The 55,123-nt window shown below is 71.4% G+C and carries 56 protein-coding genes and 1 tRNA gene (1 of these 57 only partly in view); 29 read left to right on the top strand and 28 right to left on the bottom strand.

All coding sequences use genetic code 11. The annotated features are described in order from the left end of the window. Positions 1-183 precede the first annotated feature (183 nt). Together ACWEJ6_RS09120 and ACWEJ6_RS09115 are read left to right on the top strand one after the other, a co-directional pair. Complete coding sequence (locus tag ACWEJ6_RS09120; RefSeq protein WP_452422566.1) at positions 184-1,539, top strand: cytochrome ubiquinol oxidase subunit I; 1,356 nt, start codon at positions 184-186, stop codon at positions 1,537-1,539. A gap of 2 nt (positions 1,540-1,541) precedes the next feature. Further along, complete coding sequence (locus ACWEJ6_RS09115) at positions 1,542-2,558, top strand: cytochrome d ubiquinol oxidase subunit II (RefSeq protein WP_452422564.1); 1,017 nt, start codon at positions 1,542-1,544, stop codon at positions 2,556-2,558. Here the strand turns inward: ACWEJ6_RS09115 and ACWEJ6_RS09110 are convergent. Then, the gene (locus ACWEJ6_RS09110; protein ID WP_358284263.1) at positions 2,539-3,033 is read right to left on the bottom strand and encodes a beta-class carbonic anhydrase; all 495 of its coding nucleotides are present in this window, start codon (positions 3,031-3,033) and stop codon (positions 2,539-2,541) included. The genes ACWEJ6_RS09115 and ACWEJ6_RS09110 overlap by 20 nt on opposite strands. Positions 3,034-3,172: 139 nt before the next feature. On the opposite strand from ACWEJ6_RS09110, the gene ACWEJ6_RS09105 reads away from it, so the two are divergent. Then, positions 3,173-3,493, top strand: a complete 321-nt coding sequence (locus ACWEJ6_RS09105; RefSeq protein WP_452422562.1) for a hypothetical protein — start codon at positions 3,173-3,175, stop codon at positions 3,491-3,493. Positions 3,494-3,521: 28 nt separating this feature from the next. On the opposite strand, the gene ACWEJ6_RS09100 is transcribed toward ACWEJ6_RS09105, so the two are convergent. Then, on the bottom strand, positions 3,522-4,088 hold the full coding sequence (locus ACWEJ6_RS09100; protein WP_452422560.1) for a thioredoxin family protein: 567 nt from the start codon (positions 4,086-4,088) through the stop codon (positions 3,522-3,524). 51 nt (positions 4,089-4,139) lie between these two features. On the opposite strand from ACWEJ6_RS09100, the gene ACWEJ6_RS09095 reads away from it, so the two are divergent. Further along, positions 4,140-4,514: a VOC family protein gene (locus ACWEJ6_RS09095; RefSeq protein WP_387663634.1), complete on the top strand. Its 375-nt coding sequence runs from the start codon at positions 4,140-4,142 to the stop codon at positions 4,512-4,514. Between the two features lie 57 nt (positions 4,515-4,571). Here the strand turns inward: ACWEJ6_RS09095 and ACWEJ6_RS09090 are convergent, their stop codons facing one another. Further along, complete coding sequence (locus tag ACWEJ6_RS09090; RefSeq protein ID WP_452422558.1) at positions 4,572-7,073, bottom strand: DNA gyrase/topoisomerase IV subunit A; 2,502 nt, start codon at positions 7,071-7,073, stop codon at positions 4,572-4,574. Between the two features lie 123 nt (positions 7,074-7,196). Here ACWEJ6_RS09090 and ACWEJ6_RS09085 point away from each other — a divergent pair, with 123 nt between their 5' ends. After that, positions 7,197-8,033, top strand: coding sequence for a TauD/TfdA dioxygenase family protein (locus ACWEJ6_RS09085; RefSeq protein WP_358284271.1), 837 nt, complete (start codon positions 7,197-7,199; stop codon positions 8,031-8,033). Here the strand turns inward: ACWEJ6_RS09085 and ACWEJ6_RS09080 are convergent. Beyond that, positions 8,023-8,850, bottom strand: a complete 828-nt coding sequence (locus tag ACWEJ6_RS09080; protein WP_452422555.1) for a hypothetical protein — start codon at positions 8,848-8,850, stop codon at positions 8,023-8,025. The two genes, ACWEJ6_RS09085 and ACWEJ6_RS09080, sit on opposite strands and share 11 nt — an antisense overlap. Positions 8,851-8,996: 146 nt before the next feature. On the opposite strand from ACWEJ6_RS09080, the gene ACWEJ6_RS09075 reads away from it, so the two are divergent. Continuing rightward, complete coding sequence (locus ACWEJ6_RS09075) at positions 8,997-11,084, top strand: RecQ family ATP-dependent DNA helicase (protein WP_452422553.1); 2,088 nt, start codon at positions 8,997-8,999, stop codon at positions 11,082-11,084. A 51-nt stretch (positions 11,085-11,135) separates the two neighbouring features. On the opposite strand, the gene ACWEJ6_RS09070 is transcribed toward ACWEJ6_RS09075, so the two are convergent. Continuing rightward, the gene (locus ACWEJ6_RS09070; RefSeq protein ID WP_352323632.1) at positions 11,136-12,029 is read right to left on the bottom strand and encodes a carbohydrate kinase family protein; all 894 of its coding nucleotides are present in this window, start codon (positions 12,027-12,029) and stop codon (positions 11,136-11,138) included. A gap of 167 nt (positions 12,030-12,196) precedes the next feature. Here ACWEJ6_RS09070 and ACWEJ6_RS09065 point away from each other — a divergent pair, with 167 nt between their 5' ends. The 4 genes from ACWEJ6_RS09065 (at position 12,197) to ACWEJ6_RS09050 (ending at position 17,591) form a co-directional block, all read left to right on the top strand. Then, a complete protein-coding gene (locus ACWEJ6_RS09065; RefSeq protein WP_358284279.1) occupies positions 12,197-14,866 on the top strand; it encodes a bifunctional acetate--CoA ligase family protein/GNAT family N-acetyltransferase in 2,670 nt (889 codons plus the stop codon). A 96-nt stretch (positions 14,867-14,962) separates the two neighbouring features. After that, positions 14,963-15,553 (top strand): DUF5998 family protein, encoded by a 591-nt coding sequence (locus ACWEJ6_RS09060; protein ID WP_387663643.1) that lies wholly within the window; start codon positions 14,963-14,965, stop codon positions 15,551-15,553. A gap of 116 nt (positions 15,554-15,669) precedes the next feature. Then, a complete protein-coding gene (locus tag ACWEJ6_RS09055) occupies positions 15,670-16,782 on the top strand; it encodes an alkaline phosphatase family protein (protein ID WP_452422550.1) in 1,113 nt (370 codons plus the stop codon). Further along, positions 16,779-17,591: a sulfurtransferase gene (locus ACWEJ6_RS09050; RefSeq protein ID WP_452422548.1), complete on the top strand. Its 813-nt coding sequence runs from the start codon at positions 16,779-16,781 to the stop codon at positions 17,589-17,591. The genes ACWEJ6_RS09055 and ACWEJ6_RS09050 overlap by 4 nt, the downstream gene beginning before the upstream one ends. Positions 17,592-17,604: 13 nt before the next feature. Here the strand turns inward: ACWEJ6_RS09050 and ACWEJ6_RS09045 are convergent, their stop codons facing one another. The 4 genes from ACWEJ6_RS09045 to ACWEJ6_RS09030 all read right to left on the bottom strand — a co-directional run bounded on the left by ACWEJ6_RS09045 (position 17,605) and on the right by ACWEJ6_RS09030 (position 22,316). Then, positions 17,605-20,157: a CHAT domain-containing protein gene (locus ACWEJ6_RS09045; protein ID WP_452422546.1), complete on the bottom strand. Its 2,553-nt coding sequence runs from the start codon at positions 20,155-20,157 to the stop codon at positions 17,605-17,607. A gap of 54 nt (positions 20,158-20,211) precedes the next feature. Then, complete coding sequence (locus tag ACWEJ6_RS09040) at positions 20,212-20,673, bottom strand: hypothetical protein (protein ID WP_352323638.1); 462 nt, start codon at positions 20,671-20,673, stop codon at positions 20,212-20,214. Further along, entirely contained in the window at positions 20,670-21,230 is a 561-nt protein-coding gene (locus tag ACWEJ6_RS09035; protein WP_452422544.1) for an RNA polymerase sigma factor, read from the bottom strand. Before ACWEJ6_RS09035 ends, ACWEJ6_RS09040 begins: the two co-directional genes overlap by 4 nt. Positions 21,231-21,302: 72 nt before the next feature. Then, complete coding sequence (locus tag ACWEJ6_RS09030) at positions 21,303-22,316, bottom strand: S8 family peptidase (RefSeq protein ID WP_452422542.1); 1,014 nt, start codon at positions 22,314-22,316, stop codon at positions 21,303-21,305. 175 nt (positions 22,317-22,491) lie between these two features. Here ACWEJ6_RS09030 and ACWEJ6_RS09025 point away from each other — a divergent pair, with 175 nt between their 5' ends. After that, positions 22,492-22,986 carry a DUF3145 domain-containing protein gene (locus tag ACWEJ6_RS09025; RefSeq protein ID WP_352323642.1) on the top strand — a complete coding sequence of 165 codons (495 nt, stop codon included), beginning with the start codon at positions 22,492-22,494 and terminating at the stop codon, positions 22,984-22,986. 139 nt (positions 22,987-23,125) lie between these two features. Here ACWEJ6_RS09025 and ACWEJ6_RS09020 read toward each other — a convergent pair whose 3' ends face one another. The 9 genes from ACWEJ6_RS09020 to ACWEJ6_RS08980 form a co-directional block, all read right to left on the bottom strand. After that, the gene (locus ACWEJ6_RS09020) at positions 23,126-24,550 is read right to left on the bottom strand and encodes an acyl-CoA carboxylase subunit beta (protein WP_452422540.1); all 1,425 of its coding nucleotides are present in this window, start codon (positions 24,548-24,550) and stop codon (positions 23,126-23,128) included. Next, positions 24,550-25,782: a beta-ketoacyl-ACP synthase II gene (gene fabF / locus ACWEJ6_RS09015; RefSeq protein WP_358284293.1), complete on the bottom strand. Its 1,233-nt coding sequence runs from the start codon at positions 25,780-25,782 to the stop codon at positions 24,550-24,552. The genes ACWEJ6_RS09020 and fabF overlap by 1 nt, the downstream gene beginning before the upstream one ends. Before the next feature lie 36 nt (positions 25,783-25,818). Next, positions 25,819-26,058, bottom strand: coding sequence for an acyl carrier protein (locus ACWEJ6_RS09010; RefSeq protein WP_125639869.1), 240 nt, complete (start codon positions 26,056-26,058; stop codon positions 25,819-25,821). Between the two features lie 81 nt (positions 26,059-26,139). Continuing rightward, on the bottom strand, positions 26,140-27,093 hold the full coding sequence (locus ACWEJ6_RS09005) for a beta-ketoacyl-ACP synthase III (protein ID WP_452422537.1): 954 nt from the start codon (positions 27,091-27,093) through the stop codon (positions 26,140-26,142). Next, positions 27,090-27,986, bottom strand: coding sequence for an ACP S-malonyltransferase (locus ACWEJ6_RS09000; RefSeq protein ID WP_387663656.1), 897 nt, complete (start codon positions 27,984-27,986; stop codon positions 27,090-27,092). The genes ACWEJ6_RS09005 and ACWEJ6_RS09000 overlap by 4 nt, the downstream gene beginning before the upstream one ends. Positions 27,987-28,089: 103 nt before the next feature. Next, positions 28,090-29,214, bottom strand: a complete 1,125-nt coding sequence (locus ACWEJ6_RS08995; protein WP_352358034.1) for a PucR family transcriptional regulator — start codon at positions 29,212-29,214, stop codon at positions 28,090-28,092. A 95-nt stretch (positions 29,215-29,309) separates the two neighbouring features. Beyond that, positions 29,310-29,741 (bottom strand): DUF350 domain-containing protein, encoded by a 432-nt coding sequence (locus ACWEJ6_RS08990; RefSeq protein WP_352323647.1) that lies wholly within the window; start codon positions 29,739-29,741, stop codon positions 29,310-29,312. Between the two features lie 24 nt (positions 29,742-29,765). Continuing rightward, positions 29,766-30,911, bottom strand: a complete 1,146-nt coding sequence (locus ACWEJ6_RS08985; protein ID WP_452422535.1) for a glutathionylspermidine synthase family protein — start codon at positions 30,909-30,911, stop codon at positions 29,766-29,768. Position 30,912: 1 nt separating this feature from the next. Further along, complete coding sequence (locus tag ACWEJ6_RS08980) at positions 30,913-31,314, bottom strand: hypothetical protein (protein ID WP_397163294.1); 402 nt, start codon at positions 31,312-31,314, stop codon at positions 30,913-30,915. Between the two features lie 90 nt (positions 31,315-31,404). Between ACWEJ6_RS08980 and ACWEJ6_RS08975 the strand changes: the two genes are divergently transcribed. The 3 genes from ACWEJ6_RS08975 to ACWEJ6_RS08965 all read left to right on the top strand — a co-directional run bounded on the left by ACWEJ6_RS08975 (position 31,405) and on the right by ACWEJ6_RS08965 (position 33,678). Then, the gene (locus ACWEJ6_RS08975; protein WP_358284304.1) at positions 31,405-32,427 is read left to right on the top strand and encodes a PHP domain-containing protein; all 1,023 of its coding nucleotides are present in this window, start codon (positions 31,405-31,407) and stop codon (positions 32,425-32,427) included. A gap of 86 nt (positions 32,428-32,513) precedes the next feature. Then, positions 32,514-33,242 carry a helix-turn-helix transcriptional regulator gene (locus tag ACWEJ6_RS08970; RefSeq protein WP_387663664.1) on the top strand — a complete coding sequence of 243 codons (729 nt, stop codon included), beginning with the start codon at positions 32,514-32,516 and terminating at the stop codon, positions 33,240-33,242. A 73-nt stretch (positions 33,243-33,315) separates the two neighbouring features. Further along, positions 33,316-33,678, top strand: coding sequence for a VOC family protein (locus tag ACWEJ6_RS08965; protein WP_358284308.1), 363 nt, complete (start codon positions 33,316-33,318; stop codon positions 33,676-33,678). Positions 33,679-33,892: 214 nt separating this feature from the next. Here ACWEJ6_RS08965 and ACWEJ6_RS08960 read toward each other — a convergent pair whose 3' ends face one another. The 3 genes from ACWEJ6_RS08960 to aceE form a co-directional block, all read right to left on the bottom strand. Beyond that, entirely contained in the window at positions 33,893-34,639 is a 747-nt protein-coding gene (locus ACWEJ6_RS08960; protein ID WP_387663668.1) for a maleylpyruvate isomerase family mycothiol-dependent enzyme, read from the bottom strand. Between the two features lie 10 nt (positions 34,640-34,649). After that, a complete protein-coding gene (locus ACWEJ6_RS08955) occupies positions 34,650-36,149 on the bottom strand; it encodes an alpha/beta hydrolase (RefSeq protein WP_452422531.1) in 1,500 nt (499 codons plus the stop codon). Positions 36,150-36,334: 185 nt separating this feature from the next. Then, the gene (aceE, locus tag ACWEJ6_RS08950; protein WP_452422529.1) at positions 36,335-39,082 is read right to left on the bottom strand and encodes a pyruvate dehydrogenase (acetyl-transferring), homodimeric type; all 2,748 of its coding nucleotides are present in this window, start codon (positions 39,080-39,082) and stop codon (positions 36,335-36,337) included. A 941-nt stretch (positions 39,083-40,023) separates the two neighbouring features. On the opposite strand from aceE, the gene ACWEJ6_RS08945 reads away from it, so the two are divergent. From ACWEJ6_RS08945 to ACWEJ6_RS08915, 7 genes are all read left to right on the top strand, one after another. Further along, positions 40,024-40,320: a DUF1918 domain-containing protein gene (locus ACWEJ6_RS08945; protein ID WP_452422527.1), complete on the top strand. Its 297-nt coding sequence runs from the start codon at positions 40,024-40,026 to the stop codon at positions 40,318-40,320. A gap of 9 nt (positions 40,321-40,329) precedes the next feature. Next, positions 40,330-40,737: a secondary thiamine-phosphate synthase enzyme YjbQ gene (locus tag ACWEJ6_RS08940; protein ID WP_352321050.1), complete on the top strand. Its 408-nt coding sequence runs from the start codon at positions 40,330-40,332 to the stop codon at positions 40,735-40,737. Positions 40,738-40,855: 118 nt separating this feature from the next. Beyond that, entirely contained in the window at positions 40,856-41,284 is a 429-nt protein-coding gene (locus tag ACWEJ6_RS08935) for a DUF3052 domain-containing protein (protein WP_352321051.1), read from the top strand. A gap of 39 nt (positions 41,285-41,323) precedes the next feature. Next, positions 41,324-41,776, top strand: a complete 453-nt coding sequence (locus tag ACWEJ6_RS08930; protein ID WP_387663675.1) for a peroxiredoxin — start codon at positions 41,324-41,326, stop codon at positions 41,774-41,776. A 14-nt stretch (positions 41,777-41,790) separates the two neighbouring features. After that, a complete protein-coding gene (locus ACWEJ6_RS08925) occupies positions 41,791-42,120 on the top strand; it encodes a hypothetical protein (protein ID WP_352321053.1) in 330 nt (109 codons plus the stop codon). Between the two features lie 174 nt (positions 42,121-42,294). Continuing rightward, positions 42,295-43,236 carry an ROK family protein gene (locus ACWEJ6_RS08920; RefSeq protein WP_358284323.1) on the top strand — a complete coding sequence of 314 codons (942 nt, stop codon included), beginning with the start codon at positions 42,295-42,297 and terminating at the stop codon, positions 43,234-43,236. A 17-nt stretch (positions 43,237-43,253) separates the two neighbouring features. Then, positions 43,254-43,325: transfer RNA gene (locus tag ACWEJ6_RS08915), tRNA-Val, on the top strand. Between the two features lie 371 nt (positions 43,326-43,696). Here ACWEJ6_RS08915 and ACWEJ6_RS08910 read toward each other — a convergent pair. Beyond that, on the bottom strand, positions 43,697-44,050 hold the full coding sequence (locus tag ACWEJ6_RS08910; protein WP_452422524.1) for a hypothetical protein: 354 nt from the start codon (positions 44,048-44,050) through the stop codon (positions 43,697-43,699). 986 nt (positions 44,051-45,036) lie between these two features. Here ACWEJ6_RS08910 and ACWEJ6_RS08905 point away from each other — a divergent pair. Then, the gene (locus ACWEJ6_RS08905; protein ID WP_452422522.1) at positions 45,037-45,495 is read left to right on the top strand and encodes an N-acetyltransferase family protein; all 459 of its coding nucleotides are present in this window, start codon (positions 45,037-45,039) and stop codon (positions 45,493-45,495) included. A 22-nt stretch (positions 45,496-45,517) separates the two neighbouring features. Here ACWEJ6_RS08905 and ACWEJ6_RS08900 read toward each other — a convergent pair whose 3' ends face one another. Continuing rightward, the gene (locus ACWEJ6_RS08900) at positions 45,518-46,357 is read right to left on the bottom strand and encodes a hypothetical protein (protein ID WP_452422520.1); all 840 of its coding nucleotides are present in this window, start codon (positions 46,355-46,357) and stop codon (positions 45,518-45,520) included. Between the two features lie 237 nt (positions 46,358-46,594). Here ACWEJ6_RS08900 and ACWEJ6_RS08895 point away from each other — a divergent pair, with 237 nt between their 5' ends. From ACWEJ6_RS08895 to ACWEJ6_RS08885, 3 genes are all read left to right on the top strand, one after another. After that, positions 46,595-48,292 (top strand): hypothetical protein, encoded by a 1,698-nt coding sequence (locus ACWEJ6_RS08895; protein WP_452422518.1) that lies wholly within the window; start codon positions 46,595-46,597, stop codon positions 48,290-48,292. A gap of 203 nt (positions 48,293-48,495) precedes the next feature. Beyond that, positions 48,496-48,768 (top strand): hypothetical protein, encoded by a 273-nt coding sequence (locus ACWEJ6_RS08890; RefSeq protein ID WP_352358868.1) that lies wholly within the window; start codon positions 48,496-48,498, stop codon positions 48,766-48,768. Continuing rightward, positions 48,765-49,034 (top strand): hypothetical protein, encoded by a 270-nt coding sequence (locus tag ACWEJ6_RS08885; protein WP_452422516.1) that lies wholly within the window; start codon positions 48,765-48,767, stop codon positions 49,032-49,034. Before ACWEJ6_RS08890 ends, ACWEJ6_RS08885 begins: the two co-directional genes overlap by 4 nt. On the opposite strand, the gene ACWEJ6_RS08880 is transcribed toward ACWEJ6_RS08885, so the two are convergent. Continuing rightward, positions 49,011-49,856, bottom strand: a complete 846-nt coding sequence (locus ACWEJ6_RS08880) for an FkbM family methyltransferase (RefSeq protein ID WP_452422514.1) — start codon at positions 49,854-49,856, stop codon at positions 49,011-49,013. The genes ACWEJ6_RS08885 and ACWEJ6_RS08880 overlap by 24 nt on opposite strands. 27 nt (positions 49,857-49,883) lie before the next feature. Further along, entirely contained in the window at positions 49,884-51,257 is a 1,374-nt protein-coding gene (locus tag ACWEJ6_RS08875) for a hypothetical protein (RefSeq protein WP_397163319.1), read from the bottom strand. Positions 51,258-51,411: 154 nt separating this feature from the next. On the opposite strand from ACWEJ6_RS08875, the gene ACWEJ6_RS08870 reads away from it, so the two are divergent. Genes ACWEJ6_RS08870 through ACWEJ6_RS08860 form a run of 3 tightly spaced genes read left to right on the top strand, consistent with a single transcriptional unit; the run spans position 51,412 to position 52,601 of the window. Next, positions 51,412-52,218 carry a GNAT family N-acetyltransferase gene (locus ACWEJ6_RS08870; RefSeq protein WP_452422512.1) on the top strand — a complete coding sequence of 269 codons (807 nt, stop codon included), beginning with the start codon at positions 51,412-51,414 and terminating at the stop codon, positions 52,216-52,218. Positions 52,219-52,267: 49 nt separating this feature from the next. Further along, the gene (locus ACWEJ6_RS08865) at positions 52,268-52,414 is read left to right on the top strand and encodes a hypothetical protein (protein ID WP_352323191.1); all 147 of its coding nucleotides are present in this window, start codon (positions 52,268-52,270) and stop codon (positions 52,412-52,414) included. A 43-nt stretch (positions 52,415-52,457) separates the two neighbouring features. Continuing rightward, on the top strand, positions 52,458-52,601 hold the full coding sequence (locus ACWEJ6_RS08860) for a hypothetical protein (protein ID WP_357965512.1): 144 nt from the start codon (positions 52,458-52,460) through the stop codon (positions 52,599-52,601). A gap of 33 nt (positions 52,602-52,634) precedes the next feature. Here ACWEJ6_RS08860 and ACWEJ6_RS08855 read toward each other — a convergent pair whose 3' ends face one another. Together ACWEJ6_RS08855 and ACWEJ6_RS08850 are read right to left on the bottom strand one after the other, a co-directional pair. Beyond that, positions 52,635-52,940, bottom strand: a complete 306-nt coding sequence (locus ACWEJ6_RS08855; protein WP_452422510.1) for a hypothetical protein — start codon at positions 52,938-52,940, stop codon at positions 52,635-52,637. Between the two features lie 113 nt (positions 52,941-53,053). After that, entirely contained in the window at positions 53,054-53,791 is a 738-nt protein-coding gene (locus tag ACWEJ6_RS08850) for a LysR family substrate-binding domain-containing protein (protein ID WP_452422508.1), read from the bottom strand. Between the two features lie 54 nt (positions 53,792-53,845). Here ACWEJ6_RS08850 and ACWEJ6_RS08845 point away from each other — a divergent pair, with 54 nt between their 5' ends. After that, positions 53,846-54,217 carry a DUF5997 family protein gene (locus tag ACWEJ6_RS08845; protein WP_352323187.1) on the top strand — a complete coding sequence of 124 codons (372 nt, stop codon included), beginning with the start codon at positions 53,846-53,848 and terminating at the stop codon, positions 54,215-54,217. A gap of 62 nt (positions 54,218-54,279) precedes the next feature. On the opposite strand, the gene ACWEJ6_RS08840 is transcribed toward ACWEJ6_RS08845, so the two are convergent. Further along, positions 54,280-55,123, bottom strand: partial view of a TrpB-like pyridoxal phosphate-dependent enzyme gene (locus ACWEJ6_RS08840; RefSeq protein ID WP_452422506.1) — the 3' portion only. Its footprint extends 521 nt past the window's final position; the window shows 844 of its 1,365 coding nt (coding positions 522-1,365); its start codon lies beyond the right edge, outside the window; its stop codon occupies positions 54,280-54,282.

The following is a 55,123-nucleotide window of genomic DNA, read 5'->3' as shown; positions in this document are numbered from 1 at the left end:
GGTTTCCGGCCCGCTTCGCGCTTCCCTCCTTGCGGAGGGTAAGCGTCAATTACATAGTGTCATCAACGGGTCAGCGGGGTACGGGCGGGACGCAGCCGTTTCGCGGATTACCTCCTCGGACGAGCCCTGCCAGATCCCCCCACGAAGTTCACGGCCCCGATGGGCGGGGGGAGAGGAACGGCGATGGGGGTGACCGCGGGGGCGGCGGTGGACCTGGGGGCGGCGCGCATGCAGATGGCGTTGTCCCTCGGCTGGCACATCATCATCGCCTGTCTCGGCGTCGGCATGCCCGCCATCACCCTGCTGGCCGAGTGGCGCGGGCATCGCACCGGGGACAACAACTACCGGCTGCTGGCGCGACGCTGGGCCAGGGCGCTCGGGGTGCTGTTCGCGGTCGGCGCGGTCTCGGGGACGATCCTGTCGTTCGAGATGGGCCTCCTGTGGCCGGGCATGATGGGCGTGTACGGCGAGGTCATCGGCCTGCCGTTCTCGCTGGAGGGCATCGCGTTCTTCGTCGAGGCCATCTTCCTCGGCATCTACCTGTACGCCTGGGACCGCCTGCGTCCCGTCCCGCACCTGCTGACCGGGATCCCGATCGTGTTGGCGGGGGTGGCCAGCGCGTTCTTCGTGGTCGCCGCCAACGCCTGGATGCAGCAGCCCACCGGGTACGAGGTCGCGGGCGGCCGGATCGTCGCCGTCGATCCATGGGCGGCGATGTTCAACCGGGCCACGCCGCCCCAGACCGTGCACATGATCCTGGCGGCGTTCATGGTGGCCGGGTTCCTGATGGCCGGCGTGTACGCGGTCGCCATGCTGCGCGGCCGGCGCGACCGCTACCACCGGCTCGGCCTGCTGCTGCCGCTCACGGTCGCGGCGGCCGTCACGCCCGTGCAGATCGGTGTCGGCGACTGGGCAGCGCACTTCGTGGCCGAGTACCAGCCGGTCAAGCTGGCCGCCATGGAGGGCGTGTTCCGTACGGGCCGGGGCGTGCCGCTGCACCTGGGCGGGGTCGCGGTGGACGGCGAGCTGAAGTACGCCCTGGAGATCCCCTACGGCCTGTCCCTGCTGGCCCACTGGAACCCGCACGCGGAGATCACCGGCCTGGAGCAGGTGCCGCTCGCCGACCGGCCGCCGGTCAACATGGTGCACTGGGCGTTCCAGATCATGGTGCTGGTGGGCTTCGGGCTGCTGCTGCTCGGGGCCTGCCTCGCGCTGTCCTGGAAACGGCGGCGTGACCTGCCGGAGTCCCCGTGGTTCCTGCGCGCCGCCGCGCTGTCGGGCGTGGCCGCCGTGCTGGCGCTGGAGAGCGGCTGGGTGGTCACCGAGGTCGGACGCCAGCCGTGGATCGTGTTCCGGGTGATGCGCACGGCGGAGGCGGTCAACCCCGCGCCGGGCCTGGTGTACGGGTTCGCGCTGGTCACGGCCGTCTACGTGGTCCTGACCGTGGCCACCGTGTACGTGATGCGCCGTCTGTCCCGCGACGTGCCGGTGCCGCTGGCGCCGCAGGAGCCCGACGTCACCGGCTACAAGGTCGTGTGACGATGCCGCTGCCGCAGATCATGCTGGCCGTCCTGTGGATCGGGCTGACGGCGTACGTCCTGTTCGGCGGCGCCGACTTCGGCGGCGGCGTCTGGGACCTGCTGGCGGGCGGCGCCGAGCGCGGACGGCGACGGCGGGCCCTGGTGGAGCACTCCATCGGCCCGGTCTGGGAGGCCAACCACGTCTGGTTGATCTTCGTGATCGTGCTGGCCTGGACCGGCGTGCCGTCGGTGTTCGCCTCGGTCGCCTCCACCCTCTACATCCCGCTCACGCTGGTGGCGCTGGGCGTGATCGGGCGCGGCGCGGCGTTCGCGTTCCGCAAGGTCTCCTCGCGGCTCTGGCAGCGGCGGCTGTTCGGCGCCACCTTCGCCTTCTCCTCGGTGGTGACCCCGTTCTTCCTCGGCGCCGCGGCGGGCGGCATCGCCTCCGGCCGGGTGCCGCCCGGCGTCGCCAAGGGCGACCTGGTCGGGAGCTGGGTCAACCCCACGTCGATGGCGGTCGGCGCGCTGGGCGTCGGCACGGCCGCGTACCTGGCCGCCGTCTACCTGACCCGCGACGCCCAGCGCGGCGGCCAGAAGGACCTGGCCGAGGAGTTCCGGCGGCGGGCGCTGGGCTGCGGGGCGGTGGTCGGCGTGCTGGCGGCGGTGAGCCTGCTCGTGCTGCGCGCCGACGCGCCCGCCCTGTTCGCCGAGCTGACCACCGGCCGCGCCCTGCCGCTGCTGGCGCTGTCGGTGCTGGCCGGGCTGGCCTCGCTGGTGCTGCTGTGGCGGCGGGCCTATCTGGCGGTACGCCTCAGCGCCGCGCTGGCCGTGACCGGGCTGCTGTGGGGCTGGGGCGTGGGGCAGTACCCCGTGCTGCTCCCCGGCCTCACCCTCGACCAGGCCGCGGCCACCGACGCGGTGCTGGCGGCCAGCCTGGGCTCGCTGGCCGTCGGCGCGGTCCTGCTGGTCCCGTCGTTGTGGTGGTTGTACGCCACCTTCCAGCGCGAGCGCGGCGAGATCAGTCGCCGACCGGCGTGAGCAGGCCCGTGCGCACGTCGTAGATCGCGCCCGTCACCGGCATGTCGGCGGGCAGGAACGGGGTCGTGCGGATGCGGGTGAGGTCGTGGCGCAGCGCCTCGCCCTGGTCGGGGACGGTGTGGAACTCCAGGCTGCGGGTGTCCACACCGCGGGCGCTGGTCAGGTCGTGCACGTCGGCGTCCGTCACCTTGGTCATCCCGCAGTCGGTGTGCGGCATGACCAGGACGCGCTCGACGCCCAGCAGGTACACGGCGAGGACCAGCGTGCGCAGCACGTCGTCGGTAACCCGCGCGCCGGCGTTGCGCAGGATCTTGGCGTCGCCGGGCTGCAGGCCCAGCAGGCCCAGCGGGTCGATGCGGGAGTCCATGCAGGTCACCACGGCAAGCCCGCGGGCTGCCCGGCCGGTGAGCCCGGAGTCGCCGAAGTCCTTGGCGTACTTCGCGTTGGCGGCATACAGGTCGTCGAACGCAGTCATGCCTCAGATCTTCCCTTACGTCCCAAAGATGATGCTTTCCGGGGTGGCGACTGGCGCGAGTTCCCGAAGGTCCCACGAAAATCACTCACCTTGCGTGATGATGTCGTCACCATCTGTACGTCGTCGAAGAAGGTCAGTCGTGAGTAGGTCCGAATCGCTCGCCGCGTATCTCCGCGCTCAGGCCCGGCGCCGCCTCGACCGTGTGGAGTCCAACGACGACGGGCGCAACGCCAGATGCGCGCTGGCCCTGCTCGACACCGCCGCGTACGCCGCCGGCCTGCCCGAGGACGACCCGATCATCCTCATGCTCGACCAGGCGGGCTGCTACGGGCCGCTCGGCTGCGAGGAGTTCGACCCGGGGGAGGCCGGCGTCCGGCTGATCCGGTCGTGGACCGGCGGCGAGCCCCACGAACTCCTGCTCGCCCTGCCCGTCGCCATCGAGGCCGCCGCCTCCGCCTGAGCGCGTTCAGGCTGCGGTCAGGCACTGTTCAGGCCGTGGGCTCGTTCCCCGGCCGCCACTTGATGCCGCAGCCGATCGAGGCGCGCTGCTCGGCCGGGACGGGATCGCCCGCCAGCAGCGCGTCGATCGCCGCGCGCAGCGAGGAGCCCGTCACCGGGACCGAGTTGCCCGGGCGCGACCCGTCGAACTCTCCCCGGTAGACGAGTCGCAGGTCGCCGTCGTAGAGGAAGAAGTCGGGCGTGCAGGCCGCGCGGTAGGCCTTGGCGACGTCCTGGGTGTCGTCCAGCAGGTACGGGAACGGGAACCCCGCGCGCCGGGCCTGCCCGGCCAGGTGTGTGGGATCATCGTCGGGGTAGTTCACGCTGTCGTTGCTGCAGATGCCCACCACTGACAGCCTGGAGCCGTAGCCCGCGGCCAGTGTGCCGAGGCCCGTCTCGATGTGCCGTACGTAGGGGCAGTGGTTGGACAGGAAGACCACGAGCGTGGCGGGAGAGCCCTTGAGGTCCGCGAGCGAGACGCTGCCGCCGTCGATGGCGGTGAGGTCGAAGGCGGGCGCGGGAGTGCCCAGGGGAACCATGAACGAATTGGCAGCCATGACCCTCATTCTCGTCGGCCGGGACGCCGGCGAAACAAGTCCAGGAGGTGAATGATGGCCGGCATCGCGGAGTTCCGCACGACGGTCCTCGACTGCCCGGAGCCGCGGGCGCTCGCCGAGTTCTACTCGCGCCTGCTCGGCTGGCCCGTCACGTACGAGGACGACACCTGGGTGGTCGTCGAGGACGGCGGCTCGCCCAAGCGCCTGGCCTTCCAGCGCGTGCCCGGCCACCGGCCGCCGACCTGGCCGGAGGGCGATCGGCCGCAGCAGCTCCACATCGACGTCACCGTCACCGACATGGACAAGGCCGAGCGGCAGGTGCTGGAGATCGGCGCGACCAAGCACGAGCGGCAGCCGAGCGAGGACGACAGCTTCCGGGTCTTCCTCGACCCCGCCGGCCACACGTTCTGCCTCTGCCGCGACTGACCGGACACCCGCCCCGCGCAGGCGGGGCGGGCCTCCGTGACGCCGGTCAGCCGGGGATCACTCCTCGTCGGACGCCGGCGGCGCCGGCGCGTCGGCCTGCGGCCCCGCGGCCAGGGCGCCGCCGACGGCGCCGATGGTGTGGGTCAGCCGCACGCCGGAGCCGTCGCGGCGGCCGATCTCCTCCGGCAGCGGCACCGGCTTGCCCACCGCCGACACGGCCTTGGCGGGCGCGGGGCCGGCCCAGGCGAGCAGCAGCTCGTCCTCGCCCTTCAGGAACCGCTGGGCCCGCACGCCGCCGGTGGCCCGGCCCTTGGCAGGGAACTCGGCGTAGTCGGAGACCTTGCCGCCCCCGACCTGCGTGCCCGGCAGCGCCGTCGAGGACCCGGCCACGGTGACCACCTGCGCCGGACGCGAGGGGTCGACCACGCCGAACCAGATCACCCGGGCGCCGCCGTCGAGCCGGATGCCGGCCATGCCGCCGGCCGGACGCCCCTGGGGACGCACCAGCGAGGCCGGGTAACGCAGGAGCTGGGCGTCGGAGGAGATGAAGACCAGGTCGTGGTCCTCGGAGTCGAGCTCGGCGGCGCCCACCACGGTGTCGCCGTCCTTGAGGGTGATCACTTCGAAGTCGTCGCGGTTGGCCGGGTAGTCGGGCACCACCCGCTTGACCACGCCCTGGGCCGTGCCGAGCGCCAGCCCGGGGCTGTCGGGGTCGAGCGAGCCGAGGCCCACGACCTTCTCGTCGGGCTGCAGCGAGACGAACTCGGAGACCGGATGGCCGCCCGACAACGTCGGCGGGTTGGCCGAGGGCGGCAGCGTCGGCAGGTCGACGACCTGGACCCGGATCAACCGGCCCAACGACGTCACCACGCCCACCTCGCCGCGTACGGACGTGCGGGCCACCGACACCAGCACGTCGTGCGCCGAACGGTCGCCCTCACCCGCCAGCGGAGCCGCGTCGGAGGTGCGGGCCAGCAGCCCCGTGGAGGACAGCAGCGCCCAGCACGGGTCGTCGGCCACCTGGAGCGAGGCCACCGGCGTGCGGGCCACGCCCGGCGCCTCCAGCAGCACGGTACGGCGCGGCGTGGCGTACTTCTTGGCCACCTCGGCCAGCTCGCCCGAGACCACCTGCCGCAGCTTCGCCTCCGAGGACAGGATCTCGGTGAGCGCCGCGATCTCCTCGCTCAGCGTCTGCTTCTCCTGGTCGAGCTCCAGCTTGTCGAACCGGGTCAGCCGGCGCAGCGGCGTGTCGAGGATGTAGGCGGCCTGGATCTCGGTCAGGTCGAAGACCTCCATCAACCGGGCGCGGGCCTGCGCCGAGTCGTCGGAGGAACGGATGACCTGGATGACCTCGTCGATGTTGAGCAGCGCGATGATCAGGCCGTCGACCAGGTGCAGGCGCTCCTCGCGCTTGCGCCGGCGGTACTCGGACCTGCGCCGCACGACCTCCAGCCGGTGGTCGACGTAGACCTGCAGCAGCTCGCGCAGGCCGAGCGTGCGCGGCTCGCCGTCGACCAGGGCGACGTTGTTGATGCCGAAGGTCTCCTCCATCGGCGTGAGCCGGTAGAGCTCCTCCAGGACGGCCTCGGGGATGAAGCCGTTCTTGATCTCGATGACCAGGCGCAGGCCCTTGTGCCGGTCGGTGAGGTCCTTCAGGTCGGCGATGCCCTGGAGCTTCTTGCTGGTCACCAGCTCCTTGATCTTGGTGACCACGCGCTCGGGGCCGACGTTGTAGGGCAGCTCGGTGACGATGATGCCCTTGCGCCGCGGCGTGATCTGCTCGACCGCGCACCTGGCCCGCATGCGGAACGTGCCGCGCCCGGTCTCGTAGGCGTCGCGCACGCCCTGGAGCCCGATGATCGAGCCGCCGGTCGGCAGGTCGGGGCCGGGCACGAACTTCATCAGCTCGTCGAGCGTGGCGTCGGGCTTCTTGATCAGGTGGCGGGCGGCGGCCACGACCTCGGCGAGGTTGTGCGGCGCCATGTTGGTCGCCATGCCGACCGCGATGCCGGTGGTGCCGTTGACCAGCAGGTTGGGGAACGCCGACGGCATGACCGTGGGCTCGGTCTCCTGGCCGTCGTAGTTGGGCTTGAAGTTGACGGTGTCCTCGTCGAGCGACTCCACCATGAGCATCGCCGCCGGGGCCAGCCTGGCCTCGGTGTACCGCATGGCGGCCGGCAGGTCGTCGGGGGAGCCGAAGTTGCCGTGGCCGTCGACCAGCGGCAGGCGCATCGAGAACGGCTGCGCCAGGCGCACGAGGGCGTCGTAGATGGCGCTGTCGCCATGGGGGTGGAGCTTGCCCATGACGTCGCCGACGACGCGCGAGGACTTGACGTGGCCGCGCTCTGGACGCAGGCCCATCTCGCTCATGGAGTAGAGGATGCGCCGCTGCACCGGTTTGAGGCCGTCGCGAGCGTCGGGCAGAGCCCGCTGGTAGATCACCGAGTACGCGTACTCGAGATAGCTCTTGCGCATCTCGGAGGAGACGTCGATGTCGACGATCCGCTCCTCGAAGTCCTCAGGCGGGGGTGCAGTCGTACGTCGGGCCATGTCGAACATTGTGCCGAAGAGACTCGGGTGCCCGCGACTCGTCGGCGCGCCGCCCTGCTCTTGACCAAGCAATTGCTTGGGTCTTACCGTCGGAGGCGAGGACCCCGTCCACCCGCCTCCGGAGGCTTCGCCATGATCGAGTTCCATCCCGTGACCAAGCACATCGGCGCCGAGGTCACCGGGGTCGATCTGCGCAAACCCCTCTCCCCGGAAGACGTCGCGACCCTGCGCGAGGGGTGGCTGCGGCACCTGGTGCTGTTCTTCCGCGACCAGCACATCGACGACGAGCAGCACCTGCAGTTCGCCCTCAACTTCGGCACGATCAACCACCCGGCGTTCAAGAAGGACTCCGGCAGCCCGATCCACATCCTCGACCAGACCTCCCCGAAAGGCGAGGGCGGGGACGAATGGCACAGCGACAACACCTTCGAGCCCACGCCGCCGATGGGCTCGCTGCTGCGCTGCATGCAACTGCCGAGCGTGGGCGGCGACACCTGCTGGGCCAACACCTACCTGGCCTACGAGACGCTGTCGCCGTCGATCCAGCGGCTGTGCGACGAGCTGACCGCCGTGCACGACATCACGATGTCGATGAAGAAGGCGATCTCCAAGGGGCACCCGTTCGACCTGGCCGAGATCCAGGCCAAGTGGCCGCCGGTGGAGCGCCCGGTGGTCCGGGTGCACGCCGAGACCGGGCGCAAGGCCCTGTTCGTCAACCGGGCCTCCACCACCCGCCTGGTGGGGCTGAGCGACCGGGAGAACGAGGCCCTGCTGCCGCTGCTCATCGACCACATCCGCTCGCCCGAGTACCAGTGCAGGCTGAACTGGCGTCCCGGCACGCTGGCCTTCTGGGACAACCGACCCACCCAGCACTACGCGGTCGCCGACTACACCGAACGCCGCCGCATGCACCGCGTCACGATCAACGCCTTCCCCGAGCACGCGGACGAGGAGCGCCTCACAGCTTGAGCGAGGCCCAGCCCGACAGGGCGAGGAACAGGAACAGCAGCGTCTCCACGCCGTAGACGATGTTGCGTCCGGTCGGGCCGAACAGCACGTACGCCACGGCGGCGAGCGTGCACCCGACCACGAGGAGCACGTCCACCACCCCGAGCACGATCGCCAGCGCGAGGCGTACCAGGAACCACAGGAAGCCCAGGCCGAACCAGCTCGACATCGTGGAGTCGTCGTAGGCCCACCTGGACAGCGCCATGGGGGAGTAGAAGGAGGTGTCCCAGTACTCCTGCCAGCGCTCCCCGATGCCCGCCGACCGCTCCTTGACGGTGGCCTGGGCGTTCTTGAACTCGATGGTCTGCACGGCGCCGTTCGTCACGTCGATGAGCACCTGCCGGCGGACGACCTGGATCACGGCCGTGCCGTTCACCACGGCCATGAACTCGCCGGAACCGCTGTTGACCTTGTAGATGTGATCGAAGCCCGCCACGTCCGGCTTGTCCGGGCTTCTGCGGGCGTCGCGGACGACCACGTAGAAGGCGTCGTCGTCGGCCTCGGGCAGGTTGTACTCGGCGCCGATCGAGAAGATGCCGACCGGCGTGACCAGCGAGGTCTCCCCCGAGACCTGCACCTTGCCGTCGCTTCCCCACTCCAGCTTCACCGGCAGGAAGGCGGGGTGGTAGGACGCCTTCACGTCGGTCCCGGCGCAGCCCGCCGTGGTGAGGATCATGACGGCCAGCACCACCCGGGCCATCATCTCGAAGTGATCTTTCGTGTTCCTCCGGCGACGCGTCGCCGCCGGTACGACCGGGGTGTGGACAAGCCCCGTCATCAGCCCTCCTGGGGGGCGAAAGCGCTTGACGACTGCTCAACGTTCCGTCCCGCCCCCCGGTTCCGCACGGCGGACCCCGCACCTTCGTCCGGGCGGGGACGCGCGGTGGGCCTGTTCCGTCGGTGGAAGCTGGTAATAAGGGGGGCATGATTGAAGCCCCCGACGCGGCGATGCTGCGCGAAGAGGCCGAGGAGCGGCTGCGGGCCCTGGCCGGCGACCACGCCCGGCTGCGAGACGACCAGTGGTCCGCCATCGAGGCGCTCGTGCTCGACCGGCGCAGGGTGCTCGTCGTGCAGCGCACCGGCTGGGGCAAGTCCGCCGTCTACTTCGTGGCCACCGCCCTGCTGCGCGAGCTCGGCGAGGGCCCCACGGTCATCGTCTCGCCGCTGCTCGCCCTCATGCGCAACCAGATCGCCGCCGCCGAGCGCGCCGGCATCAGGGCCGTCACCATCAACTCCGCCAACCCCGAGGCGTGGGAGGAGATCTACGGCCAGGTCGCCGAGGGCATGGTCGACGTGCTGCTGGTCAGCCCCGAGCGGCTCAACAACCCCGACTTCCGCGACAACGTGCTGCCCGAGCTGGCCGAGAGCGCCGGGCTCGTGGTCGTCGACGAGGCCCACTGCATCTCCGACTGGGGCCACGACTTCCGGCCCGACTACCGCCGGCTCGCCACGCTGTTCGACGAGCTGCCGCCCGGCATCCCGGTGCTGGCCACCACCGCCACGGCCAACGCCCGCGTCACCCGCGACGTCGCCGAGCAGATGGGCGAGGGCACGTTCGTGCTGCGCGGCCCGCTGGAGCGCGAGAGCCTGCACCTGAGCGTCGTCAAGCTGCCCTCGGCCGAGCAGCGCCTGGCCTGGCTGGCCCAGACCCTGCGCGAGCTGCCGGGCTCCGGCATCGTCTACACGCTCACCGTCGCCGCCGCCCACGAGATCGCCGGCTACCTGCGCGAGCAGGGCCACGAGGTGGCCGCCTACTCCGGCCAGACCGACCCGGCCGAGCGGCTGGCCGCGGAGGAGGCGCTGCTCAACAACAAGATCAAGGCGCTGGTCGCCACGAGCGCGCTCGGCATGGGGTTCGACAAGCCCGACCTGGGCTTCGTCGTGCACGTCGGCGCGCCGCAGTCGCCCGTCGCCTACTACCAGCAGGTCGGCCGGGCCGGGCGCGGCGTCGAGCGGGCCGAGGTCATCCTGCTGCCCGGCACGGAAGACCGCGAGATCTGGGCCTACTTCACCTCCCTGGCCTTCCCGCCCGAGCCCGTCGTGCGCGCCACGCTCCAGGCGCTCGAACAGGGCGGCGTGATGTCCACCCAGGCCCTGGAGACCGCGGTCGACCTGAGCCGCAGCCGCCTGGAGATGATGCTCAAGGTCCTCGACGTCGACGGAGCCGTGCGCCGGGTCAAGGGCGGCTGGGAGTCCACCGGCGAGCCCTGGGCCTACGACACCGAGCGCTACGCCCGCATCGCCGCCGAGCGCAAGGCCGAGCAGGACGCCATGCTGCGCTACCTGACCACCGAGGAGTGCCGCGAGCAGTACCTGCGCAGGCACCTCGACGACGACACCGCCACGCCCTGCGGCCGCTGCGACAACTGCACCGGCCGCCACCGCTCGCCGGAGATCGCCGCCCAGGCCGTCGAGACCGCCCGCGAGCGTCTGAGCAGGCCCGGCGTCGAGATCGAGGCGCGCCGGCAGTGGCCCACCGGCCTGGCCGACCTGTCCGGCAGGATCAAGCCCGAGCTCGGCGCCGAGCCGGGCCGCGCGCTCGGCCGGCTGACCGACATCGGCTGGGGCAACCGGCTGCGCGAGCTGCTCGCCGGAGCCGACGGGCCGATGGCCGACGACATGTTCAAGGCCGTCGTCCAGGTGTTGTCGGCGTGGGACTGGAAGGAGCGGCCGGTGGCCGTGGTCAACGTGCCGTCGGCGACGCGCCCGCAGCTCGTGCGCGGCTTCGCCGAACGGCTGGCGCAGGTGGGCCGGCTGACCTACCTGGGCGAGCTGGGCTACCGGGCGGGGTCGCCCGGCCGGCAGTTCAACAGCGCCAAGCGCGTCCAGGCGATCAGGGGCACGCTGGCGATGCCGAAGGACCTCGGCGCCGCGATCGCGCAGTGCGGCGGCCCGGTGCTGCTGATCGACGACCGCGTGGACACGGGCTGGACGATGACCCTGGCGGCGGCCCTGATCCGGCACGCGGGCGCGCCGGCGGTGCTGCCGCTCGCGCTGGCCACCACGTCCTGACCGGCGGAAGGAAGCCCGGCCGGGGCAGGAGAAGCCCGGCCGGGGAACGGGTCAGAACGGCGGGCGCGCGCCCAGGTGCATGATGGCCTTGGCGGCGAGCCGGCACCCGGCGGCCAGCGACTCGGCCGGCGGCTTGCCGGCCAGCCACGGCGGCAGGAACCCGGCCGAGAACGCGTCACCCGCGCCCGTGCCGTCGACGATCTTGTCGACCGGCTCGGCGGCCACCCGGACCGGGTCGGGGCGGCCGTTGCTGAACCACAGCGCGCCCTCGGCGTTCATCTTGATGACGACCTGCGGGAACCACGCGGTGAGCACCTTGGCGGCGGCCTCGGCGTCGTCGCGGCCGGTCAGCACCTTGGCCTGGTCGATGTTGGCGAACAGCAGCTTCGCGCCGTTGGTCCATTCGAGGAACGGCTCGGCGCCCGTGCGCTCCAGCGGCGCCGAGGAGGCGCAGTCGACCGAGATCGACATGCCCGTGCGGCGCGCCATGTCCAGCGCCGCCAGACCGGCGTCGCGCGAGCCCTCGTTGACCAGCGTGTAGCCCGACAGGTGCAGATGGGCGCCCGAGGCGAACAGGTCGCGCGGCAGGTCTTCGGGGGACAGGGCGGCGTTGGCGCCCGGGTCGGAGAGCATCGTGCGCTCGCCCTTGTGCGTGACGAGCACCACGCAGGTGCCGGTGGGCCGCTCGGGATCCATGACGAGCCGGGCGTCGACGCCGTAGCCCATCAGCTCCATGTCGCGGTTGCGGCCGGTGATGTCGGCGCCCCGGCGGCCGATGAAGGCCACCTCCGCGCCCTCGACGGCGAGCCACGAGGCGATGTTGGCGCCGGAGCCGCCGCCGTGCATCGTCACGATCGCGGGCGTGTCACTCGCCCTGGCGAGCGCGTAACGGGCGCGCGCGACCGCGTCGGTCATGAGATCGCCCACCACGACGACCCGCGTCATGATGCCACCACCTTGCTGCCTTCAGAACGACCCTGGCCACGGCAAAACTAACAGCTTCCGGGCTGTTCGTGGGGCTGACCCCGGACACCGGGCAGCAGTCGATGCACAAGCGTTGCCCAAGAGGCCCACCGGTCTTGGCATGTGGGATGCGGGTTTACGCTCGTGGCGTGGAGGCACAGTATCCGGCTCACTGGGAGGCCGACGTCGTCCTGGCCGACGGGGGCACCGCGCACGTGCGCCCCATCAGGCCCGCCGACGCCGACCGTCTCCGTGCTTTCTACTCCCGTCTGTCGGCCGAGTCGATCTATTTCCGGTTCTTCGGCCCCCGGCCCCGGCTGTCCGACCGCGACGTCGAGCGCTTCACCAACGTCGACTACGTCAACCGCGTGGCCCTCATCGCCACCATCGGCGCCGAGATGGTCGCGGTCATCCGCTACGACCGCACCGAGCCGGGCGAGGCCGAGGTCGCCTTCCTGGTCGAGGACGCCCACCAGGGCAGAGGCGTGGCCTCCGTCCTGCTGGAGCACCTGGCGGCCACGGCCCGCGAGCGCGGCATCGAGCGGTTCGTCGCCGACGTGCTGCCCGCCAACATGAAGATGATGGGCGTCCTGCGGCAGGCCGGCTACACCGCGCAGAGCCAGTTCGCCGACGGCGTCGTCCGCATGACCCTCGACCTGACCCCGACCGAGACCTCGGCGGAGGTGACGACCTCGCGCGAGCACCGGGCCGAGTCGCGGTCGATCGCGCGCCTGCTGGCTCCCGGCTCGGTCGCGGTCATCGGCGCCTCGCGCGAGCCCGGCGGCGTCGGCCAGACCGTCCTGCGCAACCTGCTGGCGGCCGACTTCACCGGCCCGGTCTACCCCGTGCACCGGCAGGTGCGGGCCGTCGCGGGCGTGCGGGCCTACCCCAGCGTGACCGAGATCGACGGCGAGGTCGACCTGGCGGTCGTGGCCGTGCCCGCCGAGGGCGTCCTCGACGTGGTCAAGGAGTGCGCCGAGAAGGGCGTGCACGGGCTGGTCGTGGTCTCCTCCGGGTTCGGCGAGACCGGCGCGTCCGGCCGCGCCCGGCAGGACGAGCTGGCCCGCATCGCCCGCTCCTACGGCCTGCGCGTGGTCGGCCCCAACTGCCTGGGCATCGCCAACACCGACCCGGCCGTCAAGCTCAACGCCACGCTGGCCGCCACCGTGCCCGGCCGCGGCAGGGTGGGCTTCTTCAGCCAGTCGGGCGCGCTCGGCACCGCGCTGCTCCAGCGCGTGGCCCAGCGCGGCATGGGCATCTCGTCGTTCGTCTCGGCCGGCAACCGCGCCGACGTCTCGGGCAACGACCTCCTGCAGTACTGGGAGGAGGACGCCGCGACCGAGGTCATCCTGCTCTACCTGGAGTCGCTGGGAAACCCGCGCAAGTTCACCCGGCTGGCCAGGCGCATCGCGCGCAACAAGCCGATCGTGGTGGTCAAGAGCGGCGGCACCCCGGCCGGCCACTCGGCCGAGGAGCTCGGGCTGCCCGACTCCGCGATCAGCTCCCTGTTCGCCCAGGCCGGCCTGATCAGGGTCGACGACCTCATCCAGCTCTTCGACGTGGGCCAGCTCCTGGCCTACCAGCCGCTGCCCGCCGGGCCCAGGGTCGCGCTCGTGACCAACTCCGACGCCCTCGGCCTGCTGGCCGCCGACTCCTGCCTGGCGGCCGGCCTCGAACCGCGCCCGCCGGTCAACCTGGGCGCCGCGGCCGGGCCGGCCGAGTTCGGCGCGGCGCTCGCCGGCGAGCTGGCCGCCGACGAGGTCGACGCGGCCGTCGTCATCTACATGCCGCCGATCCCCGGCGAGTCGGACGAGGTGGCGGCCGAGCTGCTGCGCGTCTCGCAGGGGTCCGCCAAGCCGGTGCTGGCCACGTTCCGCGGGCATCTCGGCATGCATCCGTCGCTGCGCGTGCCCAGCGGTTCCGGCGGCACGCCCGCGCGGGGCTCCATCCCGTCGTACGCGGCTCCGGAGGAGGCGGTCAGGGCCCTGGCCCACGTGGTGCGGTACGCCACCTGGCGGGCGCATCCGGCCGTGCCGCCGCCCGAGCTCGACGGCCTCGACACCGCCCGCGCCCGCGAGCTGGTGCTGGCCGCGCTGTCCGGTGCCCCGGCCCCGGCGGGTGAGGAGCCGGGCGGGTTCGCCGAGCCAGGCCCGCCGGTCGAGATCGACGCCACCGAGCTGCTGTCGTCCTACGGGCTGACCGTCTGGCCCGCCGAGGTCGTCCGCTCGCCGGAGGAGGCCGTGGCCGCCGCCGAACGGCTCGGCTGGCCCGTGGTGCTCAAGGTGGCCGACCCGGGGGCCTCGCGGCGCGCGGGCACCGTACGCCTGGGGCTCACCGGCCCCGAGATGGTGCGTCACGCCTACGCCGAGTTCGCCGACCAGCTCGGCGAGCGGGTCGAGCTGGCCGTGCAGCGCATGGCGCCGCAGCCGGCCGTGCCCACCGTCGTGGGGGTCGTCGAGGACCGCGCGTTCGGGCCGGTGGTCTCGTTCGGGCTCGGTGAGGTGACCGCCCGGCTGCTGCTCGACCAGGGCTTCCGGCTGGCGCCGCTGACCGGCGAGGACGCCGCCGCCCTGGTGCGTTCCGTACGCGCCGCCCCGCTGCTGTTCGGCGAGTACGGCTACCCGCCCGTCGCCGTCCCCGCCCTGGAGGAGCTGCTCGTCCGCGTGGGCCGCCTGGCCAACGACCTGCCGCAGGTGGCCCGGCTCGACCTCGACCAGGTGCTGGTGGGCGAGTCGGAGGTGCTGATCCTGGGCGCCCGCGCCACCCTGCGCACCCCGGCCGGACCACGCCTGGACGGCGGCCCGAGAAGGCTCTCCTGACTGCGCGCACAATGTCGTTCATGTCTGGACAAAGACGTTCATAGAGCGTTATGTCTGGCGGGTGAGTGCACTGCGCGGCCCTGGCAGGATGGAGGCATGAGGGAAACCCGAGTCTCAGCCGCGGGCCTGCGTGAAGCGATCGAGCGCAGCGGCTACTACCCCGACCTCGTCACCGATGCGGTCGAATCCGCGCTGGGCAAGGAGGCCGTGACCGCGTTCGTGGTCCACCACGAGGCCACCTTCGATCCCGCGATGGAGGTCCGCAGGCACGTCACCGTCCTGGTGCTGTCGACGTCGAGGCTGCTGGTCTGCCACACCGACGAGCACCCGGCGGTCGAGGGCGTCTCGGCCTCCCACGCGTCCACGACCACCGAGGCGGTCCGGCTGAGCCGCGTGCAGTCGGTGGCCGTCACCCGCGTGGTGCCCGACCCGGCCTCCTACGTGCCGGGCGTCCCGCCCACGGAGGTCACCCTCACCATCGGCTGGGGCGCGATCTCCCACGTCGACCTGGAGCCGGCCACCTGCGGCGACGAGAACTGCGACGCCGACCACGGCTACACGGGCGCGATCACCGCCGACGACCTGTCGCTGCGGGTCAGCGAGGCGGCCGACGGCCCCGAGGCGGTCACCCACGTGCTGGCCTTCGCCAAGGCCCTGTCCGAGGCCACCGCCCGAGCCGCCGCCTGACCACGACGGCCCGCCGTTCGGCACATCGCCCGGCCGCCCCAGGTGACCGTCAGGGCCGCCGTCAGGGCCGCCGTCAGGGCCGCCGCCTGACCACCCCCGGCCACTAGGATGTGGGGATGCTGCCGGACTACGGCGCCGGGTCGCTGGCGGACCTCCCCGGTTCGCTGCTGGCCGCCCTCGGCCTGACCGAGCCCAACCCGCTGGCCCTCGACCCCGCGGCGCGCGTCTGCCTGCTCCTGGTCGACGGACTGGGGGCCGAGCTGCTCCGCGCCCACCCCGAGACCGCCCCCTTCCTGTCCGCCCTGCCCGCCCGCACCCTCACCGCCGGTTTCCCCGCCACCACCGTCACCAGCCTGTGCTCGCTCGGCACCGGCCTGACCCCGGGCGAGCACGGCATGGTCGGCCTGACGCTGGCCGTCCCCGGCACCGGCCACCTGTTCAACTGCCTGCGCTGGACCCTCCCCGGCGGCCGGACGATGGACCCCGAAGAGTGGCAGCCCGCCCCCACCGTCTACCAGCGAGCCGCGGCCCAGGGCGTCGACGCCGTCTACGTCGCCCCCGCCGAGTTCGAGGGCTCCGGCCTGACCAGGGCCGTCTACCGAGGCGTTCGCTATGTGCCCGCCGACGGCGTCGACGACATCGTCGCCCGCGTCGGCGAGGTGCTGCGCGCCGCGCCCCGCGCCCACGTCACCGCCTACTACGGCAAGCTCGACGCCGTCGGCCACATGTCCGGATGGGGTGGCGCGGAGTGGCTGGGCGAGCTGGCCGTCGTCGACCGCCTGGCCCGGCGGCTGGCCGAGTCGCTGCCGCCCGGTTCGGCCCTCTACGTCACCGCCGACCACGGCATGGTCAACGCCACCGAGAAGCTCGACGCCGAGCGGGTGCCCGCGCTGACCGAGGGCGTGGCGCTGCTCGGCGGCGAGGCCCGGGCCAGGCACGTCTACGCCGAGCCCGGAGCCGCAGGGCACGTCCTGGAGGCGTGGCGCGCGACGCTCGGCGACCGCGCCTGGGTAGTGTCCAGGCAGGAGGCGGTCGAGTCCGGCTGGTTCGGGCCCCGGGTGCGCGAGGCGTGGCTGGGCCGCATCGGCGACGTCGTGGCCGTGCCCCGCGCCGGTCTGGCCCTCACCGCCCCCACCCGTCATCCGATCGAGGCGCTGTTCACCGGCTACCACGGCTCGCTGACCGCCGCCGAGCTCAACGTCCCGCTGCTGGAGGTATCCACCCGATGAGTGCGCTGATCACGCCCGCCGAGCTCGCCGCGCTGCCCGACGTGTCCGTGCTCGACGTGCGCTGGCGGCTCGGCGGCCCGCCCGGCGTGCAGCTCTACCGCGAGGGGCACCTCGCGGGCGCCGTCTTCTGCGACGTCGACGCCGACCTCGCCGCGCCGCCCGGTCCCGCCGGCCGCCACCCGCTGCCCGGCGCCGACGAGTTCCAGCGGGCCATGCGCGCGCTGGGCGTGTCCGACGCGCGCCCGGTCGTGGTCTACGACGACGCCAGCTCCACGACCGCCGCCCGCGCCTGGTGGGCCCTGCGCTACTTCGGCCACCGGTCCGTACGCGTGCTCGACGGCGGCCTGGCGGCCTGGGCCGAGACCGGCCTGCCGATCACGAAGGACGAGCCCGAGGTCGCGCCGGGCGACTTCACCGCCAGGCCCGGCGGCATGCCGACGCTGACCGCCGACGAGGCCGCCGCGGTGGCCGCCGAGGGCGTGCTGCTCGACGCCCGCGCCGCCGAGCGGTACCGGGGCGAGGTCGAGCCCGTCGATCCGGTGGCCGGGCACGTGCCCGGCGCGGTGAGCGCGCCCACGACCGGCAACGTCGACCAGGGCGGCAGGTTCCTCGCCCCCGCCGTCCTGCGCGACCGCTTCGCCGGGCTGGGCGTGCGCGAGGGCGTCCCGGTGGGCGCCTACTGCGGGTCGGGGGTCACCGCCGCCCACGAGGTGCTGGCCCTGGAACTGGCCGGCGTGCCCGCGGCCCTCTACGTCGGCTCCTGGTCGAACTGGGTCGCCGACCCCGCCCGCCCGGTGGCCACCGGCTGACGCCCGAACGCGGTCAGCCGGCCGGACGGACGGGCCGGTCGCCCGCCCCGAAACAGACGAACCCCAGCAGGCCGGTCTTGGCCGACGCGCAGGCCAGAGCCGCGTCCGGCGCCTGCCCATCGGCCAGCAGCTCGTGGAAGGCGCCCATCATGGCCATCGCGGCCTCGTCCCCGATGGGCACCATCCCCGCCACCACGCACGAGCTCCCGCGCGCCAGGAACGTGCCCGGCAGCCCCAGCGGCGCCCCCTCCGCCGGGGTGCGGGCCATGCCCGAGTTGCACGCCGACAACACGACCAGCTCCGGCGCGCGGTGCAGGCCCAGCAGATCGTAGGCCATGAGCTGCCCGTCGCCGAGGGTGATGCCGGACAGCAGCGGGCTGCGGGCGTGGAAGGCGCCGTGCGCGGCCAGATGGAGGACGTCGGCCTCGCCGAGCGCCGCCAGCACGGCGTCCCGGCGGCCGGGCACCGCCCGCGCGCCCGGATGGCAGGCCAGCACGCGGGCCACCTCCTCCTCCGCGTGGGCCAGCTCGGGGCCGGCCGCCGCCAGCACCACCGGCGCTCCCGCCCGCACGCGGGCCCGCCGCCGCGCGCCCACCCACGCCGCCGCGCTCGCCGCCACGCTCACAGGACGCTCGCGCAGCCCCGGCAGCGCGCCCCAGGGCAGGGTGTGCAACGGCCCCACCGGCACCACCACCAGCGGCCGGTCACCGAGCTCGGCCGCGAGCGGCCCCAGCAGCAGCCGCTCCAGCTCCGCGCCGGCGCCGGTCAGCTCGGTGAGCGCCTGCGCGGGACCGGCCACGTCGAGCCCCGCACCCCACTGACGCAGGGCGTGGCGCAGCCGCATGATCGCCTCACGCGCCTGCCGCACGCCGCCCAGCCGCCGCAGGATCAGCCGGTCGGCGGTGATCAGCACCACCAGCAGCGTCTCCTCCTCGGCCACGAACTCCACCAGCGCCGCGCCGTCGAGCGCCGCCCGGACCCGGTCGATCTCCACCAGGCCGCAGGCGTGTTCCGGCGCCGCGACCGCGCGCCACCGCTCGGCCCACTCGAACACCTCGCCCGCGCACCCGTCGCGCACCGCCAGGCCCAGCCCGAAGGCGGCCAGCCGCTCACCGGACCGGGCCGCGTGCGCCCGCAACGCCGGATCCTCGAACGTCTCCACCTGCCCGCTCACCTCGGCCAGCCCGTCGCGGACCGCCCGCAGCGCGCCCGTGACGTCCTCCCGCAGCGCCGCCTCCAGCGCCAGGGCGTGCTGGCGGACGGTCGCCGGGATCTGCGCGAGCTGCGTGGTCTGCGGCTCGGGGGCCAGCGAGGTCAGGCGGGTGCCGGCCGGCATCCAGCGTTCGGCGCGCTCGGCGTGCCGGGTGAGCCTGCGCAGCTGTGCCGAGGCCACCGGATGGTCGTCGACGGCCAGCGCCGCCTCGGCCGCGCTCAGCCGCAGCGCCGCGGCGGCGGCCACGTGGGAGGAGACGTCCTCCAGCTCGTCGGCGCACTTGATCAGATCGGTGACCAGCTCGGACGTGACCGGCCCCATCGCCAGCCTGGCGCGCAGGACGACCTCGCCGGCCAGCGGCAGCCACGACAGCCGCTCCTGCTCGGCCAACTCGCGCGCCGCCTGCTCGGCCACCTGCCGGGCCCGGTGGGGGTCGCCGGTGAGCAGCTCGACCTGGGCCAGCTTGAGCCGCGCCTCGGCCAGCGCCACCTGCGCGCCGGAGGCCTCCAGATCGGGCACGGCCAGGCTCAGCATCGCCCTGGCCTCGCCGGGCAGGTGCGCCGCCAGCAGCGCGCCGGCGAAGTCGGCCCGCATCGTGGCCAGCCGCTCGGGGAAGCCGAACAAGGTGTCCTCGGCCTCCCGGTAGTGCTCGAACGCGCCCGCGATGTCCCCCCGCCGCACGGCCAGGAACGGCAGGTTGGCGGCCGACAGCCGGGCCAGGTGGCGCAGGCCGGCGTACTGGGCGATCTGCAGGCAGGCCGCGATGTCGCGCATGGCGGCGTCCCAGTCGCCGCGGTAGGCGTGGATCAGGCCGCGGTTGAGCAGGCCGCCGGCCAGGAAGCGCCGGTCGTCGACCGTGCCGGGCGCGGCCACCAGGGCCCGCAGCGACCGGTCGCAGGCGGCGATGGCCTCCTGGTGGCGGCCCAGGTGGGCCAGGGCTACCGCGCGCTGCGTGTCGAGCTTGGCGCGGTCGAGGGGCGACAGGTAGGCCCAGGCCAGGGCGGCCACGCGCAGGGCCTGGAGCGGGTGCCCGCGCTCGGTGCGCACGGTGACCAGCGACAGCCGCGCCTGGGCCTGGCGCTCGGCCGGGGCGCCCGGAGTGGCGATGGCCTGCCGCAGGCAGTGTTCGGCGCTGAGGAGGTCGCCCAGCTCGCGGGCGGCCAGAGCCATGGCGCGCAGCGCGATCGCCTCGGCTTCGGGCGCCTCGGCGCGGCGGGCGGCGGCCAGGACGGTGCGGCCGGCGTAAAGGGCCTGCTCGGGATCGACGTGTGCGCGCAGCACGGCGGCCTCGGCCGCCTCGACGAGCGGACCGTGGTCGGGTGCTGATCCTGGTGGGGGAGAAGTGACGCTCATGGGGGGCTGACCGGCGGGGAGGAGGGGTGGGGGCGTACTGCGTGGGCGGCGGCGTCACGGCCGGATGCGCACCCACCTGGTCTGGACGGGGGCATGACCGGGACGGTGGCACACGATGCTCAGCCATCCGGGCGGCAGCCCGGTGGCGGCGAACCGGCCGTCCTGGGCGACCTGCCGGGTGAGCGTCAGGTGGGGGGTGCGCACGTCGATGGCGGCGCCCTCCCCGGGATCGGGAAAGATCTGCCCGGCGACGTCGATCAGCCCGTCGCCCACGGTCACCTCCAGGTCGAAGGTGAGACCGTCGGTGACGAACCGCACCAGATGCGAGCCGTCGTCGCGGTCGGGCGCACCGGACCGCGCCGCCCGGCCACCGCCGTGGTCGGCGGGGTTGGCGGTCACCGCCTGGGGGACGCGCAGCCCGTAGATGTCACGCGCGGCGGCCGACACGTGCCCGGGCATCGGATCCATGCCGGCGGCCAGCCGGAGCGCTGCCAGGAAGTACTCGTCGTTGATCATTGCGCTGTCTCCTGTAGTGAGAGCAGAGTGCGCAGTTTCTCCAGGCAGCGGGCCCTGGTCGGCCCCACGCTGCCCACGGGCAACCCGAGCCGCATCGCCATCTGCTGGTTTCCCAGATCGGTCGCGACCAGCTGCAACAGAGTGCGGCAGGGTTCCTGCAGGGCGGAGACCGACTTCCACAGCAGCCGCCTGCCGTCGGCCTCCAGCACGGCGGACGCCGGATCGGGCTCCTCGACGGCCCCGAACGTGGGCCTGCCCTCCAGATCGGCGACCAGCAGGCCCGACGGCTCCTTCCGGAGCAGGAGGAGCGCCTCGCGGCGGGTGGTGGTCATCAGCCAGCCGCCCACCCGCGAGGGGTCGCGGATGTCGTGCATGTGCTGGAGCAGCCGCAGCCAGGCGCCCTGGACCGCGTCGGCGGCGTCGGCCTCGCCCAGCCCGCACGAGCGGGCCAGCGCCCACATGCGCGGGCCGAACCGGGACTCCATCTCGTCCCAGGCGGATCGGTCGCCGTCGGCCGCGTCGCGGAGCAGCTCCGCCGGATCGCGCAAGTCGCTCATGCGGCCTCCTTTCGTCCCGCACGGGGAGGTCATCCTGCCTCACCGTGATTGGCCGAGGACTGAGCGTAAACTCTACAGACTCGTGGGTACGAGAACTCCCAGATCGGGAATTTGCCGGGACTGCCGGGGGTCGAGCAGTCGTTCGACGGCTTCCTTGGCCGGTTCGCGCCGGGCGGCGTCGGCCACGGCCCCCGACACCAGCGCGGTGGCGAACGACGTGCCGCTCCAGGCCGCGTAGCCGGCGAACTCGCCGGTGTCCAGGAAACTGCTGGTCAGCCAGTCGCCGCGGGCGCAGGCGTCGACCCAGGTGCCGTACCCGGAGAAGGGCGCGCGGCGCTCCTGGGCGGCGTCGAGGGCCGCCACGCCCACCGCGCACGGCAGGGCGGCGGGCCAGAACGGCCGGTCGGAGGCGGTGTTGCCGGCGCAGGCCACCGTCACGGTGTCCTTCAGCGCGCCGATGGCGTCGGCCAGCAGGGGCGGCGGCCGGTCGTCGAAGGAGTGGCAGCCGAAGGAGAGGTTGAGCACCTGGGGCGGGTCCTCGCGCATGCGGTGGAGGGTGCGCACCACGGTCGCCTCGTCGCCCAGGCCGTCGCCGTCGAGCACCCGGCGGACCCTGAGCCTGGCACCCGGGGCCCGGCGGGCCAGCAGGCCGGCGACGAACGTGCCGTGCCCGGCCTGCGCCCCCTGGGCCGCGTCGGCGCTCTCCGGGCCGAGCCTGGAGTACCAGTCGCTGCCCGACCACCACGGGTGCTTGGCCACGCCGGTGTCGAGCAGGGCCACCACCACGTCCGAACGCGACCTGGCCGGTCTGAACGATACGGGCGGCGTGGGGAACGGCCGGGACGCCGGCCCGCCGAAGAACAACGGCTGGCCGGTGAGCACGTGGTTGGGTGAGGCCCGGAAGCCCCGGTCACGAAGCTCGGCGGTGATCTCGCACGGGTCCACCCCGGCCGACAGGTGCAGGACGGTGACCCCGTCGGCCTCGGAGACCGCCTGCGTCCAGCGGGCGGCGGCCGACACCGCGCCCCGGTCGACCAGCACCTGACCTGGCCGGATGAACGCCTCGCCGACAGATTGCATGTCCATGAGCCGGTTGTTTCCCCGCCCGCCACAACTGTCACGTGACACGCCCGCACCAACTTGGTATGGCCCCCCTCTGGTGTCCGATGGCGACCGACGGTAGTCTTCCCCTAGTCACTTGTGATCATCCCGGGGCGAGGCCGTTGGGGAAGGCGCACCTCGTACCGAAACGGGAGGTCCGGTGTCTGCTCGTGGCGTGCTTTACGTCCACTCGGCTCAGCCCGCGCTGTGCCCTCACATCGAATGGGCAGTCGCGGGTGTCCTCGGCGTGCCCGTTGATCTGACGTGGACACCGCAACCAGCCGCGCCGAACGTCGTGCGCGCGCAGGCGGAGTGGGAGGGCCGCGCCGGCATCGCGGCGGCCATCGCCTCTTCCCTCATGGGCTGGCAGCGCCTGAGATTCGAGATCACCGAGGATCCCTCGCCCGGCGTCGACGGCTCCAGGCACGCCTACACGCCGACGCTCGGCGCCTTCACGGCGGTCATCGGCGCGGCCGGGGACATCATGATCCCCGAAGACCGCCTGCGTGCCGCCATGATGATGGCCGCCCAGGGCCGGTGCGTGCTGGAGGACGAGCTCGACAAGCTGCTCGGCCGGCCGTGGGACGAAGAGCTGGAGCCGTTCAGGTACGCCGGCGACGGCGCTCCCGTCCGCTGGCTGCACGCCGCCGTCTGACCCGTCCCGCCTCCCGCCCAGCGCCTGCCGGGGGCGGCCCGCGGCAAGCACGTCATGCCCTGGAGCCGTCCGGCTTCCCGAACAACGGAAAGGCCCCGCACCGGGTCGCGGTGCGGGGCCTTTCGCGTGGATCTGACCTCTACAGCGGGATGTTGCCGTGGGCGCCCCTGGCCGGGGTGGCCTGGGCGAGCACCTTGGCGATGGCGCCGCGCGTCTCGGCGGGCTTGATCACCTCGTCGATGACGCCCAGCTCCTGGGCGCGGGCCAGGCCGCCGGCGAGCTGCTCGTGCTCCTCGGCGAGCCGCTGCTCCAGGGCCGGCCGCTCGTCCTCGGGCGCGGCGGCGAGCTCGCGCCGCTTGAGCACGCGCACCGCCGCCACCGCCCCCATGACCGCCACCTGGGTGGTCGGCCAGGCGAACACCTTGGTGGCGCCCAGCGCCCGCGAGTTCATCGCGATGTACGCCCCGCCGTACGCCTTGCGCGTGACCACGGTGACCCGGGGCACCGACGCCTCGGCGAAGGCGTGCAGCAGCTTGGCGCCGCGCCGGACGACGCCGTCGTGCTCCTGGCCGACGCCCGGCAGGTAACCCGGTACGTCCACGAGGACAACCAACGGCACTCCGAAGGCGTCACACATACGTACGAAGCGAGCGGCTTTCTCGGCGGACGTGGCGTCGAGACAGCCGCCCAGCCGCAACGGGTTGTTGGCGACGACGCCGACCGTCCGGCCGCCGAGACGGCCCAGGGACGTGACGACGTTGGGCGCCCATTTGGCGTGCAGTTCGACGCCGGCCTCGTCGAGCAGGCCGTTGACCAGCGGCTTGACGTCGTAGGCCCGGCGCGCGGACTCCGGCAGCAGCGAGGAGAAGTCGACCTCCTCGACCGCGCCGGGCCGCACCCGGCCCTGGTGGCCGAGCAGCGTGGCGAGCCGGCGCGCCTGGAGGTAGGCCTCGGCCTCGGTCTTGGTGACGACGTGCACGACGCCGCTGCGCCTGCTGTGCGGCTCGGGGCCGCCCAGCGCCTCGCTGTCGACGTTCTCGCCGGTGACGCTGCGCACGACGTCGGGGCCGGTCACGAAGATGCGGCCGGTGTCGGCCAGGATCACCAGGTCGGTGAGCGCGGGGCCGTAGGCGGCGCCGCCGGCCGCCGGGCCGACGACCACCGAGATCTGCGGCACGACGCCCGACGCCTTGGTCATGGCCGCGAACACCCGGCCGACGGCGTGCAGCGACTCGACGCCTTCGGCGAGCCGGGCGCCGCCGGAGTGCCAGATGCCGATGACCGGCACCCGCTCGCGGACGGCCACGTCGTAGGCGTGCACGATGTGCTCGCAGCCCTCGCTGCCCATCGCGCCGCCCTGGAAGCGCGCGTCGCTGCAGAAGGCGGCGACGGGCACGCCCTCGATCCTGCCCATGGCGGCCAGGACGCCGCTGTTGTCCTGCGGGGTGATGAGCCGCAGCGAGCCCTCGTCGAGCAGCGCTGCCAGGCGGACGACTGGATCGCGGGGGTCGGCGGGCTCCTGGCCGGAGCCTTCACCCACCACCCGGCTGTCCAGTACGGTCATCAAGCCCCCTTGAAGACGACGGTCACGTTGTGCCCGCCGAACCCGAAGGAGTTGTTGACCGCGGCGATGTCGCCCTGCGGCAACGAGCGGTTCGCGCCGTGCACGATGTCGACCTCGATGCCGTCGTCGAGGTTGTCGAGGTTGATGGTGGCCGGGACGATCCGCTCCTGCAGCGCCTTGATCGTGAAGACGGACTCGATGCCGCCGGCGCCGCCGAGCAGGTGACCGGTCATGGACTTGGTCGAGGTGACCAGCGGGTGGGTGCCGATGGCCTTGGCCACGGCCTGCACCTCGCCGACGTCGCCCGCCGGGGTGGAGGTGGCGTGCGCGTTGACGTGCTTGACGTCGAGGCCGGTGATCTCGGCGTCGGTCAGCGCCTGCGTCATCGCCATGATGATGCCGCGGCCCTCGGGCTCGGGCTGGGTGATGTGGTGGGCGTCGGCCGAGTAGCCGACGCCGGAGGCGTAGGCGTAGATGCGCGCGCCGCGCGCCTTGGCGTGCTCCTCGGACTCCAGCACCACGATGCCGGCGCCCTCGCCGAGCACGAACCCGTCACGGTCGCGGTCCCACGGCCGGGAGGCGCCCTGCGGGTCGTCGTTGCGGGTGGACATCGCCCGCGCGGCGGCGAAGGCGGCGATGTTGAGGCCGTGGATGGCGGCCTCGGTGCCGCCGGCGACGACCACGTCGGCGCGGCCGAGCCGGATCATGTCCATGGCGTAGCCGATCGCCTCGGCGCCGGAGGCGCAGGCGGAGACGGTGGCGTGCACGCCCGCCTGGGCGCCCAGGTCGATGCCGATCCAGGCGGCCGGGCCGTTGGGCATGAGCATCGGCACGGTGAAGGGCGACAGCCGGTTCCAGCCGCGCTCCTTCCACGTGTCGTAGGCGGTCAGGGTGGTGCTGATGCCGCCGATGCCGCTGGAGACCACGACGCCCAGGCGCTCGGGGGCCACCTCGGGGGCGCCGGCGTCCTGCCAGGCCTCCCTGGCGGCGACCAGGGCGAACTGCTCGCTGCGGTCGAGACGGCGGGACTCGGGGCGGGGCAGCACCTCGGTGGGGTCGACCGCCGCCGTCCCCGCGAACCGCACGGGGACGGAGTCGATCCACTCCGTGGTGAGGGTCTCCACACCCGACTGACCGGCGAGGAGCGCCGTCCAGGTCGAGGTGACGTCTCCACCGACGGGCGTCGTCGCGCCGAGCCCGGTGACGACGACACGTACCCGGTTCGCACTCACGTTTTCGCGCTCCTTACTGGTCAGAACTGCTGGGTGTCAGGCCTGGATGAAGTTGAGGACGTCCTTGACCGTCTTCAGGTTCTTCAGCTGGTCGTCGGGGATCTCGACGCCGAACTCGTCCTGAGCGGCCACGGCGATCTCGACCATGGACAGGGAGTCGATGTCGAGGTCGTCGACGAAGCTCTTCTCGGGGGTCACCTCGCCGGCCGGAATGCCGGTGATCTCGTTGATGATCTTGCCGAGGCCCGCGAGGATCTCCTGCTCGGTGGCAGCCATGTCGCTACTTCTCCTTCATTTTCTGGTTTCTGTACGGCTTCCGCCGTACGAGCTGAGGTACGGCGGGAGCCGTACCGGATCCTACGGAATCTCGATCACTTGGCCCGCATAGGTCAGACCGGCGCCGAAGCCGAGGATGAGCGCGAGGTCGCCTGAGCGGACCTCGCCGCGCTCCAGCATCCGCGAGAGCGCGAGCGGGATGGAGGCCGCCGACGTGTTGCCCGCGGTGACGATGTCACGGCCGATGACGGCCTTGTCGGCACCGAGCTTGCGCGCGATGGCCTCGATGATGCGCAGGTTGGCCTGGTGGGGGACGAACGCCGCCAGCTCCGAGGGGTCGACCCCGGCGCGGGCGCACGCCTCCAGGGCCACCGGGTGCAGCGCGGTGGCCCAGCGGAAGACCGTCTGGCCCTCCTGGGCGAGGAACTTCGTCCGGTCGGCGATGGCGATGGCCTCGGACTTGTCGCCGGCGCTGCCCCAGACGACCGGGCCGATGCCGGGCGTGTCGGTCGGGCCGACCACCGCGGCGCCGGCGCCGTCGGCGAAGATCACGGCCGTGGACCGGTCGGTCCAGTCGACCCACTGCGACAGCTTCTCCGAGCCGACGACCAGCACGTTCCTGGCCGCGCCGCCGCGGACGGCGGCGCTGGCGGTGGCCAGCGCATAGCAGAAGCCGGCGCAGGCGGCGTTGACGTCGAAGGCGCCCGGGGACTTGATGCCCAGCCGGTGGGCCACGACCGCCGCGGCGTTGGGGATCTGGGTCTCCAGCGTGCAGGTGGCCACGATCACCAGGTCGACCTCGTCGGGGGTCAGGCCGCTGGCCGCCAGCGCCTTGCCGCCGGCCTGGACCGCCATGTCCTCGACGGACTCGGTGGCCGAGGCGACCCGGCGCTCCTTGATCCCGACGCGGGACTGGATCCACTCGTCGTTGGTGTCCATGGTCTTGGCCAGGTCGTCGTTGGTGACGACGTTGTCCGGCTGGTAATGGCCGAGGGCCAGAATCCGGGCGCCGGGGGCGATGTCGGGGATCCTCACTTGATCAGCTCCCTGGCCGCGTCGAGGTCGTCGGGTGTCTTCAGCGCCACGGTCTCGACGCCGCGCAGGCCGCGCTTGGCGAGCCCCGTCAGCGTGCCGCCGGGCAGCAGCTCGATCATCTTGGTCACGCCCAGCTCGGCCATCGTCGCCATGCACAGGTCCCAGCGGACGGGGCTGCTGATCTGCGAGATGAGCCGCTGGACGAACTCGGCGCCGCCGGCGGCCGGCCGGCCGTCGGCGTTGGACAGCAGCGTGACCTGCGGGTCGCCGGGCACGACGTTCCAGGCCGCCTCGCGCAGGGCGTCGACGGCGGGGGCCATGTGCTCGGTGTGGAACGCGCCGGCCACCTTGAGCGGGATGAGCCTGGCACGGGCGGGCGCGTCGTCCTTGAAGGCGGCGAGCTGCTCCAGCGTGCCGCCCGCCACGATCTGCCCCGCGCCGTTGATGTTGGCCGGGGTCAGCCCGTGACGCTCGATCGCGGCCAGCACGTCGGCCTCCACGCCGCCGAGCACGGCGGTCATGCCGGTCTCGGTGACGGCGGCGGCCTTGGCCATGGCCTGGGCGCGCTCGCGGACCAGGCCCAGGGCCTGCTCGGAGGTGAGCACCCCGGCCAGCGCGGCCGCGGCGAACTCGCCCACGCTGTGGCCGGCCAGCACGTCGGGGGAGGCCCCCAGCGCCTCGGCGGCGGCCAGCGCGGCGGCCACCAGCAGCGGCTGGGCCACGGCGGTGTCGCGGATCTCGTCGGCGTCGGCGGTGGTGCCGTAGGCCACCAGGTCGATCCCGGCGACCTCCGACCAGGCGCCGAGTCTGTCGGCCAGACCGGGCAACTCAAGCCAGGGGGTCAGGAAGCCTGGGGTTTGGGCGCCTTGGCCCGGAGCGACGAGTACAAGCACAAAAACCACCATGCCCTGTAGAACTTCGACACGCGGATGGAGATCCGTACGAACTTTGTCCCGGGTGCTTTGTAGGAACCCTACAGTGAAGATTTCGGGAATGTTACGTTAGGGCCCGCCATGCCGCAGCGCCTTCGGAAAGCCGGCCCAGGATGAGACCGACCTGCAGCGTGAAGGCCGACCTGCCCTCGGTGGGCTGGTAGCCCGTGAGCTCGGTGATCTTCTTCAGACGGTAGCGGACCGTGTTCGGGTGCACGAACAGCAGCCGCGCCGTCGCCTCCAGGGAGGTGCCCTGTTCGAGGTAGGTGGCCAGCGTATCGAGCAGGGGTGTGCCGGCCAACGGCAGGTAGACGTTCTCGATGAGCTGCTCCCTGGCGTCGGCGTCGCCGTCGAGGGCGCGTTCGGCCAGCAGGTCCTCGGCGTGCACCGGCCTGGGGGCGTCCGGCCAGCCCGCGGACGCCTTCAGCCCGGCCAGCGCGGCCCGCGCCGACCGCGCGGCGGCGTGCAGGTCGGGCACCTCGGGACCGATGACGATCGGGCCCACGCCGAAGCGCGCCACGACCTGCCGGGCCGCGTCGTGGACGCTGTCGGCGCCGCCCACGATCACGATCAGCCGGTCGGCCTGCACGCCGGCCAGCAGGTCCATGCCGATGCGGCGGCCCTTGTCACGCAGGCCGTCGATGACCGCGCGCGGGTCGTCGTCGGGGGCGTGCCCGGCGATCACGACGACGGGGGAGGAGGTCCAGCCGAGGGCGGCGGCCCAGGAGTGGAGGCCGTCGTCGACCTCGCCGCGCACCAGCGCGTCGACGATCAGCGCCTCCAGCCTGGCGTCCCAGGAGCCGCGGGCCTCGGCCTCGCGGGCGTAGACGTGCGCGGCGGCGAAGGCCACGTCGCGGGTGTAGCGCAGCATGGCCTGCTGGAGCTGGTCCTCGCCGCCCGGCGCGGCCAGCTCGTCGGTCTGGGCCTCGACCACCTCGACCACGATCCGGACGATGTCGACCGTCTGCTGGAGCGAGATCGAGCGCTTGAGCTCGCGCGGGGCCGTGCCGAAGAACTCGATGCTGGGCGTCGGCCGGTTCTCGCCGGCGTGCTGGAACCACTCCACGAACGCGGCGATGCCGGCCTGGGCCACCAGGCCCACCCACGAGCGGTCCTCGGCGCTGAGCGCCCGGAACCAGGGGAGCTGGTCGTCCATGCGGGCCATCGCCGCCGTGCCGAGCGCGCCCATGGCGCGCTCGAGCCTTCGCGTGGTGTCCTCCCGGGTCCGGTCTGTCACGCCTCCTAGAGTGCCAGGTCGCTTCCGATGACCGGAACGGTGGTGTTTCAGATGACCGCAACCGCCGTGATCAGGCCGATCGCCACGTGGGTGACCGCCAGCAGGCGCGCGCCGGGCTGCAGCTCCGGCTCCTTCACCAGCTCGCGTACGGAGATCCCGACGACCTTGTCGAACACCAGCATCGCCACCGTCTGCACCACGATGCCGACCAGCCCGAACACGGCCGTGCCCGCGAGCCCCTCGGCCAGCCGGCCGCCGGAGGACCAGATGGACGCGGCCACGATGAGCCCGATCGCCGCCAGCGCGGACGTCGTGAGCAGCGTCGCGTTCGCGTTGCGCTGGGTGCGGATGATCTCGCTCAGCTTGCCGGGCGTGGCCCAGTCGATCACGTAGAAGCCGACGATCAGCAGGATCACGCCGACGGCCGCGTACGCGGCGATCGCGCCGGCGCCGCGGGCCAGGACTTCGAGAAGGGTCACGTCATTTCCAATCACGGGGGTGCGTCAGTTCGCGATGCGATGAGGGACGAAGGAGGAGGTGTCGTCGGTGATCAGGCCGGTGGTCTCCCTGATGCCGAGCCCGGCGGCCTCGTCGGCGACCACCCAGGCGCCGAGCACCGGCCGCTGGCCCTCGAACGCGGGCAGGGCCTCGAACCCCTGGAAGACGTAGCCTTCCCGGCCGTAACGGCCCGGGGTCTCCTGGGTGCCCTCGGGGGTGACGATGCGCATCGAGGCGCCCTCCCTGCCCAGCAGCGGCTTGGCGATGTAGGAGGTCAGCTCGCGCGGCCCGTCGAGGTAGGCGGGCAGCAGGTTGGGATGGCCGGGGTAGAGCTCCCACAACACGGCGAGCAGCGCCTTGTTCGACAGCAGCGACTTCCACAGCGGCTCGATCCAGGTGGAGTGGCGCACCGCGTGCCGGCCGAAGTCGTCGGCGAGCATCCACTCCCAGGGGTAGAGCTTGAACGCCGAGCGGATCATCTCCTCCCCGGCGTCGACGAAACGGCGGTTGAGCTCGTCCCAGCCGATGTCCTCCATGGCGACGGCGACCGTCCGCCGGCCCGCCTGCTCGGCGGTCTCCTGCAGGTAGGCGACCGTCATGGCCTCCTCGCCCGTCTCGTCGGCGTTGGTGAAGGCGAAGTGCGTGGGGCCGGGCGGCAGCGGCAGCTCGCGCCAGCGCTCGATGAGCCGCTCGTGCAGGGAGTTCCACTGGTCGTCGCCGGGGTGGACGTCCTGCAACCAGAACCACTGGATCACCGACGACTCCACCAGCGACGTCGGCGTGTCGGCGTTGTACTCCAGCAGCCGGGCCGGGCCGGTGCCGTCGTAGCGCAGGTCGAAGCGGCCGTACAGGTGGGGGTCGCGGCGCTCCCAGGAGCGGGCCACGGCGTCCCTGGCCCACTCGGGGACGGCGAAGTCGGCGTAGCGGCCGGTGGAGACGACGTGCTCGACGGCCCGCAGGCACATGCCGTGCAGCTCCTCGACCTGCTCCTCCAGCGACTCCACCTCCTCCAGGGACAGGACGTAGTGGACCGACTCGTCCCAGTAGGGCCTGCTCAGGCCCTCGGGGTGGGCTATCCGGTGGTAGGCCAGGCCCTGGCTCTCGATCGTCTTCTCCCAGCCGGGACGGGCGATGCCATGCTCGCGGCGCACGTCAGCTCCCGCCGCCCCAGCTGTTGCCGAAGCCGCCGCGCTGGATCGACTTGCCGCTGCGGCTGGAGATGTTCACGTCGGAGGGCCGGTACGTGGTGCCGCCCTGCATGCGGTTGCCGACCCGGCGGCCGCCGTAATACCACATGTACGCGCCGCGCGAACCGGCGTAGTAGTGGGACCCGCCGCCGCTGCCGCCGTCGTCGTCGCAGTAGTCGTCGTCGACGACCTCGTACGTGCCGTCCTCCAGCTGCACCACGCAGTCGGCGGTGACGTCGTCGTCGTCCTGGGTCGCCGCGCAGTAGCCCACCAGCATCACCGACAGGACCCCGAGAATGGTCAGTGGGACGGCCTTGGACGACTTGCGTGGGGGTGGGGGAGCCGGCATGCGCGGCGGTTGTGCCATGTGGTTCCTGCTTTCCTGGGCGAATCAGCCTATCGGTGCGCTTCGCCCCTGTTCAATGCCGGTCGTCGTCCGCTCGGGTATGAATGACTCATGGAACCGGTCCAGGCCCTGCGCGAGATCGCCTTCCTGCTCGAACGCGCAGGTGAGCCCACCTATCGGGTCCGCGCGTTCCGTCGCGCGGCCGCGGTCGTGGACGACCTGCCGGAAGGGGAGCTCGCGCGGCTGGCCGGAGCCGGCGGGCTGGGCGACCTCCCCGGCATCGGCAAGGTCACCGCCCTCGTGATCAACGAAGCGCTCGACGGTCAGGTTCCGACGTATTTGCGTAGGTTGCGGGCCACCGAGGGCGTCGAGCTGGACGCCGAGACCGCGGCCCTGCGCGAGGCGCTGAAGGGCGACCTGCACAGCCACTCCGACTGGTCCGACGGCGGCTCGCCGATCGAGGAGATGGCCGAGGCCGCCAGGGGGCTCGGGCACGAGTACTGGGCGCTGACCGACCACTCGCCACGCCTGACCGTGGCCAAGGGACTGTCGGCCGAGCGGCTGGAGCGGCAGCTCGACGTGGTGGCCGGGCTCAACGAGCGGCTGGCGCCCTTCCGGATCCTGACCGGCATCGAGGTCGACGTCCACCTCGACGGCTCGCTCGACCAGGACCCGGCGCTGCTCGGACGGCTCGACGTGGTCGTGGCCAGCGTCCACTCCAAGCTGCGCATGGACCGCGAGGAGATGACCCGCCGCATGGTCACCGCCGTCGCGAACCCCCTGGTCGACGTCCTCGGCCACTGCACGGGGCGGGTCGTGCGGGCGGGCGGTGAGCGCGGGGTCAAGAGGCCGGAGTCGGAGTTCGACGCCGAGCTGGTCTTCGAGGCGTGCCGGCGGTTCGGGGTCGCCGTGGAGATCAACTCCAGGCCCGACCGGCTCGACCCGCCCAAGCGGCTCATGCGGCTGGCGTACGAGACGGGGTGCGTGTTCTCGATCGACTCCGACGCGCACGCTCCCGGGCAGCTCGACTGGCAGCGCTTCGGCTGCGAGCGGGCCGCCCGGTGCGGGATCGAGGCCGCGCGGATCGTCAACACCTGGCCCCTGGACCGGCTGCTGGAGTGGACGGCGGGGTGAGCCCTGGGTGGCGGCCGAGCCAGGTCGTTGTCGCGGAGGCCGCGCGGAGCCGGTGATTGTCGGTGGCGGCGCGTAGCGTTCCGGCTGTGAACCGTACCGACCGGCTCTATGCGCTCGTCGAGGACCTGCGCGCCATCGCGCCACGCTGCCGCTCCGCCCGCGAGCTCGCCGAGCGGTTCGAGGTCAGCGTGCGCACCATCGAGCGCGACATCACCGCGTTGCAGGGGTCCGGGGTGCCGATCTACGCCGAGCCCGGTCGCAGGGGCGGCTACGCCCTCGACAAGAAGATGTCGCTGCCCCCGCTCAACTTCACCCCGGCCGAGGCGGTGGCCATCGCGGTGGCCCTCAGCCAGGCCGGCGACCAGCCGTTCGGCCGCCAGGCCCGCAGCGCGTTACGCAAGGTGGTCTCGGCCATGCCGGGGCCCGAGGGCGATCTGGCCAGGGAGCTGGCGCGGCGGGTGCAGCTCGTCAGCGAGCCGCCCGAGCCCGGCTCCCCGACCCGGCCGCTCGGCGCCGAGGGCATCTCCAGGGCCATCGAGGAGGCGCTGCTGCGGCGGCGCGTGCTCAGGCTCGACTACGCCGACGCCAAGGGCGCGCTCACCTCGCGCGACGTCGAGCCGGGGGTGTTCCTGGGCGGGCGCGGCGGTTTCTGGTACCTCGTGGCGTGGTGCCGGTTGCGGGAGGACGTCCGCGTCTTCCGGCTCGACCGCATCGCCGCGGCCGTCGTCACCGTCGAGCGCTGCCCCGAGCGGCCGCTCGAAGGGTTCGCCCCCGACGTCCCGGAGATGGTGGTCCGCGGAACCATGCTCGATTAATCATGCGAAAACACCGACATAGGGTTGTCGCCATAGCGATACATCGTTGTCTTGTTCGAAAGACGAGGAGACGATGATGGACAACACGGTGACCTGGTTCGAGATCGCGACCGACGACCCCGAAGGCGCCGAACGTTTCTACGGCGAGCTGTTCGGCTGGTCGTTCAGCCGCGACGACGACGGCCCGCTCGACTACCGCATGATCGGCTACCCGGGCGGCGAGCGGCCCGGCGGCGGGCTGTTCAACAACAAGGGCGACTTCCCCGCCCACGCGGTGTTCCACGTGCAGGTCGCCGACGTCGAGGCCGCGTGCGCCAAGAGCGAGGCGCTCGGCGGCAAGGTCGAGATGAAGGTGATCGACGACGGCGCCGGCACCGACTTCGCCTATCTGCGTGACGTGTCGGGGAGCCTGTTCGGAGTCTTCCACCGCAGGTGAGCCCTTCGGCGGCGGACGCCGCCGGAGCTCGCGGGACCTCGCCGCGATCGCGCCCCCGGGGAAGCACCTTCCCCGCCGAACCGGGGCCGCGCGACGCGGGCCGTCCCGCCTGGAAGCGGTTCACCCGCCCTGGACACGCCGCCGATCGCCGAGCGGCGGCGCGTCCAGGGCCCCTTCCCCCGGCAGGGGGTTCGCGTCAGAAGCGTCAGAAGCGTCAGAAGGCGGCGGCCGCCAGCCAGCGGGTCAGCAGGTCGTGGTCGCCGAAGACGGCCGGCGACCGCGGGGGCCGCCGACCGTAGAGCACCAGGAGCAGCTCGCTCGCCGGGCCGCGTACGGCGGCGTCGCCCTTGGTGTGGCCGCGTTCGCAGCTGACAGCCCCGTCGGCGCCCTGCGTGATGGTCCACTCGCCGTCGAGGTCGCTCGCGTGGAGGTGGATCGTGGCCCCTTCCGCGCCGAGCCCGGCCAGCGACCTGGTCACCCAGGTCGCGTACGGCAGGTTGTGCAGGAACTCCTCGACGCCGTCCACGGCGGTCGCCGCCGGGATCTCAGGGTCGAGGCCGAGTGCGAGTTCGGCGTCGGCCCGATGGATCACCAGCTCGAAGAGCATCCTGGGCGCCCACCATCCGGCCCGCCGGTCCGGGCCCCACGTCCACACCGCGAGGTCCGGATCGGTGGTGCGCAGCACGTCCAGGAGGGCGGCGGCGCCCTCCATGAGCCAGGCGGCGTCGCCGTGCGCGCCCTCGGCCAGGCCGCTGGGCACCTCGCGCGACCAGACGCGCTCCTGGACCCGGTTGCGCAGCACGTACGTCGCCCAGCGATGGGTCCGGCCGACATGCGTGACGAGATCGCCGATCGTCCATCCCGGGCACGTCGGCACCGGGACGGACAGATCGCTCGCCAGCGCCGCCAGCCGCGCGGCTTCGCCCTCGATCCGGGCGATGAAGGTGTCGTTGTCGGTCACCCGTCACACACTAGGCCGCCGGGCAGGTCGCGCCCTTGGCGGGCAGCTTGCCCTCCACCAGGTACGCGTCCACCAGCCCCTGCACGCACTTGCTGCCCGACAGGTACGCCCCGTGCCCCTCGCCCTCGTACGTCACCAGCCGCGCGGTCCTGAGCTGGGCCGTCAGCCGCGGCGCCCACTGGTACGGCGTGGCGGGGTCGCCCTTGCCGCCCACGACCAGGATCGGCGCCGACCCGGTGGCGTTGACGTGCCGCGCCTCGTTGCTGCCCTTGGCCGGCCACACCCGGCACAGCCCGCCCGAGCCCTCGCTGCCGAACAGCGGCGAGATCCGCAGCGCCGCCGCCTCGGTGCGCCGCAGCTCGGCCTCGCTGGGCCGCTCGGCGGTGTCCACGCAGGTGATGGCCGGGAAGCTGGTCATCTGCGTGGAGTAGGTGCCGTCCTCCGAGCGTCCGGTGTAGGAGTCGGCCAGGTACATCAGCGCCTCGCCGTGGCCCTTCAGCGCCTCGCCGAGCGCCTTCTCCAGGAACGGCCAGGTCAGCTCCGAGTACAGGGCGGCGGCCACGCCGGTGGAGGCCAGGCCCTGGGTGAGCTGGCGGCCGTCCACCTTCAGCGGCTTGGTGGTGAGCTGGTTCATCAGGTTCTCGACGTTGGCGTTCGCGGCGGTCACGTCCTTGCCGACCTCGCAGCCGCCCTTGACGCAGCTGCGCAGGAAGCTCTCGTACGCCTGCTGGAAGCCGCGGGTCTGGGTCAGCGTGCGCTGCTCGAAGGTGACCGTCGGGTCGAGCGGCGCGTCGAGCAGCATCCGGCCCACGTTCTTGGGGAACTGGGTGGCGTAGACGGCGCCGAGCTGGGTGCCGTACGACATCCCGACGTAGTTGAGCTTGGGGTCGCCGACGGCGGCGCGGATGCGGTCCATGTCACGGGCGGCGTTGACGGTGCCGACGTAGGGGAGGACCTTGCCGGAGTGCTGCTGGCAGAGCTGGGCGAACTCCTTGTTGGCGTCCTGGCTCTCCTGACGGGTCTGCGCGTTGGTGGGCAGCGTGTCCAGGGAGACGAACCGGTCCATCTGCGCGCTGTCGCCGCAGCGCACGCCCGCGCTGCGCTCGACGCCGCGCGGGTCGAAGCTGACCAGGTCGTAGTGGGCGCGCAGGGTGGTGAGCACCTTGGCGGCCTGGTCGAGGGTGTCCACGCCGGAGGCGCCCGGCCCGCCGAAGTTGAACACCATCGAGCCGAGCCGCTTCTTCGGATCGGTGGCCGACAGCTTGATGAGCGCCAGCTCCAGCTTGTCGCCGTCGGGGCGGGAGTAGTCGAGGGGCACCGCCAGCTTCCCGCAGCGCACCGAGGCGTCCTGCTGTGCCGGTGGCTCGCCGTCCGGGCGCTTGATGTCGGTGCACGGCCCCCACGCGATCTTGTCGGTGTCGGCGGCGGGCCCGTCGGTGGCGGGCTCTGCGGGTGCACTCGCGCAGCCCGCGGCCGTTACGAGCAGGGCGGCGGCTAGGACGCGTCGCATACGAACATTCCCCTTCGTGTCTTCGGGGGAAGTAGTGCCCACGATACGGGACCTCGCGTCGAACCTGGGTGAGGCGGCACGTACCCCTCCTGGACGTGCCGCCTCATCCGTCGGACGGAGCGCAGGCCCGGACATGACGGCGCTCCCGCGAGAGACAGTTCGCGGGAGCGCGCCTTCCGGATGACTCAGACGCCCATCGACTGGGTGTCGTTGCTCTCCGCGCCGCCGGCTTCGGTGACGCCGTTCTTCAGGTGGTAGCGGGCGATGGCCTCGCGCAGCACCTCGCCGTCGAGCTCGCCCCGCTTGACCAGCCGGGTGAGCACGGCCAGCGTGATCGAGGCGGCGTCCACGTGGAAGTGGCGACGCAGCGCCGAGCGGGTGTCGGACAGGCCGAACCCGTCGGTGCCCAGCGAGGACCAGTCACCCGGCACCCACTGCGCGATCTGGTCCTGGACCGCCTTCATGTAGTCGCTGACGCCCACGAACGGGCCGCTGGCCTGCGAGAGCGCCTGCGTCACGTACGGGACGCGCTGCTCGGCGTCGGGGTTGAGCAGGTTGTGCTCCTCGCACGTCAGCGCGTCGCGCCGCAGCTCCGACCACGACGTCGCCGACCACACGTCGGCGGACACGCCCCACTCCTCGGCCAGCAGGCGCTGGGCCTCCATGGCCCACGGACCCGCCACGCCCGAGGCCAGGATGTTGGCCTTCGGCCCCTGCGTCTGCGGGCCCTCGGCGAACTTGTACAGGCCCTTGAGCAGGCCCTCGACGTCGAGGTCGGCCGGCTGCGCGGGCTGCAGGTAGGGCTCGTTGTAGACGGTCAGGTAGTAGAAGACGTCCTCGGGCTGCTCGCCGTACATGCGGCGCAGGCCGTCCTTGACGATGTGGGCGACCTCGAAGGCCCAGGACGGGTCGTAGGAGACCGCGGCCGGGTTCGTCGAGGCGATGAGCGGCGTGTGGCCGTCTTCGTGCTGCAGGCCCTCGCCGTTGAGCGTGGTGCGGCCGGCGGTGGCGCCGAGCAGGAAGCCGCGGCCCATCTGGTCGCCCATCTGCCACATCTGGTCGCCGGTGCGCTGCCACCCGAACATCGAGTAGAAGATGTAGACCGGGATCATGTGCTCGCCGTGCGTGGCGTAGGAGGTGCCGGCCGCGATGGTCGAGGCCATCGAGCCCGACTCGCTGATGCCCTCGTGCAGGATCTGCCCCTGCACGGCCTCCTTGTACGACAGCAGCAGCTCCCTGTCGACCGCCTCGTACGTCTGCCCGTGGGGCGAGTAGATCTTGGCCGTCGGGAACATGGCGTCGAGACCGAACGTGCGGGCCTCGTCGGGGATGATCGGCACGAAGCGGTGGCCGATCTCCTTGTCGCGCATGAGGTCCTTCAGCAGGCGCACGAACGCCATGGTGGTGGCGACCTGCTGCTTGCCCGAGCCCTTGCGGAACTGGCTGTAGACGTCGTCGCCGGGCAGCTTGACCGGCTTGGCGCGCATGACCCGCTTGGGCAGCACACCGCCGAGCGCCGCGCGGCGCTCCTTCATGTACTGGATCTCGGGGTCGTTCTCGCCCGGGTGGAAGTACGGGGGCAGCTCGCCCTCCAGGGCCGAGTCCGGGATCGGCAGGTAGAGCCGGTCGCGGAACTCCTTCAGCTCGGCCTTGGTGAGCTTCTTCATCTGGTGGGTGGCGTTGCGCGCCTCGAAGTCCTTGCCCAGCGTCCAGCCCTTGATGGTCTGGGCGAGGATCACCGTCGGCTGGCCGACGTGCTCGCGGGCCGCCTTGAAGGCCGCGTAGACCTTGCGGTAGTCGTGGCCGCCGCGCGACAGCTTGCGGATGTCGTCGTCGGACAGGTGCTCGACCATCTTGCGCAGGCGCGGGTCGCCGCCGAAGAAGTGGTCGCGGATGTAGCCGCCGGTCTCGACCGAGTAGGTCTGGAACTGGCCGTCGGGCGTGGTGTTCATCTGGTTGACCAGCACGCCGTCGACGTCGGCCGCGAGCAGCGGGTCCCAGTCGCGGCCCCACACGACCTTGATCACGTTCCAGCCGGCGCCGCGGAAGTACGACTCCAGCTCCTGGATGATCTTGCCGTTGCCGCGCACCGGGCCGTCGAGCCGCTGCAGGTTGCAGTTGATGACGAACGTGAGGTTGTCCAGCTCCTCGCGGGCGGCCAGGCCGATCGCGCCGAGCGACTCGGGCTCGTCCATCTCGCCGTCGCCCAGGAAGGCCCACACGTGGCTGCGCGAGGTGTCCTTGAGCTCGCGGTTGAGCAGGTAGCGGTTGAACCGCGCCTGGTAGATCGCGCCGATCGGGCCGAGGCCCATGGAGACCGTCGGGAACTCCCAGAAGTCGGGCATGAGCCGCGGGTGCGGGTAGGAGGGCAGGCCGCGGAAGCCGTGCGACAGCTCCTGCCGGAACGCGTCGAGCTGGGCCTCGTTGAGGCGGCCCTCCAGGAAGGCGCGGGCGTAGATGCCCGGCGCGGCGTGGCCCTGGAAGAACACCTGGTCGCCCGACTCGCCGTGGTCCTTGCCACGGAAGAAGTGGTTGAAGCCCACCTCGTAGAGCGAGGCCGCCGAGGCGTAGGTGGCGATGTGGCCGCCCACGTTCGTACGGGCGTTGGCCCGCGACACCATGACCGCGGCGTTCCACCGGATGTAGGCGCGGATGCGCCGCTCGACGTGCTCGTCGCCCGGGAACCAGGGCTCGCGCTCCGGCGGGATCGTGTTGATGTAGTCGGTGCTGCGCAGGCCCGGCACGCCGACCTGGTGCTCGCGGGCCCGTTCCAGCATGCGGAGCATGAGGTAGCGGGCTCTGGTGCGGCCTTCGGTCTTGACGACATTGTCGAGAGACTCGAGCCACTCGTTGGTCTCACTGGGGTCGACATCAGGCAGCTGGCTGGGTAGGCCGTCGCTGATGATCGAGAATCGCTGGCGTCCGGAAGCCACTGGGTCTCGCCTTCCGAGAATGACTGAAGTCTGGTCTGGGTCGCCTTCCATCCTGGTCGCTAGTCGTAGAAAACGCATCTCTACTGACGGGTAACCAGAGCGTCCCTGCTGGCAGGGCCATGTTGGTGGCCTAGACCACCGATGGTAGGACGAATCGCCACCAAAGGTTACATCGGTGGAGCAATTTAACAAGACTAGAAAACGGACGAAATTTCCCCCCAATCCTAGGGGGCTGGCCCGGTGGGTCGGCCTCCGCCCTCAACCCTCCCCCGAACCGGGCGGTCCTCACCCGGAGGGGGCGGCCGCGCCGCGCCGCGCGAGTCTAGCCACCGTCCTTGTGGTGGGGGCGGGCGGGGCGGCGTCCGCCGAGAGGGCCGAGGCACACCTCTTCTCCTTGCTTCTGTACGCGCTTCGGACCCGCCTCGCGGGTCCTTCGTGGCGTGCGAGGTCTCAGGCGGGCCTTGGGGGCGTGCGGCCTGTCTCGGGTCTATCCCGTTGGAGAACGCGGAGGGTGGCCTCCTGGGAACTCAGGTGGCGTCAGGCCGTCGCGAAGCCGAGCCCCGCATCCTGTCGGCCCGCCCGAAGCCGGGCACCACATCCTGTCGGCCCGCCGTAAGTCGGGCACCGCATCCTCTCGGCCCGCCCGGAGTCGGGCACCGCATCCTGTCGGCTCGCCGGAAGCTGTGTGTCCGGCTTCCTGGACGCCTCTCTCCTTGTCTCTCTTGTCGAGCCGACCCTCTGTCGCGCATCCCGCCGCTGCCTCCGCGCAGGGGCACAAACGGCCCTCGGCCGGGCCGCTGCCGAAATGAGGCCATATCGGAACCATCAGGCGACAGAGCCGGACGCGACCCTGCCGTCCTGCCCCTGACCAGCCGTAACGCCGTGGTGGTCAGGTGATCCGACGACCACGGTCCGGCCGTGGCGGCCGAAAGGTCGCGTCCGTGCCGCGTAACGTTTCGGTCATCATTTTCGGCCCCAATGAAGACCGGGCAAAAAATCGCCGTCCTCGGCATCCGCTCTTTTCTCGGGCCGTTCGTCGTACCAATGTGGAAGGTATGAATGCGACGGCAGGAGACCGGCTCCTGATGCACGGCAACACGGTCGGCGAAAGGGACCGGAGCGGCGTCATCACCGAGGTCCACGGCACGGACGGCGAGCCTCCGTACATGGTGCGGTTCGACGACGGCCACACCGGGCTGGTCTTTCCCGGCCCTGATGCGGTCGTTGTGCCTCAGTAGGATTTCCCTGTGAGATCAGAAATCATCTCCGTGGCCACGGGTTCACGCGAGACCGTGCACGACATCACCGCTGAATGCGCTGAATTCGTGCGCGCGCAGGGAGAAGACGGCCTGTTGCACGTTTTCGTGCCGCACGCGACCGCGGGCGTGGCGCTGCTGGAGCTCGGCTCCGGCAGCGACGACGACCTGCTCGCCGCGCTGCGAGACCTGCTCCCGGCCGACGACCGCTGGCGTCATGCCCACGGTTCGCGCGGTCACGGCAGGTCACACGTCATGCCCGCGCTGATCCCGCCGTACGCCACGATCCCCGTGCTGGGCGGGAGAATGGCGTTGGGCACATGGCAGTCCGTCGCGCTGGTCGACCTCAATGTCGACAACACGCAACGCCAGGTTCGCCTGTCGTTTTTGTCAGATTGATTCTGGCCGACTACGGCCGTACCCGTGGCGACCGTTGACGACTGAGGGTCACAGCGTGTGGACTGTGCCGAAGCGATAAACCGCATAGAGCGGGGCCACTCAAGCAGGAGGGATAAACGTGAGCGCGACCGCGGGTCAGGCGCAGGGCGAGCGCGGCCTGGCCGAACGACTCGGCCTCAAGCCGGGTCAGGTGGTGCAGGAGATCGGTTGGGACGAGGACGTCGACGACGAGCTTCGCGACTCCATCGAGGACCTGACCGGCAACGAGCTGCTGGACGAGGAGAGTGACGACGTCGTCGACGTGGTGCTGCTGTGGTGGCGCGACGGCGACGGGGACCTCTTCGACGCCCTCAGCGACGCCATGCGAGCACTCGCCGAAGCCGGCCAGATCTGGCTGCTGACTCCCAAGGCCGGGCGCGATGGCCACGTGGAGCCGAGCGACATCGGGGAGGATGCCGCTACCGCGGGTCTCTCGCAGACCAGCAGCATCTCAGCCGCACCCGACTGGTCCGGGACCAGGCTCGTCGCACCGAAGGGCCGACGTTAGGAAACTCCGAGGCCGGCCGATACGGCAGGATGGTGGGCTGTGAACGCACATCCTGCCGAGGTCGGCGCACTGGCTCCGGATTTCGAGCTGCAGGACCAGCACGGCGCCCCGGTGAGACTGTCCAGGTTCCGGGGCGAGAAGGTCGTGCTGGTCTTCTATCCGCTTGCCTTCAGCGGGATCTGCGAGGGCGAGCTCACCGCGCTGCGCGACCAGCCTCTCGACGCGCGGGTGCTCGCCGTGTCGGTCGACTCCGTGTTCGCCTTGCGTGCCTGGTCCGATCGGGAAGGTTACGGATTCGCCCTACTCTCCGATTTCTGGCCACATGGACAGGTCGCCCAGGCGTACGGTGTGTTCGATGAGGCGAAGGGGCTCGCACGTCGGGGGACCTTCGTCATCGACGGCGAGGGCGTGATCCGGTGGTCGGTGATCAGTCCGATCTCCTCGGCACGTGACGTCGCCGACTACGTCAAGGCACTCGCCGACATTTCCTGACTTCGGAGGGAACGATGCCCTGCTACCGATGCGGGGCCCGGCAGACCGACCCGGTCCGTGGCGCCAGCCCGTGGCAGCGCGGGGTGCGCAACGAGTCCCAGGTGCTGATCTGCCCGGACTGTCAACGGCTGCACGACCTCGATCTCGACTCCTGCGCCACCTGCGGGTCCACCGCGCTCATCTGCCGGCTGGGGGAGATCGAGTGCCGCGGCTGCGGCGCCGTCCGGCAGGCCCGGGCGCCGAAGGGGTTCGAGGAGCAGGGGGCGTACGTAGGGTCGGGGGCTCCGCCCGGGCTGTCGGCGGAGGTCGAGGCGGCGCTCAACCGGGTGCTGGGCAGGGCCTGACCGCCTGGGCGATCTCGAGTTCGAGGCCCAGGCGTCGTGTGGTTGATCGCCAGTTCAGGGCCCTGGTGTCGCCGGCCTGGATCGCGGCGCGGCGCCGTCCTTCCGGCTGAGAGATTCTCAAGCGCCTTTTCAGACATTTGCTGACCTGCGCTATCGTCTCCTTTCGTGTCCGCTATGAGTTCGTTCGTCGTCGCGCTCGACGTCGGTGGCACGTCCATGAAGGGCGGCCTGGTCAGCGAGTCCGGTGAGGTGTTGCTGAGCGAGCGGCGCCACACTCCTCGCGAGGAGGGCCCTGAGGCGGTCGTGTCCGCCATTTCAGACTTCATCGGCCACCTGGCCTCCTCCGGCGACGGCGAACCGGCAGGCGTCGGTCTGGCCGTCCCGGGGCTGGTGTCCGAGAGCGCGGCCCTCTATGCGGCGAACCTGGGCTGGCGTGACGTCCCCGCCTCGAACTTCACCACCCTGGACATCCCCGTCATGCTGGGCCACGACGTCCGCACGGGCGGCCTGGCCGAGAGCATCCTCGGCGCCGGAAGAGGCGTCTCCGACTTCCTCTTCCTCCCGATCGGCACCGGTATCGCCGGAGCCTCGATCATCAACGGCGACCCGTATGGCGGCTCCTCCGGATGGGCCGGCGAGATCGGCCACACCCCCGTCTTCCCCGACGGCGAACAGTGCGCGTGCGGCCAGTTCGGCTGCCTGGAGACGTACGCCTCGGCGGCTTCGGTCGGCCGCCGCTACAGCCAGCGCGCGGGCGTGGAGGGCGTACGCGCCGAGCAGGTGGTCGCCTCCGACGACCCCATCGCCATCGAGGTGTGGGACGAGGCCGTGGAGGCCCTGTCGCTCGCCCTGGCGACGTACACGCTGCTGCTGGACCCCTCGGTGATCGTCCTCGGCGGCGGCCTGGCCGAGGCCGGTCCCGCCCTCTTCGATCCCGTACGTACCCGCCTGGTCAAGCGCCTGGCCTTCCGCGACGCGCCTCCGCTCGTCCCGGCCGCGCTGGGCGTCGACGCCGGCATGCTGGGCGCCGCCCTGCTGGGCTGGCGAGCCGCCGGCCGCCCCGAACTGGGCCCCGGCTGGACGGTGAATGTGCGATCGGCCCCTCTGGTGTCGTAAGGTTAGTGCCGATCAGGGGGCGGTTAGCTCAGCGGTAGAGCACTCGCCTTACAAGCGAGGGGTCACTGGTTCGAACCCAGTACCGCCCACCTCCTGGAACAGCCCCGTTTCCCGGCGCGGAAACGGGGCTTCGTGCCGTTAGCCGGTGCGAGGGCTTTTCTTGATCTTTGCGTTCACGGCGTCGGCGATCTTGCTGTGGGCAGGGGTTCGCGGCTCGGGCAGTTCGGGCCAGGAGCGTGCGTGTTGTATACGCAAGGCTCATCGGCGGAACGAGAACGGCGAATGCACTGGTTGTGGGCTGGCCCTCCCCGAAGACGACCGACCCGAAAAGCGAAGGTAGGTACGAGGCTGCACCCCGATACGGTGCCACGCCTGCTTTCCTCTGGAGCACAGGAAGAGCGAGTACACAGAGAGCCCTCCGGAGCTGCTGTACCGCGTCACCTGTAGGTCCGGTCGGTGCTCAGACAGAGTGCCAGATGGCCTGGACGGCGATGGCCAGCGCCAACGCTGTCGCGCTCAGGAGCATCGCGACGATTGGCAGGGTTCGATTGGTGGCTGTCCCGACGCGAGCCTTCCCCATGCCCAACCCCGACATGAAGATGGCCACGTACGACACCCAGAACCCGACGCGGGCCAACACGATGGACACGTCGAGCAGGAGGGCGAGGATGCCGAGGCAAAGGCCGACGACGCCTATCCAGTTGTGCGTTGTCGGGGCTGGCATAGGCGGCTGCTGAGGGTGCTGCCCGTACGGCTGTGATGGCTGGTGGGGATACGGCTGGCCGTCCTGGTCCTGCGGGCCGGGATACGCCATGTGGGGCTCCTGAGGGAGTAGGGGTGCTGCGTAAGACGCGTCGACAACGTGTGCGGTTTGCACCGTTGCACGACAGGACCGCTCAAGTCCTGCAATCGCGCGATTTCGGGTTCCATGGGGGAGGTGACTCCGACATGACACCGCACCGTGCATCCTGTGGGTCTGGGGGTCTCGAACTCGGGGTCCGGGCCGCGATTCTCGCGGCTGTTTCCGAAGTCGTATCGCTTGTAGAACTCCACGATGTACGACTGGTAGGTTCGGCGAACTTTTGTGATCCCCGACCGCTAGCGGCCGCCTTCGGGACGGGTTCCGCCGGGGCCGACGTGGGCGCCCCCTTGGCCAGCCAGCAATTCAGCGCGTCCGCGCGGTGTGATTGATTGTGCGATCGCAAGGCCATCCTCGCGATCGCGCAGAACATCCGTGGCATCTGCGCACGCTGGAAGGTGCCCTCCTGGCGGTTGGCCGCTCTATCCGTGTGAAAGGAATACGCGTCTCCGTGAAAGGAAGGCAGCGAACAACGTGGCCCCACCCGCAGCGATCAGTACGGTCGCGGGAATCCTGACGAGGCTCCGCAGGTCTGTGCAGTTGTCCAAATGGTGCAGCCTGTCGGCCAAGGCGGAGGACGGATCGAGTTGCGTCCAGGTAACTCCGACAAATGCCGAGCCGCAGGATTCACCGCCTGACGTAACGGACATCAGGCCGGTGAGAATGCCCGAGCCGATTAACAGGAAGGCGACGAACGCCATCGCTTTGGGAGACATGCCAGTCCTAACGTGGATCCAACCGCAGTGGATCATTTCATGGCGAGGCTTGAGCCGGGAAGACGTCTGGCTCAGCCAGGGGGCGACAAGCGCCAGGGGGCAGCCCCGTTTCCATTTGCGGCAACGGGGCTTCGTGCCGTCAATGGGGATCGGCCGGTGCGCGAGCTCCTCCCGATCTCTGCGTCAACGGCGGCGGCGTGACGCTCGACGGGTCAGGTGCCTGGCATGCTCTGGGGCGTGAGAATTCGTACTGCGACGCGCCGGGATCTGCCCGCGATCATCGCGCTCCTGGCCGACGAGGACACCGTGATCGATCCCGAAACCGTTGGGGTCGACGAGGCGTACGAGCGAGCCTTCAAGGCCGTCGACACCGACGAGCGCAACGAGATGATCGTCATGGACGAGGCAGACGGTACGGTCGTCGGCTGCCTCCAGCTGACGTACATCCCCGGCCTGGGACGGCACGGGCAGGAGCGGGCGCTGATCGAGGCGGTCCGGATGCGTGCCGATCGACGTGGGGCAGGGCTCGGGCGCGAACTGCTCACCTGGGCGATCGAGCGGGCACGCGCCCGCGGCTGCACCCTGGTCCAGCTCACCAGCAACAAACGACGCACCGAGGCCCATCGTTTCTACGACTCTCTCGGCTTCGTCCGCAGCCACGACGGGTTCAAGCTGTCGTTCTGAGGCGGAGCGCCGAGCGGGGTGGTCATGGCCCTCTGCGAGATGAGCCAACGATTTTGATCGTGCGTACTCCGGATTTTCCGATCAGCTCGGTGAGTGCCGGTTTCGAGTGTCCGTAGACGACCAATCCATAGATCCTGCCTTCATGTGCCGCCTGACGTAAACGGCGGAGATCGAGCCCGAAGGACTTCAGGCTCAGTGCGTCGGTCCACTCCAGCTTGGCCGCCCAACGTCTGTACAGCTCGATCGGCGAGGTGTTCTCGCATTCGGTTTCATAGACCGCGCACGACCGCCAGTAGACCGGTTTGTCGGCGTCCCCGCGCGATCGGGAGAGGAACAGGAACACGGCGTCCGATCGAATTCCTTGCACGTCCAAGGTGGTGGTCAGTTCGTTCTCGGTCATGGGGGCGGTCAGTTCCACGACGGCGGTGGAGAAGTCATTCCTGCCCAGGGCCGCTATTGCCTGGCGGGCCCGGCTTTTGGCCGGCTCGTCGGCCCCCTCGCCGCCGTGGAACGAGCGCAGCAACGGGCTCATCATCGCCTCCGGCATGGCGGGAGCGGAGGTCCTGCCCAGCACGTCGGTCACTAATTCTTCGTGTGCTGGACGACCTCGCAGACTCGGATGCGTCTCGAAACTGCTGACCGTCACGCCCATCGACAGGGGGCCCACACCCACCTCGTGGCCCACGATGACGTCGTACTCCGGATGCGCCACCTGAAAGGCGCCGCCATAGACCTCACGCATGCGTTCAGCGCGCCCGCCGAACAGGTGCACGCCTTCGGCCAGACAGGCGAGCAGAACGAGTATGACGACGATGACGTATCCGGTTCTGCGTGAATTCCTGGTGCGGCTGTCTGCGGTCAAGGCGGTCTCCCGTGCGTGCCGATGCCGATCGAACAGTGATGATCAAATCAGATCGCCGGTGAATGGGGGCGCCTGGCCGACACCGGTACGGCATCGTTTGTTCCGCCGTGCCGGCCGGTGTAGCAGTGCCGCACTGAGATCGCACTAAGATCGCGTCCCGTGTCTTCGGAACATTTATGGCGGTTTATCAGGATCGGATTAGTAAGTCTGATTCTTCTGGCGGCGGTCGCGGGGCTGGTGCTCGGCGACACCTGGCTCTGGGTGGCCGCCGAGTGGTCGCCGCCGACCTTCGGCGAGCTCTCCACGGCCGACGGGTCCGACGCCTCGGTCGGTCTTGCGCTGTTCGGGGCCGCCCTGGTGAAGGCGGCGCTCCTGTGGCTGATTCTGCGGACCCCGGAACGGGGGCCGCTGGACCGCGGGGAGAGGGTGCTGCGCCGGCTGTTGTATCTGGCGGTGGCCCACGCGCTCGTGCTGTGGTACCCGATCGCGCTGCTCCCGGACGCGGTTGACGCGGCGTTCACGCTCGTTCTGTGGGCCGCGATCGACGTCCTCTACCTGCTCGTCATCCGGTGGCGGTCCCGCCTGTTGCGCGGGGCGGCCGGAGTGCTGTTCGCGGTGGAGCTGGCCGGGGCGGCCAATGAAGTGCTCGACGACCTCGACCTTCCGGAGCTCGGACCGGGCGGCGTCATCCAGGCGGTCCTGATCGGGGGCGGAGTGCTGGCGACCCTCGTCACCGTCCTCGGGCAGTGGCGTGACGGCCGCTGGAGCCGCGGCACGCTGATCGCCGGGGTGTCGTCGGTGGGCGTCTACGCGCTGACGATCCCGTTCAACCTGCTCGTCGGAGGGCACTTCGGCGGCGGTCTGGCGATGGTGATCGCGATCGACGCGATGGGGCTACTCAGCACCGTGTGGATCGCGGCCACCGCTCGTGAACTGCCCGCCGAGGGCCGTCCGGCGGATCTTCCGTCCGTCCGGCGGCGCGGGTCCCGCGTCGCGGTGGCGGCTGTCGCCGTGCTGTCGCCCGTCGTACTGATCAATCCGGAGCAGGACGCGCGCCTGACCTACACCGCCGGGTCGGCGGACTGCTACGACCGGCCCAGCTTCGGCGACGTGAAGCCCGCGGAACGCGACGCCGTGTTCCTGTGCCGGGCGCGGAGCGCAGACGGCGCAGGCCCGCCGATGTTCCCGGAGACCACGTCGGACCAGGCGGTCCTCGCGTACGGACGGGCGCTGTGCCGGGCGAAGGACACCGACGAGCAGGAGGCGATCCTGACGCGGGCCGGCAGCGCCCGTGCGGCCTGGCGGGTGTACCCCGAGGAACTGGTCTACGTCTGCCCGGAGATCATCGGCGCCACCCGTCCCGACCTGCTGCGGTCGACGGCGGAGGAGGCGGCGGCGAACGCGGCCCACATCGCCGGGGAGAACGCGAAGTGCCGGGACCCGTGGCCCCGGACGAAAGGGGTCGTCCAGGCCACGGCCAAGTACTTCCTGTTCGTGGACGGCGATCCCGGTTACCTGGTCCAGGACGGCGAGGGCGAGTCGGCCATGGACGAGGCGGAGCTGGCCACGGCCCGGTCCTACGAAGACGGCGCCCTCGTCGGGGTGGCCGGCGGCACGGCGCTCATCGGGCACGTCGAGGACGTCGTCGATCTGTGCCTCACGGTGAAGGCCTTCCGCGCCGCGCCGCCACTGCGGACCGCCGGGTGGGACCAGGTCCACGAGGTGCCGATCGTCAGCCGCGGCGGCCGGCTCGCGGTGCCCGAGATGGGCGACGGCGGTGACGTGGGCGCGGGCGCCCCGATGCCGAACCTGGCGATCGCCGGGAAGGGCCGCTACCGGCTCCGTGTCCACGTGCGGATCGGTGAGGCGGGGGAGGAGCACCTGGTCGTCGTGTTCCCGGGCGCGTCGAGGAAGAGGCTGAAGCTGAAGTCCTGATCCGAGGCCGGGCGAGCCGGGGCTGGTCAGCGGCAAGGAGCGGATGCGGCACGGGCCGGGCGGGAACGCTCTCCGATCGCCAGATCGATGTGCACTGACTGCGACTTCTCCGTAGCGGCGGCGAAGTATTGTGGTGGAGGTCCCCGGGGTAAGGCTCTTAAGCCGAAGGGGCTGCGCAGTCCGTGAACGGAGAGCCACCTGCCATGCGAAATCGCACGTTGCGGATCCCCGCCACCGCGGCCGCCGTCCAGGAAGCCATTGACCAGGCGACGGCGGGAGAGGTCGTCCTGCTGGAGCAGGACGGTCGCCTCGTGGCCGCGGTGGTGCCCTACGAGGTGGCCGCCGCCGGCGTCGACCTGCTCAACGAGGCCCAGGACGCCGCTGACCGGCTGTCGGGGCTCAGGCTGATCGCGGAGCTCGAAGCCGGCATGGAGACGATGCGGCTCAGCGACCTGCGCCGTGAGCTTGCCTCATGAAGGGCTACTACGAGATCCAGCTCTCGTCATCGGCGGTGCGGCAGATCCGTGCCGTGCACGTCGCGGAGCCGATGGCCGCCACGTTCGTCCTCAACGGCCTGGAGTATCTCTCCACCGACCTCGACTCGGGGCTGCTGCGCACGATCGACAAGGAAGCGGGCCTGCTCAAGGCGGAGATAGGCGACTTCGAGGCCCTGTGCTGGGTGCGGCACGAGGAGATGAGCCTGGTGATCCTGACCGTCTCACGGAGTCGTCACCCAGCGTGACGCCGCGCCCTCGTTCGCCCGGACGGCGAAGTCGCGGACGTCCCGCATCCGCCGCGTGCTGACCGGCTCGGCGTAGATGTAAGGGCACATGTCCGACCGGGTCATCTTCGATCGCTGGTAGAGCGAGAAGTCGCACCAGGCGTAGTCGTGCCGGGTGAGCTGCTCGATCACCTCCTCCCTGATGCGTTCGCCGTACATGGAGTCGTGCATCTCGATCAGCAGCGCCGGCTGGTGGTGGGCGATCGTCTCCGCCGCGCCCGCCAGCGCCCTCCCCTCATGACCCTCGATGTCCATCTTGACCAGCCGGATCCTCTCCCGGGACCGGGAGGCCATGACGTCGATCGGCAGGCCGTCGGCCGCACCGAGGAACGCGCCGTACCCCTCCTCGCCATGGTGGAGGGTGGAAATGACGCAGTCGGCGGGGATGGTCGCCGGCTCGCCGGCGGCGAGCGTACGGGTGCAGGGGCCGGCGGTGACGTCGTAGGGGTCCCAGAGTCGCAGTCGCGCTCCGGAGTCGTGCGCGGCCGCCGGGTGGACGTCGACGTTGCCGATCTCGTTGAGCTGCAGATTGTGGTGCAGCGCGCGCAGTGCGACCGGGTTCGGCTCGACGGCGATGACCTTCGTGAAGGCCCTGGCCATCCGTAAGGCGTAGTGGCCGACGTGGGCGCCGACGTCGAGGAAGGCCGAGCCCGGCTCGGCGAAGGACTGCAGGAGGCGCCAGATGTCCTGCTCGTGCGGCCCCGGGCCGACGCGGTCACCGCTGGCGGGCCGGAGGGCCCAGGTGAGTCCGTCACGCTGCGAGAGGGAAGGCGTCGTCGACATCAGGACTCCCGGGGAGGTGTTCCGCGCTCACCCACGTGTGATCGTTCTCGCGTCGGAGGAGATCCAGCTTCGGTGCGGGTAGTAGCTCCTGAGTTCCCGCATGCGCGAGGAGTCCGTGAAGAAGACGAACTCCAGGTTGGCCCGCCGCAGCATGCTGTGTTTCGCCTCCTCGCCCAGCAGGCCCCCGACCAGCGGGACCGCGTTGACCGCCACTTCGGTGAGCGTCGACAGGCCGGTCATCGCGAACCGTTCGGCGACCTTCGCCAGTCCGGGCATCTTCCTGCGCAGGAAGATGCCGAGCTTCGTGGGTTTGACCGCCAGATGAGGACGCGTCGCCCGGATGTGGTCGCAGATGCGCTGCCAGTAGTCGGCGGCGCAGTCGGCCAGGGCCGCGGCCAGCACGTCGTCCGCGTCATGGGCGTTCGAGACTTCGAGGTAGGACTGGATCTCGAACAGCTCCCTGGCCTGTTGGCGCAGTTCGACGATCTCCTCGAAACGCAGCATGGCCAGCAGGTCGGGCGGCGGACCCTCGACCATCCGATAGGCCGTCTCGACGAGCTCCCGCACGTCGAACTGGGGATCCGGCCGGCTGGGCGCACGCTGCGCACCGGTGAGGACGGCCTCGGCGAGGCCGGTGGCGTCCCCGGAGTTCCAGTCCGAGCCCATGATCCTCGCGTTGAACGCGCGGGCGTGCGCGGTCTCGTCGAAGAGGCCGTGGATCTGGATCAGCTCGCTGCTCACCGGCAGTCCGGAGTCGTGGAGCAGGGCGAAGATGGGAGTGTGGGAGAACCGCGGCCTCGACAGGATGTCGTCGTACCGTCTTCTCAGTTCGATCGGCTGCGCCGACAGCAGGCCGGTCAGGACGGAGTCAGGCGAGTTGGCGGCCTCGCGGACCTGCCGCATGAAGTCGTCCTTGGCGGTGACATAGTCGTAGCGGACGACTACGGAACCGTCTCCGGCGAGAACGCCGTCGAGTTCCCTGATCATGCGGTCGCGGGCGGCCGAGACCGGCGAGACGACCCATCCCTTCCCGTCGGGGCTGTTCCGCTTCCAGCTGTCCAGCACGTCCGCCAGAGAGTCGCAGGGGTCGAGCCGGTCCTCCTGGTAGAGGTAGTTGTGCGCGCGGAGCCCGACCGCGACGACGCCTCCCGCGACGAGATCTCTGAGCAGGCGGTAGAAGTTGTTCTCCCGCAGGTCCGACCTGCTGAAGTCGCCCACGACCCGAGGGTTGTCCACGAGCTGCGTGTCATGCACGTAGACCCGCTCGTTGAAGAGCGCCCCGAACACCAGCAGGGCCCGCAGCTGCATGGTGGAGCTGATGCCGGCCCAGATCGGTTCCAAGGCGGCGAACTGGGACGTGGCGCGCAAGGCGTTGATGGAGCGGGAGTCATCGCGCTTCATCTCTTCGAGATACCACCCTTCGGTCGCCACCCCTAAGGGAAGCACAGCCGGGTACCGCAGGGAAGGTCATCATGGATAGTGGCCCGGCCGGTGGGCCCGCGTCGTACGATCCGCTTGGGTCGCTCGTGGTGTCTCCTCGGGGAAGGGGCCGGTTGTGTCGTCGCTCGAAGAGGCCGTGGAGTCCAGGGATCATCTCGTCGCCGTCTGGAGCGAGCTGGTACGGGACAGAGGCGGCCGGATCGGTACGGACGACGGCGTCGTGCACATGTGGGCCGACAGCCCCTTCGGCTTCTGGAACACCGTGACCCTGGCCGGTACGGGCCTCACCGCGGACGCGCTCGGCGGGCGGCTCGCGCGGGCGGCGTCCTTCATGAGGGGCAGGTCCGAAAGCGGATATCTGTGGGTCTTCGAGGATCTGCTGAGCCCCCAGGCGCGCCAGAGCCTGTTCCGGCGCGCGGCCGAGGCCGGGCTGGAGCCGGCGTTCTCGGGCCGGGGCATGGCGGGCGACCTGTCCGTGCCCGAGCCGGATCATCCGGACCTGGAGTTCCGGCGGGTGGAGAACGAGGAGCACCTCGCCGCGTACGGCGACATCAACGCACGCGCCTACGGCATGCCGCCCGAGGCGGGCAGGCTCGCCCTGGCCGGCTCCCAACTGTGGCGCGGCGACGTGCACGCCTACCTCGGATACCGCGACGGACGGCCGGTGACCTGCGCCGCCACCGTCGCCGGGCCGCATTCCATCTTCCTGGCGCTGGTCGCCACCCTGCCGGAGGAGATGCGCAAGGGGTACGGCGAGGCCGTCACCCGCAAGGCGATCCACGAAGGCGGCAGGCGGAGCGGGCACCGGCGGCTGGTGCTGCACGCCACGCCGGCCGGGCAGCCGGTCTACGAACGCATCGGCTGCCGCCCCAACACCGCGATCCACTTCTTCCAACTCGCCGGGCATGCCTACATCGGATGATCACGGGTAGCGCTGTGCGACCACCCCAGCTACAGAAGTGGAACACGGCATGATCACTCTCATCCTGCTCATCCTCGCCCTGGCCTGCTTCGTCCTGTCCGCCTTCAACATCGGCGGCGCGCGCGTCAACCTGCTCGCACTCGGTCTGGCGCTCTGGGTGCTCAGCGAGATCATCCCGAAGCTCGGCCAGCTCTGAGCCCCGGCGCCTGAGACCACCCCCTACGGGCAGGAACACGCACATGGACGCCCTCACCATCGTCGCTCTGCTGGCACTCCTCGCCGGAATCCTGGTCGCCCTCACCCAGAGGGTGTGGCCCATCGCGTTGTTGTGCGGGGGACTGTTCATGTCCGTGCTGGCGGACGCCGGTCTCATCGTCACGTAGGCGAAGGAGACCGGCCGCCCGGCCCGTGCGGGTTCAGCAGTAGGTGATGCCCGTGACGGTGAACGGGATGTTGTGGTACGGCGTGTACTCCGACCGCTGGCCGGGGGAGACGCAGGGGCCGACCTCCGGCCACGAGCCCACCGTGGGGTCCGGATGGGTGACGCGGATGACCACGGCGTAGTTGCCGGAACCGCCGCTGCAGTACGCCCAGGCGGTCTTGCCGTCCCGGCCGGTGGTGCAGCCGGTGGGGGAGGCGTGCGCGGGGGAGGCGGCGCCGAAGAGGGCGACGCTGGTGAGAACGGTCGCGAGGGGGAGGGGCAAGTGCTTTCTCGCGCGCATGTGCTGACCTCCAGTGGGTCGTCAGGCAGTGCACTCTTAGGAAAGCTTCTTAAGAGAAAGTAGCCGCACCGTCGCCGCCGTCAAGCCCCTGTCCGGTCGCCGGGACGCCGCCGTCAGCGGGGACGCGGGCCCTTCTTCTTGCGGCTCGTCGGCGCGGCGCGGCGACCGGCGCGGTTCTGGGCGGCGGGCTTGGGGGGCTGGCGTCGCGCCTGCTTCTCCTGGCGCTCGGCGGGGGCGGCGGGAGCGCGGCCCCGGGAGCTGTTGACCGTGCGGCCGCGCACGATGCCGATGAAGTCCTCCACCAGGTCGGTGGTCGCGTCGGTGGGCCAGGCCAGGACGACCTGGGACTGGGGCGCGTCCGTGACCGGGCGGTAGGTGAGGTCTTTGCGGTGGTGGAGGCGGGCCAGCGACTGGGGGACCAGGAGCAGGCCGGTGCCGGCGGCCACCATCTCGACCGCCTCGGCCGTGGTGGCGGGACGGGTGAAGGCCGGTTGCCCGGGCCGCGACGACCACTCGATGGCGTCGTCGAGGGGATGGAAGATCTCCTCCTCGGCCAGGTCGGCGAGGGTCACCTCGTCGGCGGCGGCCACGGCGTGGTCCTTCGGCACCATGACCACCGTGGTCTCGACGTAGAGGGGGATCGCGCTCAGGCCCTCGCGGTCGATCGGGAGCCGGACGAACGCGGCGTCGGCCCCGCCGCCCCGCAGGAGGGCCAGCGCCTCGGGGGTGGGGGCCGTGACCAGCGTGAGCGGCACGTCGGGCAGCCTCTCGGCCCAGACGCCGGCCCACTTGGCGGGGGTCACGCCGGGCGCGTACGCCAGCCGGAAGTCTTCGCCGCTCTCGTCAGTCACGTCCTCAGGGTATCGATGTCGGGGACGCTGTCCCGACTGGCTAGGCTTGGGGGCATGACCTCGTCCAAACCGAAGAGCATCCAGACGATGAAGCCCGAGACGGCGGCCAAGAAGCTGGGTGTCCTCCTCTCGGCCACGCCCGCGGAGTTCCAGGCGGGCGTCGTCTCCAGGGACGAGCTGAACGAGCTGCAAGCCAAGCCGCCCGCGTGGCTCGCCGACCTGCGTCGTAACGGGCCGCACCCCAAGCAGGTCGTGGCCGCCAAGCTCGGCGTCTCCATCTCGGGGCTGCTGAGGGCCGGGATCACCGAGCCGCTCACGACCGCCGAGATCGACGCGCTGAAGGCGGAGAACCCCGACTGGCTGGAGCGGGAGCGCACCGTCCAGGCGGAGGCCCGCAAGGAAGCCCTCCGGCTCAAGCAGCGCTAGTCGCCGCGTCCCGGACCTGACGGCGCGGCCCGCCGGTGGGCAGGCCGCGCGTCACCGCCCGGTCAGGCGCGTGCCAGGTCGGGGATGCTGGACAGGCCGTGGGCGAGGTCGTCGTCCGTCGGCTCGTCGTCGGGCAGCAGCCCGGCCTGGAACATCTCGTAGGCGGCCAGGTCGAAGTGGCCGTGCCCGGACAGCGCGATGAGGATCGCCTTCGACTGGCCCTGCTCGCGGCAGCGCAGCGCCTCGTCGATGGCGGCCTGCACCGCGTGCGCCGACTCGGGCGCGGGCACGATGCCCTCCTCGCGGGCGAACAGCACGCCGGCCTCGAAGCAGGCGGTCTGCCGTACCGCGACCGCCTCCATCAGCCCGTTCTCGACGGCCCGGCTGATCAGCGGCGAGATGTCGTGGGCGCGCAGCCCGCCGGCGTGCACGGGCGGCGGCACGAACTTGTGGCCCAGCGTGTGCATCCGCGACAGCGGGGTGAGCCGGGCCGCGTCGGAGTGGTCGTAGGCGATGCGGCCACGGGTCAGCGTGGGGCAGGCGACCGGTTCGGCCGCGACGAGCCGGATCTCGCGCCCGCGGCGCAACTTGTCGCGCAGGAACGGGAAGCACATCCCGGCCAGGGTGCTGCCGCCGCCGCAGGGGCCGACCACGATGTCCGGGTAGTCCTCGGCGAGCTCCATCTGGAGCATCGCCTCCTGGCCGATGACGGTCTGGTGTGCGCACACGTGGTTGAGCGAGCTGCCGCGGGTGTAGCCCAGGTCGGGGTTGCCGTAGGCGACCTCCAGGGCCTCGGACTTGGCGATGCCGAGGCTGCCGGGGTGGTCGGGGTCCTCGGCCAGCACGGCCCGTCCGGCCGCGGTCAGCGGGCTGGGGCTGGAGTTGCAGATCGCGCCGTACGCCTCC

This window comes from Nonomuraea sp. NPDC004702, assembly GCF_053601695.1.
Note: the sequence above shows the minus strand (reverse complement) of the source record. Positions and strands in the feature narration are given on the sequence as shown.

Bases quoted from the DNA above. Each gene is read 5' to 3' on its own strand.
- ACWEJ6_RS09075 (WP_452422553.1), top strand. From the start codon at position 8,997: ATGATTGAAGCCCCCGACGCGGCGATGCTGCGCGAAGAGGCCGAGGAG.
- ACWEJ6_RS09035 (WP_452422544.1), bottom strand. From the start codon at position 21,230: ATGAGCGACTTGCGCGATCCGGCGGAGCTGCTCCGCGACGCGGCCGAC.
- ACWEJ6_RS09085 (WP_358284271.1), top strand. From the start codon at position 7,197: ATGATCGAGTTCCATCCCGTGACCAAGCACATCGGCGCCGAGGTCACC.
- ACWEJ6_RS09110 (WP_358284263.1), bottom strand. From the start codon at position 3,033: ATGACTGCGTTCGACGACCTGTATGCCGCCAACGCGAAGTACGCCAAG.
- ACWEJ6_RS08885 (WP_452422516.1), top strand. From the start codon at position 48,765: ATGAAGGGCTACTACGAGATCCAGCTCTCGTCATCGGCGGTGCGGCAG.
- ACWEJ6_RS08995 (WP_352358034.1), bottom strand. From the start codon at position 29,214: ATGGGCGCGCTCGGCACGGCGGCGATGGCCCGCATGGACGACCAGCTC.
- ACWEJ6_RS09070 (WP_352323632.1), bottom strand. From the start codon at position 12,029: ATGACGCGGGTCGTCGTGGTGGGCGATCTCATGACCGACGCGGTCGCG.
- ACWEJ6_RS08955 (WP_452422531.1), bottom strand. From the start codon at position 36,149: ATGCGACGCGTCCTAGCCGCCGCCCTGCTCGTAACGGCCGCGGGCTGC.
- ACWEJ6_RS09030 (WP_452422542.1), bottom strand. From the start codon at position 22,316: ATGGACATGCAATCTGTCGGCGAGGCGTTCATCCGGCCAGGTCAGGTG.
- ACWEJ6_RS09120 (WP_452422566.1), top strand. From the start codon at position 184: ATGGGGGTGACCGCGGGGGCGGCGGTGGACCTGGGGGCGGCGCGCATG.
- ACWEJ6_RS08975 (WP_358284304.1), top strand. From the start codon at position 31,405: ATGGAACCGGTCCAGGCCCTGCGCGAGATCGCCTTCCTGCTCGAACGC.
- ACWEJ6_RS08890 (WP_352358868.1), top strand. From the start codon at position 48,496: ATGCGAAATCGCACGTTGCGGATCCCCGCCACCGCGGCCGCCGTCCAG.
- ACWEJ6_RS08905 (WP_452422522.1), top strand. From the start codon at position 45,037: ATGCTCTGGGGCGTGAGAATTCGTACTGCGACGCGCCGGGATCTGCCC.
- ACWEJ6_RS08845 (WP_352323187.1), top strand. From the start codon at position 53,846: ATGACCTCGTCCAAACCGAAGAGCATCCAGACGATGAAGCCCGAGACG.
- ACWEJ6_RS09095 (WP_387663634.1), top strand. From the start codon at position 4,140: ATGATGGCCGGCATCGCGGAGTTCCGCACGACGGTCCTCGACTGCCCG.
- ACWEJ6_RS09020 (WP_452422540.1), bottom strand. From the start codon at position 24,550: ATGACCGTACTGGACAGCCGGGTGGTGGGTGAAGGCTCCGGCCAGGAG.
- ACWEJ6_RS09050 (WP_452422548.1), top strand. From the start codon at position 16,779: ATGAGTGCGCTGATCACGCCCGCCGAGCTCGCCGCGCTGCCCGACGTG.
- ACWEJ6_RS08855 (WP_452422510.1), bottom strand. From the start codon at position 52,940: ATGCGCGCGAGAAAGCACTTGCCCCTCCCCCTCGCGACCGTTCTCACC.
- ACWEJ6_RS09055 (WP_452422550.1), top strand. From the start codon at position 15,670: ATGCTGCCGGACTACGGCGCCGGGTCGCTGGCGGACCTCCCCGGTTCG.
- ACWEJ6_RS09115 (WP_452422564.1), top strand. From the start codon at position 1,542: ATGCCGCTGCCGCAGATCATGCTGGCCGTCCTGTGGATCGGGCTGACG.
- ACWEJ6_RS09080 (WP_452422555.1), bottom strand. From the start codon at position 8,850: ATGACGGGGCTTGTCCACACCCCGGTCGTACCGGCGGCGACGCGTCGC.
- ACWEJ6_RS08925 (WP_352321053.1), top strand. From the start codon at position 41,791: ATGCCCTGCTACCGATGCGGGGCCCGGCAGACCGACCCGGTCCGTGGC.
- ACWEJ6_RS08865 (WP_352323191.1), top strand. From the start codon at position 52,268: ATGATCACTCTCATCCTGCTCATCCTCGCCCTGGCCTGCTTCGTCCTG.
- ACWEJ6_RS08920 (WP_358284323.1), top strand. From the start codon at position 42,295: ATGAGTTCGTTCGTCGTCGCGCTCGACGTCGGTGGCACGTCCATGAAG.
- ACWEJ6_RS09090 (WP_452422558.1), bottom strand. From the start codon at position 7,073: ATGTTCGACATGGCCCGACGTACGACTGCACCCCCGCCTGAGGACTTC.
- ACWEJ6_RS09100 (WP_452422560.1), bottom strand. From the start codon at position 4,088: ATGGCTGCCAATTCGTTCATGGTTCCCCTGGGCACTCCCGCGCCCGCC.
- ACWEJ6_RS09060 (WP_387663643.1), top strand. From the start codon at position 14,963: ATGAGGGAAACCCGAGTCTCAGCCGCGGGCCTGCGTGAAGCGATCGAG.
- ACWEJ6_RS09040 (WP_352323638.1), bottom strand. From the start codon at position 20,673: ATGATCAACGACGAGTACTTCCTGGCAGCGCTCCGGCTGGCCGCCGGC.
- ACWEJ6_RS08860 (WP_357965512.1), top strand. From the start codon at position 52,458: ATGGACGCCCTCACCATCGTCGCTCTGCTGGCACTCCTCGCCGGAATC.
- ACWEJ6_RS08880 (WP_452422514.1), bottom strand. From the start codon at position 49,856: ATGTCGACGACGCCTTCCCTCTCGCAGCGTGACGGACTCACCTGGGCC.
- ACWEJ6_RS08980 (WP_397163294.1), bottom strand. From the start codon at position 31,314: ATGGCACAACCGCCGCGCATGCCGGCTCCCCCACCCCCACGCAAGTCG.
- ACWEJ6_RS09010 (WP_125639869.1), bottom strand. From the start codon at position 26,058: ATGGCTGCCACCGAGCAGGAGATCCTCGCGGGCCTCGGCAAGATCATC.
- ACWEJ6_RS08910 (WP_452422524.1), bottom strand. From the start codon at position 44,050: ATGGCGTATCCCGGCCCGCAGGACCAGGACGGCCAGCCGTATCCCCAC.
- ACWEJ6_RS08875 (WP_397163319.1), bottom strand. From the start codon at position 51,257: ATGAAGCGCGATGACTCCCGCTCCATCAACGCCTTGCGCGCCACGTCC.
- ACWEJ6_RS09045 (WP_452422546.1), bottom strand. From the start codon at position 20,157: ATGAGCGTCACTTCTCCCCCACCAGGATCAGCACCCGACCACGGTCCG.
- ACWEJ6_RS08965 (WP_358284308.1), top strand. From the start codon at position 33,316: ATGATGGACAACACGGTGACCTGGTTCGAGATCGCGACCGACGACCCC.